The sequence below is a fragment of the Bifidobacterium ramosum genome (assembly GCF_009299505.1).
In the GTDB taxonomy this organism is placed as follows: Bacteria; Actinomycetota; Actinomycetes; order Actinomycetales; family Bifidobacteriaceae; genus Bifidobacterium; species Bifidobacterium ramosum.
Genome location: NZ_WBSM01000002.1, coordinates 57,672 through 115,342 on the forward strand (window position 1 = coordinate 57,672; position 57,671 = coordinate 115,342).

A 57,671-nucleotide genomic window follows, 5' to 3' on the forward strand; every position below is an offset into this window, starting at 1 on the left:
GCAACGTGTCGTGAACCGTCTGTGGCATGTGGTTTCCACCATCCCTGTGCTGCGTCTGCTGACCTATACGGCGGTCTGGTCGTTCGTGCTTCCGCTCTTCCTGTTGTTCTGTGCGTTGCGATCGCGACGTAGCGGGAACTTCGGTCCGATGCTGATGGCCGCGGCGCCGCTGATCTGGTCGTTGCTGTCGTTGCTGCCGAACGCGATATCCATTCCGCTGAAGCCGACGGCGTCGCGGTACATCCTGTGGGCGCTGTATGTTGTGCCCGTGTACGTTGCGCTGCTCCGCGCCGACTCCATCGCCGGTAGCGGACTGCGTGACGCGCGGTGACGTTCCGCCACATCAATGAGAGGTGCCCATGCGTAAAGGTCTGATTCTGAACATCATCAGCAACCTGGTGTTCTTCGTGAGCGGATACCTCATCCACTACTATCTCGGCGGCCATACGTCGGCCGCCGCGTACGGCGTGGTCGGCACGATCATCACCGTGCTGGACTTCGAGTACATGTTCACCAGCAACGGCGCACGCCAGTCGCTGTCGCGCAACATCTCGTCCGGCAGATACAACGTGGGCGACGTGATCGTCAAGACGCTGGCGGTGCAGGCGTGCATCGTCGCGCTGTTCTTCGTGGTCAACTTCTTCGGCGCGCCGCTGTTCGGCACGGTGTTCAACGACGCGTCGCTTGACTTCTACTTCAAGCTCGCCGCGTTCCTGCCGATCTCCAACGGCCTGTACGTGATGATGCTCGGCATCAACGACGGCCTGCAGCGTTTCCAGTACAGTGCGTTCCTGTCCACGTTCTATCCGATCGTCAAGCTGGGTGTGATTCCGCTCATCATGTTCGTCTTTCCGCATGATCCGGTCATGGGCGTAGAGGTCGGCTATTTTTCGGCCATGGTGATCACGATCGTGCTCGGTCTGGCATTGTTGGCGCCGGTGTGGCCCAAGCTCAGGGCAACCGGCACCGAGCGCATCGCGATCGATGAGGTCGCGCACGGCGTATTGTCGTTCTCGTTCTTCTTCATCATGGCGTCGCTGGTGCTCAGCGCCGACACGCTGGTGGTCAAATCCGTGGTCAGTCCTGCATCGATGGCCGGCTACTACACGGGTGCCATGAACTTCGGCAAGACCACGTATTACCTGCTGCAGGCGTTCGCGGTCATCATCCTGCCGGTGGTGTCCGGGCTGATCGCCAAGGGCGATACCGAGCAGGCCGGGCGTAAGGCTCAGTCGCTGGTGCTGGTCGCCTTCGGATTCATCTTCCCGATGGCCGTGGTGATCTCCGCCACGAGCCGCGACCTGCTGACCACGTTCTACAAGCCGGAGTTCACGGTCGCGGCCCCTGCGCTGTCGTGCCTGGCCTTCTCGAGCTTCTTCATGGGTATGACCGTGGTGTTCAACATGGTGCTCAATGCGGAAAAGGACACGCATTTCTCGGACGTGCTGTCGATCGTTTCGTTGGTGCTGGTCATCCCGATCTTCGTGGTGAGCGCGCGGTTCGGCGGCATCACCGCGATCGCGGCCGCCAGCATGATCTGCACGTTCATCACGATGACGTTGTCGTACCTTGAGGTGCGGCGACGCATGATGGATGTGATGACGGCGAAGACCTGGATGGTGATCGGCGTCAATGCGGCGGTCTGGGCGGCGTTGTTCCTCGTCGGGCGCGTGGTGTCCATCCGGAACTTCTTCCTGCTTGCCTTGATTTACGCGGTGGTGTACTTCGCATACATCGGGGCGTTGTTCGTGCTCAGAATCGTTGATATCGAACAGCTTAAGGCCATGAAGGGCGACAAATAGGACAGGCGCGGGCGTTCCATACAGTCGGCTGTCAGGACTGCCTTTATATAATCAAAACCATCAATCATACTGACGAACGATAGAAAGAGCTCGATCATGCGGCTATTCATCCAGATCCCGTGCCTCAATGAGGAGAAGACACTCCCGATGGTCATGGAGAAGATGCCGAAGTCCATTCCGGGCATCGACGAGATCGAGGTCATGATCATCGATGACGGATGCACCGATCGCACCGTCGAAGTGGCGAAGAGCCTCGGCATCAAGCATGTGGTCAAGCACACCGGCACGATGGGCTTGGCCCGTGCGTTCCGCGACGGTGTCGACTACGCACTCAAGCACGGCGCCGACATCGTCGTCAACACGGACGGCGACAACCAGTATCCGTCCGACAAGATCGGCGATCTTGTGCGCCCGATCCTCGACGGCAAAGCCGACATCGTCGTGGGCGACCGCCAGACCTCCACGATCAAGGAGTTCAGCTGGTTCAAGAAGCGCATGCAGAGCTTCGGCTCGTGGGTGGTGAACAAGGCCGCCGGCACGCACATCCCGGATGCGGCGAGCGGCTTCCGCGCGTACTCCAAGAAGGCGCTGCTGCAGCTCAATATCGTCACCGAATTCAGCTACTGCATGGAGACGATCATTCAGGCAGGCAACAAGCGCATCGCCATCACCTCCGTGCCGATCACCACGAACAAGAAGACACGCAATTCGCGCCTGTTCCACAACATCTTCGAACACATGGGCAAATCGGCGGGCGCGATCATCCGCAGCTTCCTCATGTTCCGCGCGCATTCGGTGTTCAAGTGGTCGTCGGTCGTCTCCGCGGTGCTTGCGCTGTGTGTGTTCGTGCGGTATCTTGTGTTCTTTTTCTCCGGGGCGGGACGCGGCCATATGCAGTCCCTGCTGGTTGGCGCGATGCTGTTCACCTGGATGGTGCTTTCGCTCGCTCTGCTCATCATCTCCGAGCTGCTGCGCATCCACCGCCGTCTGATCGAGGACCAGCTCGAACGCACCAAGGAGATCGAATACAGTCCCGCAGCGCGCAAACTGTGGGCGGACGACGAGGAGAATGAGCTGCGCGACGGTCACGTCACACGGCACTGAATCGCTGGCGGTTTTGCGGCCGACCATGTGGCTGCCGTATCTTTTTCGTAAACGATGAAGTTGGAGCATATGACACAGCATCATGGATGTGCAACGAACGGTATGACGCGTCTGCGCAGGATCGTGCCTTTCGCCATTGCCGTGGCGGCAATCGTGATAATGGAGGTATTCGTCTTCAATCTGCCGTTTTGGCAGACCCGGAATCTGACCCCGGAGACGGCCGTCGAGGAGGAGCTGGGTAGCGGTCTGACCGTGCAGAATGACGGTACCTTGCTGGTGACCGATCCCAATGAAGCCTGGCGCGTGGTATCCAGCAGCGAGCCGATCAGGTACCTGTATGTGAATCCGTCCGACAGTGAACAGTGGATCCTACAGTATGGTGATGATATCCCGGAAGACGAACGGCAGCCGCTTTCCGTGGTGTGGCAATATTCCACCAAGAAGGCGACCGACGGTGATTGGTATGCGGCTTCGGCGCTTCAGGGATATTCTCCGGCAGCACCGTCTTCACGGTACTCCCGGGTAGACAATGGGGCGGTCAAAGTCAGGATACGTTATGTCACCTTCGTGAACGCACGCATTCCTCACACCACAATCACTGCCAATCCGAATATTCCGATGCGGTTCAGCAAACTGCGGTTGGGCATCGAGATACTGGTCGCACTGATCATCCTCGCATTCCGTCCCGGTTCGTCGCTGTACCGGAGAAAGATGGAACTGCGCAGAGTAGTCTGTTGGGCGCCGATCGCTGTGCTGACCGTCATCGAGGCGGCGTTCGCGCTCGGTCTGGTGTTCGTGACCTCGGCGCCGGAGCGCGTGAACCCCGAGTATTGGTCCGGCATCGGATCATTCTGGGCCATCGACCAGTACCAGCGTCTTGCCGACGCGCTCGTGCACGGACGCGTAAATCTTGATTATGCCGTGAATCCCGCACTCGCGGCGATGTCCAATCCGTACGATGCCGGAGGACGGTTCCAGCTGGCGTTCGCCAATCCTGATGTTCCAGTGTATTTCGACGTGGCCTTCAAGGACGGCCAGTACTACAGCTATTTCGGTGTGGTGCCGGTGCTGTTGCTGTACGTTCCCTACCTGCTGGTGACCGGCCACGCGTTGCTGACCAGTCGCGCGATTATGGTGTTCGTTGTCCTGACCACGGTGTCCAGCACTATTCTGGCGGTGCAGCTCGCACGCCTTGTCACGCGTCGGGGGAGTGCGGTTTCACTCGGCGCGGTGATGCTCGGATCCGTGTGCATGTTCCTCGGAAACGTCATTGCCATTGTCGTACCATATGGCTTGTTCTACCCAATTCCGCAGGTATGCGCCGTGATGTTCGGCATGCTGGGATTGTCCTGTTGGATCGAAGCGAAGATACGTGGCCTAAGCAAGGTGTGGATCGCGTTTGGATCGCTGTGCATGGCGTTGACCATCGGCTGCAGGCCTCAGGTGGTGCTTGCATCCCTGCTGGCGTTGCCGCTGTTCTGGAATGACATCGTGACGTTGTGGCAGGAGGGTTGGCGGAGCCTGCGTGCGTTCGGACGCGAGGCCGCCGTATGGCTGTGCGCTGCCGTGCCGTATGCGCTCGTCATCGCCGGACAATTTGCGTATAACGCGGCCCGGTTCGGCAAAATCACCGATTTCGGATCGAACTATAACCTGACCGGCTATGACATGACGCACAATGAGGTCGGCATCAGCCGGTATATATCCTTCTTCTTCTATTATTTCTTCCAGCCGCCGAACCTGTCGGGCCGGTTCCCGTTCGTCAACGAGGTGCTGTGGCCGACCGTCACCTTCCGCTCGTATCACTACAATGTGGGCAGTTATTTCCTGGCGATCGCGCCGTTCGCCCTGATCGTGTTCACGGTGTTCGCATGGCGCGCCGCCATGCGGCGGATCCAGGTGATGGGACTGTACGTCGCATCGGGTATTGCCGTGTTCATGATGTTCATTGTCAATTCGCGAGCGAACGGCGTTGACTTCCGATATACGATCGATTTCGGATGGCTTATCGTCGTTGCGATGCTGCTCATCGTATACGTTGCCGATGCAACTACCCGAGATGTCGGTGATGATGCGGCTGACGAACTGTCGAATGTCGGTTCCTCTGGTGGGGCATCGGGTATCGTTGCATCGTCCTTGCGCAGGATCCTGCACACGAATGTGTTCGGTTTCCTGACGCTCGGTATCGTGCTGTCGCTGCTGATGACGGTGTTCAAGCAGTGCATGGCCAGTGCGACGAACCTTGTCCCGACCATGAACATGGATGTGGACCGTTGGTGGGACATGGCTTCGTGGTTCATCTTCCTGCAATAGATGCCGCGCATCGGTCTGCTGAAGATCGATGCGGGCTACTATGATGTTTTCTCGGTCATACTGCACGCTCGTCTGTAAGGTAACGCATGTCTCAGATCAAATTCGCCAATATCCTGCTGGAGAGGAACCCGCGCTCGCTGAGCTATCCTTCCCTGTACTGCAAGGCCGACGGCCCGGTCATCGAGGATGAGACAGCCGCGGATGGCTCTTGGCTGCTCTACGCCAAAGGCGAGTACGACTTCTCCACCTACTTCAACTCACTGTCGGTGCAGAAGCTGCGCAAGTACACAAACGCGTCCCGGTTTTTCCTGCACCTCGAGCTGAAGGGCGCCGTAGCCCACGTTCTGCAGACCAAGGGCGGCGTGTTTTCCGCGCATCCGGAGCCGGTCGAGGCCGTAACGGCGGACTTTCCGGCGTCTGACGACTGGCAGAGTGTCGATCTCGAACTGGAAGTGGACGACGACGCCGTGCTGGTCGGATTCACCATCGTCACCGAAGGTCGAGTCGCCATTCGGAATAGCTACTATTCACTGGAATACGACGGTGAGCTGCGTCCCATCGAGCTGGTGCTGGCAACCACCACGTTCAAGAAGGAAAGCTTCATTGAGCGCAACATCGGTCTGGTCAAGGATCAGATCCTCGGCTCCGGCGAAGACATCGCTGATCACTTCCACATGTACGTCATCGACAACGGCCGTACCCTCGACGCCGACACGCTGAGTGACGAGCACGTCACCGTGCGCCCGAACCAGAACGTCGGTGGTGCCGGTGGCTTCACCCGCGGCATGATCGAAGCCATGGAGCAGCCGGTGCCGGCCACGAACATCCTGCTTATGGATGACGACGTGGCCGTCTCTCCGGAAAGCATCAAGCGCACCTACAATCTGTTGCGGCTGCTCAAGCCCGAATACCATGACGCGATGATCTCCGGCGCGATGCTCAATTACGAAATCGGCGAGGACCAGTGGGAAGACACTGGCTGGATGACTCCGGAAGGCACGTTCTCCCCAGCCAAACCTGGTCTGCGCCTTACCAAGTACGAGGACGTCATCTTCAACGAGACGTTCAAACTGCCGAAGGTCATCCGCGAAAGCCACCAGCGTTACGCCGCATGGTGGTACTGCTGCATCCCGATCAGCGTCATCAAGGAGAACGGTTTGCCGCTGCCGGTGTTCGTACGCTGCGACGACGCCGAGTACGGCGTGCGCTGCGGCAAGGAGTTCATCACGATGAACGGCCTGTGCATCTGGCACATGTCGTTCCACGTGCGTTACAATGCGGCCGTTGAGCGGTACCAGACCACGCGCAACACGATGATCGCCCAGTGCACCACCGGTTTTGCGCCGAAGTCCGACTTCATGTACGAGCTGCATAACAACATTCGCCTCGAGCTCAAGAAGTTCGGCTATGAGAACGCCGAGCTGTGCCTCGACGCGTTTGAGGATTTCCTCAAGGGCCCGAAGTTCATTGCTCAGCCCGGCGCCGCAGAGAAGGCGTTCATGGACGCCAACAAGCACAAGGAGAAGATGGTCTCCTTCGAGGAGGTGCAACGACGTGCCGAGGAGCTCGGCATCGAAGGTTTTGACCTGAGCCAGATCGACCGTCAGCTCGTCGATGGCGACAAACCGCGCACCCGCTTCGAGCGCCTCGAGGATTACGTGACCAACAACGGCCAGCGCTTCTTCAAGTATGAGGGCGAAGGCTACGCGGTCATCCCGGTGCTCGGATGGACGTACCCGGCCGGTGCGATCCACAACAAGAAGTACCTCATCGTTATCGACTGGTACAACAAGAAGGGTGCCATCCGAGTCAAGGATCCCAAGCGCTATGCGGTCATCGCCAAGCGCTACGAACGCGACCTCAAGTACTACAAGAAGAACATCGAGCGTTTGCGCAAGGAATACTCCGCTGCGCGCGAAGAGTTGACCTCCGTCAAGTACTGGAAGCACTATCTCGATATGGACTGATCGTCTTCGGCAGTACCGGACGATTCCGCTGCAGGCAATGGGGTGGGTGGCTGACGGGCCGCCCACCCCATTGCGTTTATCACGCGTGAATCCTGAATCCGAGGCAGCGCCGGAACAGCAGATCGCCCGTTGCCGCCAGACCGTCCGCGGCCAGCGGCATAAGCATCAGGGCGAAGGGGAAAGTGTAGACGCTTTTCGCTTCCCAGAGCAGGAAACATCCGAAACCGCCCAGCAGAATCATCGCAAGGAACAACATCGTATCCGAGCGGGTCGTATCATCGTTCGGCTGCTGCATCCAACGCCGATGCAATCCGGTTGCCATACCGACGCCGGCAAACGTATATACGACGGTCTGATGAATGTTGGCGAAGGACAGCGCGATCGTATTGCTTCGTCCGAAGAACAGCAACGATGCGATGGGACCATTGCTCCGACGCTCGGCCAAAGCCGAATAATACAGTGTCTGATAGGTGGGTTCCGCCCATTCCGAGGCGAGTTTGTTGACGACAAACGAGACTGCGGATAGCGGGTTGGCGGCGAAACCATGCAATGCGGCGGCAATGGTCGCATTGGCGGCCTGCTGCATCAAGACGGTGTCTCCGCCGGTCCTCCGATACACCTGAATCGCCTCGTTATACCACCATCCCGGCATGGTCGTATAGGTGCTGTTCTGCGTCAGTCCGATGGCGATCCAGGAGGATTGGGGAAGTCCCGGGCCAAAGTGCTGACCTACCGCATGCTCGACAATCAGCAGGGGAATGACCGACGCCTTGTTCGCCGCGTACAACAGAGCGAATGTGACGGGAACCATCCAATACCGTCGGTCGCGGATCGCGCAGATGCCCAGCACCAGCGCATAGGCGATCACAAACAGGATCACGGTTCCTTTGATCATGACGGCCACGGCCCCGATCACGAAGCACAGCACGATCCACGCCATGCAGGCGAGGCTGGATCGCTGCCGTACGGCCCGTAACGCAGCCATCAGCGACAACATCACGAAGAACAGTCCGGCAGTATTCGGATATATGAACGCCGCCGACGTGACGAACGGCATCGAAGTCATGATCAGCAGCGTCTCCATGCGCTGTCCCTGCTCGGAAAGACCGAGCGCGGCCCCGATACGCTGCAGCATATATCCGATGCCGCCCAGCATGATCGCGTTGATGATTTGAAACGCGAACAGATTGCCTGTGCCGAACAGTTTGAAGACTAGGGCGAACCACAGCATCGCGCCGGTCTGGAACGGATACCAGGAGAAATAACTGTAGGTGGACAACAAAGAGTCGGGCTGTGGAACGAATTCAGCGACCTTGCCTTCGACCAAGGCGTTGGCGGCGTTGATCAGACTGGTCGAATCGCTGTAGTCGTAGACTTTCCCGGTGATGTTCAAAGCCGTGATCCACAATACGGCCATGGACAGCGTATATATGCCGGTGAACAGTCCCAGTCTCGTCTTCGGAATGATGCTCGTCCATAGTCTGGCGATGACGATGACCACGGCGCTCAAGATTATGACCCCTAATATGAACCACATGGATGGCAGGCCATGATGCAGCGTCATTCCCTCGCGGAACACGCGTCCCAGCTTCGGATCGTCGACAGGATTGAAATACCCGGTTGACAGGATTGACAGCACTGCAAGAAATATCAGTACCGCCAGTGCCAAGGCAAGAGTGGCCACCTGCAGCGTGGTCGAAACTCGCGTCGAGAGCGGAGCGGCGGTGTGATCGAAGCATGAACGATGGTGTCGCACGAAATCCTTATGATAACGGCCACTTCGGATGTGTTCGATATGATGGCAGGCAGAATGGCCGATGATGACACGACGGTGGTGTGACCGCGTGCCGCCCGGTATGGGCCGCACGAACCCCGTGCGAGGGAGGAAGACATGGCGGAATGGCGGCATGCCGCTTGCCAAGCGGTGATATCCAAGCTGGCAGAAATCAAACTGGAACTGCTCTACGGCATGGTGACTGTGGTGTCGGGACTCATACTCATCTGCAATGACCGATATCCGGCGCGCAATGACCGCGGCACGCATTGGCGGCGCGCCCAGCAGATCGCATCCGGCCAATGGCTGCCGCAGCCCAGCCCTGACGGCCGTGATCTATGGGGCTGGTACAACCCCGATGGCGTGTTTGAAGCGTTCAACAACACTGCGGTGAACTCGCCGTTTGCATACTATCCGTCGCTCGTCGCCGGTTTCATCAGACAACACGATTTCGCGCTTGCATCCGTGGTGACATTGCTCTGTTCGACGATAGCGGTGATCGCGGCCATCCGCCTGGCGGGGAGTGCGCGATATGCCGTCGCCGCGGTCGCGCTGCTGCCGACGGTGTTCTTTTCGTTCACGTTTCCGACGGCGGATGCGGTCACCAATGCCGTATCGCTGCTGATCATGGCGTATGTGTTCCGATGCCGGCAGTGCAGCCGTTTGACATGGCCGCACATCATCGGCCTGTCCGTGCTCGCCGTCGCATGCTGCCTTTCGAAAAGCACATGCGTCATGTTGCTGTTGCCCGTGGTGATGCTGGGATTTGCCGCGGATCCTGACGCAGAGGAAGGCCGCCGAAGATTCCGCTGCGACTGGCGTGTGCTGATTCCTGCGGCTTGCGGATCGGCGGCGTTTCTGGCGTGGACGAGTCGCATTGGTGACATTCCGCCTTTGATCGGGTCGAATTTCGACCTTGCGCAGTATCAGGAGGCCAAGCGGCTGCTCCTTGGTCATCCGGCTGATTTCGTGCGCACGTTGTGGGTCACGTTGATTCAGCCGCTTGATCTGAATGCCGAGTTTGATCGGCATAATATGGCGCGCAACCTTCAGCTCTTCACCGGAACGGAAGACACCATGCTGCCCAATTCGGTGATGCTGTGTGTGCTGCTGGCATGCGTGTTGCTGGCTCTGAAAGGGAGCGGCTTCACGCGCATGCTGCTACCCAGTGATCGTGCGGCGTTGGTGTTGACGGTCATCGGTTTTTACGTACTGACCTGTGCGGCGATGATGCTGGTGGGACGTGGCGTCGTCTTGACCGCCGATAGATTGGGGACGTACGCCGACGGCATGCAAAGCCGGTATTTCGTCCCAGTTCTTGTCCCGTTGCTCGCGTTGCTGCCGGATTTCGGGTTGCGCGTGCGCAAGACGATTACACTGAACATGTGGATAGGCGGACTGGTCGTCTGCGGCTATGCGTTGCTGCTGTGCAGTCATCTGACCGAATTCGTCATCGTATGAGGGGTGCCGTGGTCGTGTCGACGGCACGATGGTGGCAGGTGTGGCATGCAGCCATCCACTCGGGAAGAAGGCCGGTATGAAGAAGCGTACTCTACGGGTTGCCGTTGCATTGCTGGTAGGAATGCTCACGGTCCACGTGCCGTTCGCGTATGCGGATACGGCCGAGACGGCTCCCGCATCCGCCGTCACGTTCGTCTACGGTACACCAAGCGGCCCGTGGTACCGCGATGTGCGTATCGGCAGCGCTTCAGCCGACGACAATGCGGGTGGCGACACGGACGGTCGGTTGTCCGCAGAAGACGATGCGATGGTGCCGTCGGTTGCCGTCACCGCGCACGGATTGGACGCCGGCGTGACATATTGTGCGAATCTCAACCAGTTCTCCGACCCGCGTACGTATTACAGCGACGGATATGACGGCTCATGCGCCGTTGCCGACGCGACGGGATCGGCGGTATTCCGTATCCGTCTCGTGGCGGGCACCACCGATTGGGAGACGCTTTCACCATACGTGCACGATGGCGTGATCCAACTGTATGCACACGTGGCGCGCAAAGACGGGATCGTCAATGGCATTGCCGCCCCCGTCGCATCTGATATGGCGGGCGTATCCGTTCCCGTGGCATCGGTTTCCGATCTGGTGACGCTCGCAGAACCTCGTTTGAGCGTTACGGACGGTGTGGTGACGGTACGGTACGACTACCGTGTGCACACGGCACTCGCCAAGGTCGTCGCAGGCTCCTGTATCGCGTTCGATGCGTTCCGTATGACGGATCTCATGGTGACGGACAAAACGAATGCGCAGTACCTGTATCTCGACACCGTAGATCCGCTGACCAATGAGACCGCGTATTGCGGTGGAACCGATGACGCCGACGCGACGAGCGTCACGGTTTCCGCCGATACCGGCAAAGGATCCGTCACGTCAGTCGAGCCACGTACCAGCGAGACATTGCCGGTCGCCGATTATCGGTACCGACGCCTGTGGGTCGCATCGCATCCGTCGGTGGTTGCAGACGGTGGGAACCATATGGTATCGGACTCGGTGCAGGTGACGGATACTGCTGCGGTGGCTGACTCACGTGGCACGACGGTGGAGAACGCGGTGCGCACGGTCATCCGTGCCAACCGCGGCGTGGCGAATGAGCCATTGGCGTCGGTGCGTGCCTCGTTGCAGTTTCGGTTTCGTGATGGATCGTATGTGGCGTTGCCATTCGTTGCGGTAACGACGGATATCTCGCAGGTCGCAGATGAATCGCTGGGTAAGTGCACGGCATCGTTCGATGACGTGACCGCGGCCACTCCGCATGCGGATGATATTCGATGGCTCTCGTGCCGCGGCATCGCCGCCGGTTGGACTGATGCCGCCACAGGCGCGGCCGTGTTCCGTGGCATGAGTCCTGTGAAACGTCAGGATATGGCCGCGTTCCTGTACCGTTTGGCAGGATCTCCGCTGTTCGACGAGACGAAGGCCGATAATCCGTTCGTGGACGTGGACGACGGCACCCCGCACTGCAAGGAAGTGCTGTGGCTGGCGGCTGCCGGCATTGCCGAGGGGTGGACGGAAGACGACGGTTCCAGAACGTTCCGCGGCGACGCCACGGTGAAACGTCAGGATATGGCCGCGTTCCTGCGGCGGTTCGCAACGTATATGGGCGCGAATCCTTCGCTTGGCAACGGCATGACGTTCGCTGATGTCGATGCGCAGACACCGCATGCGGAGGATATCGTATGGCTGGCGCGTGCCGGCATAACGACCGGTTGGCTGACGAAGAACGGCGCGCATGAGTTCCGCGGCGGCAGCATGATCCTGCGTCAGGACATGGCCGCGTTCCTGCGTCGTGTGGGATCCGGCGTATGACGATGACAATGTGCGTTCAAGATCAAGGCAGTACGGCATCTGTGACTGGAAGGGGACGGTTCTCTGTGACCCATCGTGGCGGGACCGACCGCGCTTTATAATGATGCTGTCCGACATGAGAGAAGAGAAGGGACGTATTCGATGATGAAGAGATCAAGCCGTAACGGTGCGGGTGTAGCCCGCGATATGAGAGCCGTTGGCACTGTCAAACGTGTGGTGAAAGCGGCGGTGGCCTCCCTTGCCGCAGTGACGTGCATGGCTGCGATGGCGGTGCCTGCACAGGCGAAATGGGTGCTGTACATCGAGAACTCTTGCATGTGGGTTGATGATCCGACGGTCGGCGAAGACATATGCCCGGGTGCATTCGCCAACGCATCTCCGGCATTTGGCGCGAAAAAGAGCAACATACAGTACAAGGGTTATGACCATTTCCGTGATTTTCGCGGCGGATTGTCGGTGAAACGTCAGGATATGGCCGCATTCCTGTACCGTTGGGCTGGCTCTCCGGCCTTCACCCCGTCCGCGAAGGACAAGGCGTATTTTGCGGATGTCACCAGTGCGACGCCGCATGCGAAGGAGATTTGGTGGATGGCGTCGAAGGGCATCTCCACCGGGTGGCAGCGTGCGGACGGTTCCCGCGTATACCGGGGCATGGGCGCTGTGGTGCGTCAGGACATGGCGGCGTTCCTGCATCGCCTGGTCGGAAGCAACGGGCCCAAGGTGGATGCTCCGTCACAGATCTCGTTTACGGACGTGAACGCCGACACCCCGCATGCGGAGGATATCGCATGGCTGGCGTCCGTCAACGTGACCGAGGGATGGAAGCAGTCCAATGGTGCTCATGTGTTTCGCGGTACGCGGGCGATCGTGCGTCAGGATATGGCCGCGTTCCTCAATCGTCTGGCCGGCATAGATCTCAACTCGCTCGACGCGTTCACCGATTCGTACTGGAGTGGTTATCTGTCGCTTTCGGGAGACAACATCACCAATGCGGTGTTCGTGGACGTCAGTGACCGCACGCCTCATTGGAAAGAGATCGCATGGATGATGTATTACGGCATCTCCCTAGGATGGCCGCATAAGCGTCCGACCGGTCTTTCGACATGCAGTGCCAAGGATTACGGGAAGATCAACGTCCTTACTTTCGGCAATCCTCCTTCCAGTCGTAAGGAATTCGTCAACCGTGCGGGAGTCACCGAATGCAGGCCGGACGGATACTGGTATCCGGTCATGTACCACAGCATCGATGAGGTTCCAAGCAACATTGTCTTCGACTGATCATGCAGTGAAAGAGGCTCGGAGATATTTTCTCCGAGCCTCTTTCACTATGTCGGGACGCCGTTATTCGCAGGCTACGCCGTCGCCGTCACGATCGAGTCCGGGACGATATCCCGGCTGGCCGCGGTGGAGCGGGGCCTTGCCGGCGGCTTTCACCTCGGCGCAGTTCTTGTAGTACACGTCAGACGGCGTGGCATCGGTGTTATCGGAGCCTCCCTTGCCGAGTTCGGCAAGCCGGTGCAGGAACGCGGCCATATCCTGACGAACCACCGAATTCGTGCCGCGGAAGGTCTTGGATCCGTCCTTTTCGGTCCAGCCGGTTGTTACGCCGGTGCGGGCCAGCCATGCGATGTCAGCCGCATGCGGCGTCAATACGTTCACGTCCTTGAACGACACGCTCTTGCCCAACGCTGGCTTGAGCTTCATATGGTTCGCGAGCCGATGCAGGAATGCGGCCATGTCCTGACGTTTCACCGCGTTCATGCCGCGGAAGGTCTTGGATCCGTCCTTTTCGGTCCATCCGGTCGTCACGCCCGTCGACGCGAGCCACAGGATCTCCTTGTAGTGTGGGGTCTTCGACGTGACGTCGCGGAACGGGTTCTTCGCCTTGCTGGCATCGAATGTCGGGGAGCCTGCCAGACGGTACAGGAACGCGGCCATATCCTGACGGACCACTGCGTTCATGCCGCGGAACGTATAGGTGCCGTCCTGTTCCTTCCATCCGGTCGAAATGCCTTCCGTGGCCAGCCACTTGATGTCGGAGACGTGTGGCGTTTTCGAGTTCACGTCGCGGAAGGAGATGACGGCGGATTCTGAATTGCCGCCGGAATTACCGGGCTTGCCGGTGTCCGAGTCGTTCCCGGAATTGTCTGGCTTGCCGGTGTCGGGGGCACTTGGCTTGCTGGTGTTCTGCTCGACCTTCTTCCATTGCGCGTACAGCGTCATCGAACCGTTCGCGCCGGCCATGTCGCCTGGTTCGTACGCCGTGCCGTTGCCGTCCTTCGCGGTATTCCAATTGACGAACGTGTACCCGCCACGGGTGAACCCGTTTTGTGCCACGTTGAAATACGGCATGTATTGGTCGAGCTTCTGCGCGGCTGTGGAGCCGCCGGTGGCGCCGTTGCCGTCATAGGTGACGACAGCCGGTATGTTGGTCACATCGATCTTCGCGTGCAGCACCTGACCGTTGCCGATCGCGTACGTGTATGTCACCGTACTCGTCAGATCCTTCAGCGTCGTGCCGGACAGCGTCGCTCCCTTGACATCGCTGACTTTGGTCGCATCGAACCATGGCACCAACGTCCTCATGTCGACCGAACCGGACTTGGGGTAGCTCAGCTCGTATCCGCGCTCGTACGGATCCCACCCCTGTACCGGCTGCCTGTCCTTGTTCTGATCGTTGGTGAACGTGATGCCCGAGCCGGCCTTCAGCGCCAGCAGCGGGTTGTAGTCGATCCACGAGCTGGTGATGTTCGCGTATGGAGACAGGTCGAGCGAGGACAGATGGTTGCCTGCGACGTTGAGCGTCTGCAATTTGGGGTTGTGCGAGACGTCCAGTGACGTGAGTCCAGCCATGTTCGCGGCGAAGAACCACAGGTCCGGGTTATGCGACAGGTCGACCTTGGTGAGGTTGTGGCTGTTGCACAGGCTGACGGACTGCAGTTTGGGGTTGTGCGACAGGTCGATGCTGGACAGGTTGTTCGAGTACAGATTCAGGTTGCGCAGATTCGGGAAGTATTCGATGCCCTTGGCATTGTGGACCTTGACCGAATCGGGGTCACTGGGCGTTTTCGCCAGCTGGATGTCGACGAACAGGTCGGCTTCGATGGCGCTCAGTGCATTGTCGTGGTTGAGATCCGCATGCTGCTGCACGTAGGCGCGCAGTACGGGATCCGGGAACGTGGTCACGTCGATCGGGGTTCCAGCATCTGCGGCCATCGCCTGGGCGGGAGCCGTCAGCATGGCTATGACCGCCGCGATTCCTAGATATCGTGAGATTGTTCTCATGATGCTCCTTCTTTCTTCCGTCGTTATCCACCCTACTCCGGATCCGTGCGACGGATACTATGCAAGACTATGCAAGACGTGATGATTTCCGGCTGCAGCGCTGTCATCGTCCTTGGACATTGGGTACCGGATACATCCATGACGTATCCGCAAGATCCACACCCGATATGGTGTCGGGATCGATGATGCCCGATGAGGTATACGGTGTCGCGTTGAAGTAGTAGCTCACTCCCTTATAGACCACAACCATTTTGTAATGGTTGTTCTTCCATTCCTGAGACCCGTACGGATAATCGCCGTACATGCTTCTGGCCGGTTCGTCCCACCCGCCGATACGATTGGCGATCTCGGCCAACACAGCCGGTGAGACATAGGAATCCCACGTTTTTCGTATCCAGAACGGTTGATCGGACGCTCTGTCGCCCAATGCAAGATCGACCGGCATCAGTTGCCCGTCATCGCCGCGCATGCTGAGATAGTAGGTGAATCCCGCATCGTCCCGTAGATAGTCGGTGATGGCGTCCATCTTCTCGACAGGAGTCATGGTTGCGGTCGAGTGTCGGGCGATGATGCCATCGATCCACGCGGTTTCCTCCTTGTCGTAATCGCTGGCCGTCAGCGTGAATTGCCGTACTGATTGGATGGTGTCCTTGCCGTCGGCGCTCGACCAGCTGAAATCGTATTCGTTGGTCGGGTCGGGAACGTCCAATGTGCCCACGAAGCCGCCGGGAGCCTTCCGCAGCTTGTGGACGTAACCGTCGTCGGTGCAGTCGATATTGGATTTGGAGAGATCCAGATAAGCGCAGGCGTCGGCGCCGCTCAGGTCGACGAAGGTCGTTCCGTTGATGGTGACGTTCAGACTGTCCGGATTCGGATCGTTCGTTTTCACATAGATGAAGACGCTGTCGCCGTAGATGCCGTCCTTTGCGTAATTGCGGAGGAAATAGAACTGATAGTCGTACACTGATTCCACGGTGCAACGCAGCGTGGAGTTCCCGATACGCGCCGTGATGGTCGCCGTTCCGCCCTGTTTGGCGGTCAGCAATCCGTGTGCGTCAACCGATACCACACCGGGTTTGTCACTGGACCATCGGGCCGCGTCGAGATTCTTGTTATCGAGTTGAACGGTTTTCCCGACCTGCATGCGCATGCTGGGGCCGTTGTCCCACGGCACTGGATTGACAGTTACGTAACGTGTGACATCGGCCTGATTACCCGCGCTGTCTGTCACCTCGTATTCCACCGTGAACAGGCCCGCGGTCGTGACGTCCACGTTGTTGGAGACGATGCGGATTTGGTTTGTAACGTTGCCATCGTGGTTGTCTGTCGCCGTGACTCCGGCCATGGGGTCGAATTTCGTGTTGAAGTCAAGGGTGATGTTCTGCACGCCGCTGAAGATGGGGGCTTCCGTGTCTGGTTCGGCATCGGGAGTCGTTGGTTTGTTTGGTTTTGTTGGTTCGCTTGGCTGCGATGGCTTGTCGGGTTGTGATGGTTTGTCAGGAGTTGTCGGTTTGTCGGGCTGCGGTGATTGGGCAGTCAGTACGTTGGTGTTCATTCTGTGCAGGAAGGCGGCCATGTCCTGGCGCACCACCGGCCTCATGCCACGATACGTCCTCGAACCGTCCCTCTCCGTCCAGCCCGTCGTCACGCCCGTCTTCGCCAGCCACGCGATGTCAGCGCTATGCGGAGTGGAAGCGGACACGTCCCCGAACGCGACGTCTGCACCCAGCGCCGGGCTGGCCTTCTCATAATCGGCCAGACGACGCAGGAACGCGGCCATGTCCTGGCGCACCACGCTGTTCATCCCGCGGAACGTCCTCGAACCGTCCCTCTCCGTCCAGCCGGTCGTCACGCCCGTCGACGCGAGCCACAGGATCTCCTTGTAATGCGGCGTCTTCGACGTGACGTCACGGAACGGGTTCCCCGCCTTCGACTCGTCGAACGCGGGACTGCCCGCCAGACGATACAGGAACGCCGCCATATCCTGACGCTTCACACTGCTCATCCCACGGAACGTGGCAGAGCCATCGGCCTCCCTCCAACCGGTCGAGATACCCGCGGAGGCCAGCCACTCGATATCATCCACATGCGGCGTCGACGACGACACATCGCGGAAGGAAGATGCCGCAAATGCCGCCGGAGTTTCGACCATAACCATGGTCGCAGAAATCATCACGGCGAATAGCGCCGCTGATATACGATGATGTACCCTCATCACGCTCTCTCCAATCATTCGGTGTCGGCGTACGACGCTGTACGTTCGTCCATAGCTAGTATACGTCGTCGGCATATCGAGGCTCGTCTGCCCGAGTTCCCAATAGAAACACAACACGTACAATGAGACTGCGAGTGATGGTCATGAAGAAAGGTTTGGCTTATGCGTCAGCATCGCAGGATTTCATTGGCATGGCGACGTGCGGCAGATGTGGTTGCGGTCATGGCGTTGTCTCTGACCGGTATGGCGGTGGCTGCTCCGTCCTCGTATGCCGATGGTGCCGATGTGTCATCCGAACAGACGACCCGCGCGAGCGGTGCAACGTACCGCATCAACCGGCAACTGGCTTCCGCCATCGACTATTATCGGGCCAACGTCAAGCAGTACCAATCGATGCTGTATACGCCGAACTTCGCAGAACATCCGGTGCGTACGGCTGTTAATGGTATGTCGGAAACGATATCGTTCCACGATGCGGTCGATTCGACCGATGCCACGGCCGATCGGTACTACACCACGTACACGTACACGCTGAAGCCTGGTCGTACGCTTGCCGTGAGCGTGTCCAACGCCGATGACGATGACTTGGAAAGTTGGCGTATGTTCACCCTCGCTTTGCACCAGTCCGGAGTTCCCGCAGATCGTGCTGATTCGCTGGTCATCCATGATCGTATCGGCGGCGGACGATACTGGGGCACGACGCGATCATTCTCCGGCGGATTCCGATGGGCCTTGGGCAGTCGCAGGCAGTCCGCCGCTGACTGGCTGAAGAACGGCAGCGGCAATGTCCAATATGCTTCGGTCTACAATCGAATCTGCGCGTTGCTGGGGGCGCCGCAGAACGTCGGAGGAGCCGGCTCTGTCGGTACGATCAAGCAGTGGCAGGACTATGAGATGCTGAGCGCCAAGAACTCCACCGATGTTGATCAAACCATTACCGTGTCGGTACTGCCCGGCGTGTTGTCCCGTCCTGGTTCCCGTGACGGCTCGTGGCGTGTGACCTTCACCGAGCGGACGTTCGCCGACGTGACATGGTCCACGCCGCATGTGGATGATATCGAATGGCTGGCGGGCAGCGGCATCAGTTCCGGATACGAGGACGGTACGTTCCATGGCATGACTTCCGTGTACCGGCAGGACATGGCCGCGTTCCTGTACCGTCTGGCGGGTTCGCCGGCGTTCGATGTGTCTCGGGTCGGCAATCCGTTCTCTGATGTAACGCCACAGACCCCGCATTACAAGGAAATCCTGTGGCTTGCCTCGACCGGTATCTCCGCGGGTTGGGATACGCCGCGCGGCAAGGAGTTCCGGGGCATGGCTTCGGTGAAGCGGCAGGATATGGCCGCGTTCCTGCATCGTCTGGCCGATTACCAGAAGGCCGCCCCTGCGCTTGGGACGCCCGTATCGTTTCGTGATGTGACGACGAAAACGCCGCATGCGGCAGATATTGCATGGCTGGCCCGCACGGGCGTCACCGCCGGATGGCCTGATGGCACGTATCGTGGCATGAACGCCGTGGTGCGCCAGGATATGGCTGCGTTCCTGCACCGGATGAAGACGAACGTACTGAAGTAGTGTTTCTCATTGGCATGTACGCAGACATGCCAGCGTGTTTGAACGTCGAGCGCAAGAAATTCGGGAAATGAGCCCATTCGTCCCGAAATTCTTGCGCTTAGATTGACTCAGTGCAAGAAATTCGGGAAAAGTGGCGCATGCTCCCGAATTTCTTGTGCCAGGCTGGGCTGAGTGCAAGAAATTCGGGACGATAAGTTTGTTTTCCCGGGATCCTTGCACTGACGGATGGGGGGCAAAGAATCCATGTTTCGCCGTGTGGACAAGGGGGATGCGCTATGATAGGGGGGGGGTATGGCGATGGCGCCATATATCACAATGGAAAGGAAGATTCCATGCAAAGCATCAAGAAGGCGTTGGGGGCCGCAGCGGCAGTAACCGCATCGGTTGCGATGCTGGCCGGCGGTGCGCCGGTCGCGTTGGCGGCAGATGTAACCGGTGACATTCCCATCGACGAGACCTATTTTCCCGAAGATGGGTTCCGGACATGCATCGAAGAACCGCAAAACGGTGATCCGATTGACGCCGATGAGGACGGCAGGCTGAGCGTCACGGAGCGGAACGCCGTCACGATCATCTCATGCACGTATGCCGAGGGAAACGATCTGTCGCAGGTGCTGCAATGGTTCCCCAATCTGGAGGAGCTTCAGATCCCGCGCCCTTCGGCGATTGACGTATCCCACAATCCGAAGCTCGTATCACTCGAGGTGTCCGGCGTGGCCGGTGTCGGCGGTTTCGACTCAATTGACCTGTCGCATAATCCTCAATTGAAAAAACTAGATCTGAGCGATAACGAGCTGACGACATTGGATGTATCACACAATTCGAAACTCACCGAGATGTATTTGGATGGCAACCAACTGACGTCGCTTGACCTGTCGCATAATCCGGCGTTGGAAACGCTCTGGGTACAGGACAACCAGCTGACGACGCTGAATATGCCGAATAATCCAAAGCTTACCCAGTTGAATGCGGATGGTAATGCGATCACCTCGATTGATGTGACGCATAGTCCCTCCCTTGTCGATATCGATCTGCGTGATAGTCCGCTGACGTCGATTGATGTGTCGAAGAATCCGAAACTGGAGAGCTTGGATTTGAACGCCACCCATCTTACATCCCTGGACGTGTCGAAGAATCCGAAGCTCGCGTTCCTCGATGCAGGCATCAATAAGCTGTCTCAGCTGGACGTGGCCAAGAACACGAAACTTGAATATCTGGACGCTTCCCACAACGAGTTGCAGTCCTTTACCGCGCCGCAAAGTTCCGCGTTCACCACATTGGATGTGTCGGGCAATAAGCTGACGTCGCTTGATGTATCGCGTAGCGCCGCACTGGCACGGCTCAACGCATCTGACAATGCGTTGAGCTCGCTTGACGTATCGCATAATGCCGCGCTGAGATCGCTGTATGTGGCGAACAACAAGTTGCGGTCATTGGATACGACGCGCAATACGAATCTTTACGTGCTCCAGGCGGAGAACAACTCCCTCACGGCGTTGGATCTGTCGAAGAACGAGACTTTGGCTGGCGCTTCGTCTTCGCGCTCGGCCGCCGAGGCATCCGGCGCCTATGTAGATGGCAATCCGCTGGTGGCGTTGAAGCTCCCGACCGCATACCAAGGTGCGCTCGGACAGACCTCCGGAATCAAGCCTGCCGTGTATCAGGCAACGTATGCGGGGTCGACATTCGACCTGTCGTCGGTGGCATCATGGTTCGATGGCGCGAAAGTGAGCGAGGTGAAGGGCGCGACGTTGAACGGCACGAAGCTGACCGGGCTGAGTGGCACGAAGGACGTGACGTATACGTATGCCACGGGTGCCGCCGCAATGCCGTTGAAGGCGCATCTGAAGCTTATCGCCAAGGCTGTGCCGGATACGACGGCGCCGGTGTTGTCTGGTGTCGACGACGTGTCGGTGGAGTATGGGGCCAAGTTTGATCCGAGGGCCGGCGTGAGTGCGCGTGATGCGGTGGATGGTGATGTGACGTCTCGGATCGTGGTGTCGGGTTCGGTGGATACGTCGAAGTCTGGCTCGTACACGCTCACGTATGTGGTGTCCGACAAGGCGGGCAACAAGGCGACTGTCAGGAGGAAGGTCACGGTCAAGGCGCAGCCGTCGAAGCCGTCTGAGCCTTCGGCGAAGGTCTCGTTTGAGGATGTGTCCGCGTCGACGCCGCATGCCGATGATATCAAGTGGTTGGCTTCGGCGGGTATTTCGACTGGTTGGAAGCGTGCTGACGGCTCGTTTGAGTTCCGTGGTATGAGTTCGGTGAAGCGTCAGGATATGGCCGCGTTCCTGTATCGTCTGGCCGGTTCTCCGTCGTTTGACGAGTCGAAGGTGAGGAATCCGTTTAAGGATGTCACGTCGAAGACGCCGCATTACAAGGAGATCATGTGGCTGTATTCGACCGGTATCTCGACCGGTTGGAGGCTGTCTGATGGCTCGTTTGAGTTCCGTGGGATGAATAGTGTGGTGCGTCAGGATATGGCCGCGTTCCTGCGTCGTCTCGCGGATTATGAGAAGGCGAAGCCGACTCTGGGCAAGGGCGTCTCGTTCAAGGACGTGACGTCGTCTACTCCTCATTCCGCGGATATCGCGTGGCTTGCGAGGACGGGCGTGACGACGGGCTGGAAGGAGTCTGATGGTTCGACGACGTTCCGTGGCATGAGTTCGGTGAAGCGTCAGGATATGGCTGCGTTCCTGCATCGTATGAAGCTGAACGTGCTTAAGTAGCAGTGTTCGCTGTCTTGGCGTGATGTTGGGGGCTGGTTTTCGGAGATGATTCCGGAAACCAGCCCCCAACGCGTCTTCGTCGAGAATGCAACGAATATTCCGCTTTGCACCTCGCTGTAGATATGCCAGACCGCGTGTTATCCGTTGTACAGTGCGTCGACGGTAGTACGGATCTGATCACGGTAGGTGAACCGACGCGTAGGATCGGCAAATCCGGTACCCGGTTCGGGGGCGGGCTGGCCGAGCGGCGCGGCGGTCCAATGCGACCCCATGCGCAGCACGGCATGATGCTTGACGCTGTAATACTGCGGGTCCACGGCGATATATGAACCGGAACAGCCGATCGCCGCCGCAAGCAGATGCGGATGATAGCGTGTCGACAGCCAACGCTGGCCGGTGCGGGCCGGGAATCCACGCTCGAGAATCTCCGCGACCGGATAGAACCGCACGTTGTCGTATCCATGAGCCAGCAGATAGTCGTAGATCGGCCGGTCGATCACCGGATTGCATTCCGCAACGCCGATCGGATCGTGCACGCCGACATTCCAGCGGTCAAGCACCGCAATAACGTGCGCGTGCAACGCCTCCGTGTCACCAATAAAATCGGACTGAATACACAGCATCGTATCCGGCAGCCCCTCGGCCGGCATGTAACAGTCCTCAAGTCCGTTCACAAAACAGTCGTCGGGTGCAAGCTTCGCGATCGGCGCAGCCGCACTATCGCCGCCGTCGTTCAGTGCGGCCAGCGTACTTTCATCCCGCACGGTGAACCGGTCGAAATCGGCGACCGCGTTACGCGCGAACGTCAGAGAATCGCCGGAAATCGGCATCAATCCCACCCCGGTGCCGACCACCGGAATGCCATGCCGGCGTGCCCACGGGCCAATCGCCAGACGTGACAGATTGCACGTCCAGTCGCCACGCATATACCCGCCGCCCAGCATATGAATCGATCGCACATCCCGCTGCAATACGCGGATGCCGGCCGCATACTGCGCTGCACGGCCCTCATCGTCAAGAGCCTCGGCGACGAACCGTGCGATGTCGTCGATCGGTCCGTCGTAGGGGAACGGATTCTCGGTGCCAAGCCGGCGCATCGTATCAGTGAACTCAACATGCGGATGCACGCCACGCAGAATCATCGCAGCCGGGCCGGGCCGCGCACAATCGACGATCACCTCGCGATCAGGGCATCGTGAGGCCAGATACCGCAACCATTCCCGAGCAATCAGCTCGTCTCCGAAATTCGGGTACCCGGGTTCCGCGATCAGATACAGCGCCTTGCGCTTCCTCTCGGTGCCGGCACTGCCGCCGGCGCTCGCCGCCGCGGTATGGTCCGGCAAGCCGGCCGGCGCACGCCCGAATGCCCGTTTGGTGACGTCCTTCAGCTTCGTTGCGAATCCCATGCCGTTCCTTCTGTTCGCGGTCTATGTCGGTGATACGGACAATGATAGTGACAACTGCCCTACACAACGACACTCACCATGGAGGTGTACCGGTGTTCGTCGATCTGACGCGTCCTGTTCTGGAATCCACCACTTCCTCCTGCGCCATCAGTGGGCTGTATGTCAGATCTCCGTTTTTCAGCGGTGTTGGCCGTGGCCCGTTTAGCATTGGTGCCTATGGGTTTGCTGATTTCATGACGTGTTTCGGATCGTTCTCGCTGGCCAAATGGCGGCTGTATACCGGGCGGCCCGATCTTACGCCCACGCTGGTGTTTGAGACCAGCGCTCCGGTGGACGTGACGCTTACCGAAATGGCGTACCACCGTGTGGAAAAGCATGCGATAGGTCCGGTCGACGTTGAACCGGAACGTACCGCCGACGGCTGGCTGCGGTATGTGATCGACTATCCGTCCGGTCTGGATGCGCAGGTTGTCGCGTTCACCATCGTCGCCGGTGATCAGACGGTCACGATCCGCAACGTGAGTTATGGCGTCGATTCGGCCGATCTGCCGGCTCCGCGCGATGTGCGTATCAACATCGTCACGACCACGTTCCGCAAGGAGCGTCAGGTTACCGGCAACATCGAAACGTTGCGCTCGCAGTTGCTTGAAGTTGCGCAGTGGCATGACCATTTCCGGCTGACCGTGGTCGACAACGGTCGTACGCTGCCGGATTCCGTGAACGATGAGACGGCTGGTATTACGGTGATTCCGAACGGCAACGTGGGCGGTGCCGGCGGTTTTGCTGCGGGTATGCTGCATGCGATGGACGCCGGCTGGGCCACGCATGTGCTCATGATGGACGACGACGTGACTGTCTGCCCGGAATCGTTCAAGCGCACGGTGCGGTTGCTTACGTATGCATCGGACGAGTATGCGGAGGCGATCATCGCCGGCGCGATGATGTCGAACGCGAACTATGAGCTGCAGCAGGAGGACTTGGGCGTGATTCAGCCTGAACGGTACCTGCAGCCGTTGAAGCCTCGACTGTTGATGGATCGCGAGTATGACATCACGATCAACGAGGAGATCATGCCCTCGCGGAACATGGTCGGCGTGTACTCGGCGTGGTGGTATTCGTGCGTGCCGATGACGAAAATCCGCGCCAACGGACTGCCGATCCCGCTGTTCTATCGCCGCGACGACGTGGAATACGGCACGCGTCTGCAGGAACACGGCACCATGCGGTTCATGACGCTGAATGGCATCTGCGTGTGGCACGATACGTTCGACCTCAGGTGGAACCAGGCTGTGGAAGTGTATCTGTCGAACCGCAATCTGCTGATCCAACAGGCGTTCACGCCCGATCCGCTCAACGACATCAACGCGACGGTATCGTATCTGCAGAGCCTGTTCGACAACGAGAAGCATCGGTTTGGCTACGTTGCGATGGAACTGCTGTGCGACGCGATCGACGACTACCTGCGCGGTCCCGAATACTATGAGCATCCGGTGGGGGAACGGCTGTTCATGGGCGAGGCGGCGAAGGCCGAACGGTTGCGGCCGCTGAGCGAGCTGGAAGGCGCGCCCGACCATGTGAACATGCGCGTGGTGGAGGATGCTGCGAACGATCGCAACGTGCCGTTCGAGCCGCCGGTCGAGGCTCCGGTTGCGGCTGTTGGTGCGGCTGCACCGGTGAGCTTGCCGCGGCGGGCGGTCCGCAAGTTGCGTCGGGTGGCTTTGCGTCTGGCTGGACGGCCCATAGCTCCGACGGTCGCTCCGGTTCCGGCTCCGGTTTCCGAACCGTTGGATGATGCGTTGGGCATCATCCCGATTGACGGCCTGTGCACGCCGTGGCGCGTGATGCACCGCAAACGCCGGATTCTGGCCGTGAATCCGGCCGGCACGATGGGCGTGATCCGCGAACGTGACGATGCCCGGGCCGCCGAACTGACGGCCCGATTTGATGCGCTGATCGCGAAGCTGCGCGCCGACGGTGCGGATGGCGGCGTGGCCGCACGGTACCGTGCCGCCCGCTCGGCTATGACGACGCCTGAATTCTGGCGGGCGTATCTGGCCGAGGCGTTGAAAGAGAGTCTCTGACTGGTCTTTGATCAGCGCTGTGCTGGGACTTGTTTGTCTTGGCTTCCCTTTGTCGGGGGGAGTCATCGCGTGGCGATTGAGAGCAGCCAGAGTCCACTCACAAGCTGTTTACCTTACGGGGGTATACTGAGGCCGGTTTTGCATTCAGGAGAAAGGACTCGATATGCAAAGCGGTATGAAGAAGGGAATCGGGGCCATTGGTGCGTTGGTCTGCTCATTGGCCATGATGATGGGCACGACCGGTACCGCTATGGCGGAATACCACGAATACCCAACGAATCAGAAGAAAACCGATCTGATTTCCGGCAGTACGATATCGAACATCACCAAGGATAGTGCCACGGTGTCGTTCAAGTACAACATCGATTCGTCGCTGAAGAACCAGATCGAGGAGATCTGCGCGGAAACCGTGGTCTCGCGCACGCTCAGCGTGGACAAGATCAAGGGCACGATCGGTATCGCCGGCATGGGAAGCGCGAAAACTCACTGCACGCCGTACACGACGGGCTATACGTCGTCCGGTCAAAACCTGAAGGTCGCCAATAACGACACATCAGCGCAGGGCGTCGCCACGCGGCAGAAGATCGCGGCTGTCCACACTGTTTCGGCAGTCACCATTACTGCCGATGGCAAGAACACCTTGGTTGATAACGGTGCGACGTACACTGATCTGGCGTGGCAGCGTCAGGATCTGTTCTCGGTTGACAAGGACTTGGGCGGCAAGATGTCGGGTACGCTCAGCATCGATTACACGTCGCTGTTCCGGTCCGGTACGAAGTACGGCAACTGGGGCGAAGACTGGTGGGACAAGGTGATGAATGACCCGAACGTCACCCATGCCGATGATCCTTACGCTTACCAGTACATCGATTTCAATGTGTGGCTTGCCGACGGCACGCTGCTGTATGATCGCGAGAACTTACCGACGTTCACGACGAAGTCCGATCAGCAGCCGGTGTCGTTTAGGGATGTGGATGCTAAGACGCCGCATGTGGATGATATCGAGTGGCTTGCCTCCGCGGGTATCTCGACCGGTTGGAGGGAGGCCGATGGCTCTGCCACGTTCCGTGGGATGAGCAGTGTGAAGCGTCAGGATATGGCGGCGTTCCTGTATCGTCTGGCCGGCAGCCCCGCGTTCGACGAGTCGAAGGCGGGGAACCCGTTCCGTGACGTCACGTCGAGGACGCCGCATTACAAGGAGATCCTGTGGCTCGCGTCGACGGGCGTGACGACCGGCTGGACGGAGAGGGACGGTTCGAGGACGTTCCGCGGGATGAACAGCGTGGTGCGCCAGGACATGGCCGCGTTCCTGCGTCGTCTGGCCGATTATGAGAAGGCCAGCCCGGCGCTGGGTGCAGACGTCGCGTTCGGGGACGTGTCCGCTTCCACTCCGCATAGCGCTGACATCGCGTGGCTGGCGAAGACGGGCGTGACGACGGGCTGGACGGAGAGGGACGGTTCGAGGACGTATCGTGGCATGAGGCCGGTGGTGCGCCAGGACATGGCCGCCTTCCTGCACAGAATGAACACCAACGTACTCAAGTAGTGCTCAAGCAGTACGGATTCTCTGGGCGAAGATAATGAATCGGCTCTCGATGACATGCTATCGAGGGCCGATTCTCATATGTTGGCGTATGCGCGTACTCGCCCATATCTCAACAGCACGCGACGAAACGTTCATTGCATCGTCGCGCATCATTGGTCACAATGATCAGCGACAAGTAATAATCGCGCTAATGCAACAACGCGTAACTATAGTGGGAATGACGCTGTCGTGACCAGTCTCCTTGGCGGAACGACCGATGGTTGCGGCAACAATCGACTAAGGAGCGAAGAAATCATGGACAAGCACACATTGATGCGGCGTCTGGCTCAGGGGACGGGAGCGATCACAGCGGTCGTCTGCCTAGCGGCTCCGCTGTCTGCAGTCGCGGCCGAACCGACGATCTCTTCGACGGACATCACCGTCGATACCGACACGTCGATCACGGTGAACGGCAAGCCGGTCGACGATCTACTGAACTACGCCGTCACCGTCACCTATGACGGCAACGGCGCAACCGGCGGTTCCACCGCCGACACCACCGGCAAGGCCGGCGACACCCTGCGCGTGGCCAACAACGGATTCACCCGCGACGGATATACGTTCACGTCATGGAATACTCTGTCGAACGGCACCGGCATCACATTGCTGCCCAACGCGGTGATCCCCAAGCAGCTGTTGCCTACGGTGAAGCTGTATGCGCAGTGGAAGCAGAACCCGGACATCGAAATCCCGGCCGTACCGCAATCCGTGGATGACGTGAGTGTCGAAACCTTCGCCGGCACCGCTCCGGACCTGCCGTCCACGGTGACTGTACGCTACAGCGACAACACCACCAAGCAGCTTCCGGTCACCTGGGACAGCAACCGCGACTGGACCACGACACGTCCGTCGTCGATCGGCATCACGCTGGTCGGCGCGGTCGACGTGAGCGGTGTGAAACTGCTGGCCACGGCCACGGTGACCGTGAAGGCGCCGTTCACTGATGTGAACCGTCTCACGCCGCACGACACCGACATCTATTGGCTGTCCGGGCAGAGCATCGCGAGGGGCTACACGGATGGAACCTTCCGCGGCATGACGCCTGTCTACCGTCAGGATATGGCTGCGTTCCTGTATCGTCTGGCCGGCTCCCCGTCGTTCGACGCCAGCAAGGCGAAGAACCCATTCTCCGACGTCACCTCGGCGACGCCTCACTACAAGGAGATCCTGTGGCTGGCCTCGACCGGCATCACCACCGGTTGGGCCGAGCAGGACGGCACAGTGACCTTCCGCGGCATGAAGCCCGTCGTCCGTCAGGATATGGCTGCGTTCCTGCGCCGCTTCGCTGTGTATCAGGGTAACGCTGCAGCGGGTACGTACACGGCCTCCGACGCGGACAAGGGGCAGTTCGTGGATGTGACCGACGATACACCGCATGCGCAGGACATCTGGTGGCTGGCCGGCACCAAGGTCGCGACCGGATACACCAACCACACATATCGCGGCATGAATAACGTCGTCCGTCAGGATATGGCTGCGTTCCTGCACCGTATGAAGACCAACGTCAAGTGACCGCGACGCACGGACGGCAGTACGTGGAATGACAATGGGGCTCTCCTGTCAGGAGAGCCCCATTGTCGTCATCGGCACAATGTCACGACATCACGCGCCGAGATAATCCTTAAGCCGATGCAGGAACGCCGCCATATCCTGCCTCACCACGGTCTGCATGCCGCGGAACGTGGTGGAGCCGTTCGACTCCGTCCACCCCTGTGCGACGCCGCGTGAAGCCAGCCACAGCACCTCCCGATGATGCGGGGTCTTGTCGGTGACATCGGCGAACATGCTGGAGCCGTAAGGCTGCCACTTGGCTGCGGACGTATCGCCCATGTGGCTGGCAAGACGGTTCAGGAACGCCGCCATATCCTGCCTCACCACCACGCGCCCGCCGCGGAACTCCTTGCCATGCGCGGTATCCCAGCCGGTCGAGATGCCGGTCGAGGCCAGCCACAGGATCTCCTTGTAGTGCGGGGTCTTCGTGGTGACGTCGACGAACGGGTTCTTCGCCTTGCTGGCATCGAACGCGGGGGAGCCGGCCAGACGATACAGGAACGCCGCCATATCCTGTCTCACCACACCGTGCATGCCGCGGAACGTTACGGTGCCGTCGGATCCTTTCCAGCCGGTCGAGATGCCGGTCGAAGACAGCCAGACGATGTCCTGCGCGTGCGGCGTGCTCACGTTCACATCACGGAAGCCGCCAAGCGGCAGCAGACGTGCGTCGAACGCGCTGAGATCAATGGTGCCGGAGACGCCGCTGACTGTTCCCTGTGACGTGTATTGCCAGTTGAACACGCGTTTGTCCGCCGCGCTCGCCGTCGCATTGTTGCCGGTGAACGCCAGCTGTGCGCCGTATTGCGCCACCCAGGTGGTCTTCGCCCAGAGTGTGTGCGAGGCGAGCTGCTTGTTCAGATAGTTCGTGAAACTGTAGATGGACGTGTGGGTGTATCCGCGTTTGGCCATCGCCGAATCGAACGCATTGACGATCTTCTCGTATGCGGCGGGGGCACTCGGCCGCTTATCGGTGTAGCCGGTCCACGTCCAGTCCTCGAGGTCATAGTACGCCGGCAGAATGAGCTCGCCGTTGGTGACATGGTATTTGGACAGCAGGTCGGCCAAACTGCGGCCTTCCTGATAGGCGAATGTGGCGTCGTACGCGTAGCTGTACCAGTACACGCCGAACGGGATGTGGTATTTGCGCACGGCGGCGAGATTTGCAACGAACGCCTTGTCCACGTTGTCGATGCCGTAACCGGCGCGCAGCACCACGGCGTCCACGTCGGACGCGGCGACTTTCGCCCAGTTGATTGATGTATTGTGCTCCGATACGTCGATCACCTTGATGGCGGGGGAGAGATAGGTGCGTCCGGTGCCGTCGTGGAACGTTTTCTTGCCGTTCGACGTGCTCCAGTACGGTTTCCTGTCGGCGGCGGACCGTGCGTATGGCGAAGCGTCAGTGGCTTCGGCTTCCGCTTCGCTGCCGCCGCTCCACATATGCTGCGGATTGGGCATGGCCGTCTGATCGACGTTGACGATAGGCTGATCGGTGTCGATCGTTGTGTCCGTCGCCGTGTCGGCCACGGCATGCGGGGTCAACAGTGTCAACGCTAGCAGTGGGGCCGCGATGACGGCGGTCGCCCTACATGACTTGGTTGCATGAGATGCCATGAAAAAGACGCTCCTTGTGGTCATGATTTGTTTGACAGACGGTGGAGGAACGCTGCCATATCTTGACGGACGACCGGCTTCATGCCGCGATAGGTGTATGAGCCGTCCCGTTCACGCCATCCGGTGGAAATGCCGGTGGTCGCCAGCCAGACGATGTCGTCGGCATGGGGCGTGCGGGCGTCGACATCGCTGAAATCGCGTTGCATGCCCGTATTGAGCTGTTTCACATGCTCCGGATACTTCTGGTAGAACCGGTGGAGGAACGCGGCCATGTCCTGACGCGTCACCGCGTTCATGCCGCGGAATGTCTTGGAACCGTCTCTCTCCGTCCAGCCGGTCGTTATGCCGGTCGAGGCCAGCCATAGGATCTCCTTGTAGTGCGGAGTCTTCGAGGTCACGTCACGGAACGGGTTTCGGGTCTTCGACACGTCGAACGACGGCGAGCCGGCGAGCCGGTACAGGAACGCGGCCATATCCTGCCGGACGATGCTGTTCATGCCACGGAACGAGCCGTCCGAGAATCCGGTGGTGATGCCTGTATCGGAAAGCCACGTGATGTCGTCGACGTGAGCGGTCTTGGAGTTCACATCCCAATAGTCGTAGAGCTTCTGTGTGGAGGACCATCCGACTCGCGCGCGCTGTTGCCAGATGATCTTCTTGGCGGTCGGATCGGTCACCGTGATGACGGTGCCATGGCGGGGGCCGTCGCCTTCCGCATTGTGCTTCGCATTATTGGTCAGGCGCCTGCCGGTATGGTCGTATGCGTCGAGCAGGCGAGCGGATGACCATCCGGATTCCAGTCTGGCGGACGACTGGCTCCAGGTACCGGTCGCATAATACGGCTGGCGGATATGATCATCGGGCGTCCATGTGGAGAGCTCATCGGTGAACATAAGATAGCGGCCGTTGAACTTGGTCAGTGACGGTGCCTCATGACCGGTGATCACGTTGCTGTTGACCGCAGTCCAGCGCGGCTGGACGAGATCCGCCGGGGTCTTCCAGATCTCATTGGTCACGCCGTTGCGCTTGATGGTCAGATATGCGGTATCGTTCTCGAAGTACCAGGAGCCGTCGATACGGTTGGTGGAGCCGGTGGGCAGATTGATCTTGCGGGCGCGCTGCACACTGACGGAGAAGTCGTTGCGCTTCGCGTTGACGGACGGATCATTGGTGGCCGCCAACGAATCGATGACCGTCATGTACGGGTACATCGTGTCCTTTTCCGGCTGCGCATGGAAGCCGCCGTACCGGCCCAGCGAAGCGACCACCGCGATCTTGCCGTTCGGCATCACCGCCCAGTCCGCGGCGACGGCGTCGAACTGATTACCGTTGCCGTTGGACACCGTATCGTTCGGTACCTGCACCTTGATCGGCTTCTGATCGGACCAATGCACCAGATCCTTGGAGTTCGACATCACGAGGCGGAGCGTGTGGTCGTTGCCGGAGTTCGATTCGTTCGCCAGCATCCAAAAATAGCCATCATGCCAGATGATCGACGGGCAGACAAACGAATACAGGTTCCACGTGCGACCGTCCTGCTTCGACCCGACGGCCGCGTTGGATGAAGCGTCGTTCGGCGTCAGGTCGGTGAACGCCTGGCTGATCTTTTCGAAATGCACGCCGTCGGTCGACATGTAGAAGGTGTCGGTCGCGTCCTTCGAGCTGTTGGTGAACACGCCGAGCATGACATCGGGGTACTCTTCGGCGGCGCTCGCCGTCGCGGCTGGTGCGATCATGGCCGCCATCGTTGCGACGACCGCGCACATGTGGCCGATCGTGGTTTTCGACAAGGTTCTCATGGGATTCCTTCTCTTCATCGTTCTGCGTTTCCCAGTATAGGGGTGGCGCTGGTTGGACAGGATGACTCCGTCCGTTGTGGGGACTCGCCGATATACGGTTCATGGTTGTATGGGATTTGCGGAATGGGGGTATCGTTGGTGTTTGAGGGGGTTGTGTGTTGCCCTCTTGTGAGGAGATGTGCGGCGCGGGTCCGTTGCGGATGCCGTCGGCAGGAGGGACGTATGTGTGTCTCGGGTTTCCCGCGGGCGGCGGCGGTGCGGTGTTGCGTCGTGCGTCGTGTGGAAAGGTCAAGGTTATGGCTCGAAAGGGATGGCGTCGCATTGTAGGCGCCGTGGCGTCGGTGTCGGCGCTGGCTTCGCTGGCCGCGGTTGCCCCGTCCGCATTGGCGGATGAGACTGGTGCGGTGTCGGGCGTCGGTTCGTTCGACGGCGCGGTCGCTCAGTCGCCGACGATGTCGCAGGCGCAGCAGCAGACAGACGCGGCGCGTAAGGCGCTCAAGGAGAAGAACGACAAGCTGCAGGCGGAATACGACGCGCGGCAACAGTCCCAGCCGGATACCGGGGCTCGCGAGGCGTCGCAGGTCAACTACGGCAAGCCTTCTGGCCCGGTGTACATTGGCCTGTCAACGAGCCGGTGGGATGAGAAGACACAGCAGGATGTCTCCTTGTGGAAGCCCGGCGACAACAGTATGGTCCCGTATATCAACGTAACCGTCAAGGGGTTGGAATCGGGCGTGGAGTACTGCACGGATCTGAGCCAGTACAACTATGACGGCGTGGGCTATTCCGATGGCTACAGCAACGCGTGTGCGAAGGCGTCCGGTTCCACGGCGACGTTCAAGATCTATCTGTCCGAGGTGCATGCCGAAAGCGAGGGGTTCTCCGGCAAATACAAGACCGATCCGGTCCGCCTGTACGCTCATGTGGCGAAGCGGAGTGACATCGTACGCGGCGAATACTCCGAGAGCACGAGTGACAAGTTGGTCGTCAGTGACAAGACCGGCGTGTTGGTGAACTTCAAGAAACTGTCCGACGTTGTCTCGATCTCGAACCTGAGGGTCGAGGACATCGGCGCGCAGACGGTAGGCCTGAAGTACGATTACAAGCTTGATGCCGCACTGAAGGACAAGGTGGCGCAGATCTGCCTGACCACCGAAGTCTATCGCGGCTACAGCTTGGATGTCGTCAAGAACGCTCAGACCAATGGTACGGGCACGGCTTGGGGCGCTCCCGAATATTGCGGAGGCAGCGATGTCGTGTCCGACAACGACACCTCTGCCGATGCCGACGCCAAGCGTGAGGATCTGCACAAGATTCGTACGGGAACCTGGAGCGGCACGGTCAACGGTAAGGCTGCCACCATCGCGACCTATACGTATCAATCCTGGACCCGCTTCAACACCCATGATCTGTCCGAACTGGGAGGCAAGCTGTCTGGCACCGTCGATGATGCAACGGTGACGATGCTGAATCCGAGCACCAAGTACGGCAACTGGGGTGGCAGCAATGCCTATGCCGTGATCCAAGATATGATCAAGAAGAAGGAGACCCATCGTACTGACCCGTGGTCGAGCCTGCAGACGTACCTGCAGGTGAAGTTCACGGACGGAACCTTCTTCGGTACCAACGGATCCGGATGGTGGGGATATGACGACGACGCGGCGTATAAGAAGCAGAGCGTTCCTGAGTTCACGACGAAGTCGTTGGCCGCATCCGCTGAATCGTCGCTGACCGCGGGCAATGCGAACAACGTGAACGGCTCGAATGGCGGCGTTGCCACGGCGAAGTCGAAGTACCGCATCTATATCGACAACCTGTCGAAGGAATGCAAGGCCCTGGCCAACAAGGGCGAATCGATGTGCTCGTGGGCGGCGTACATCTATTCGTCGCCGACGCGTCTGTCGACCCCGGACGGCCAGAACGCCCTAGTGCGCAAGGAACCGCAGTCGGGCCGTTACTACGTGGACGTGAACACGCCGGCGGGCTATCAGGGCACGCACAAGATCGCGTTGTTCAACCAGGACGCCAAACTGCAGGGCTGGACGAGCGTGCGCTTCCCGGTCTCGAAGTTCGACGACGTGACGTCGAAGACGCCGCACGCTGCGGATATCCAGTGGCTCGCCGGCACGGCGATCACCGAAGGTTGGAAGAACAAGAAGGGCGGTTTCGACTACCGCGGCATGAACTCCGTGACGCGTCAGGATATGGCGGCGTTCCTGTATCGTCTGGCCGGCTCGCCGTCGTTCGATGTGAGCAAGGCGGGGAACCCGTTCCGTGACGTCACGTCGAGGACGCCGCATTACAAGGAGATCCTGTGGCTCGCGTCGACGGGCGTGACGACCGGCTGGGCGGAGAGGGACGGTTCGAGGACGTTCCGCGGGATGAACAGCGTGGTGCGCCAGGACATGGCGGCGTTCCTGCGTCGTCTGGCCGATTATGAGAAGGCCAGCCCGGCGCTGGGTGCAGACGTCGCGTTCGGGGACGTGTCCGCTTCCACTCCGCATAGCGCGGACATCGCGTGGCTGGCGAAGACGGGCGTGACGACGGGCTGGACGGAGAGGGACGGTTCGAGGACGTATCGTGGCATGAGGCCGGTGGTGCGTCAGGACATGGCCGCCTTCCTGCACAGAATGAACGCCAACGTCCTCAAGTAGTTACGTGCTAGGCGGTGCGTAGCCGCATAGCACATAACGGTCCGGGATGCGCCCGGGTCTCATGATCATGGCTCCTCATCTCGATCGACATTCGAGGTGAGGAGCCATGATCATATCAGCACACAAATCCCAGCCATCCGAGATTGCGGGCCATCCACTCCCGCATTTCTTCAACGGGCACTCAGTCGTTTTCGAGTCTTAATTGGCTGTGGGCTCGTTGAGAAGAAGTGAACTCCGTGATTAATTCTTCTGTGTTCTTCCACGCGCTGGCTGCATAACTTCAACGGACATGCAGTCGATTTCATGCCCTAATCGGCTGTATGTCCGTTGAAGGACGGTTCTTTGAACGACTGAACGATTAGTTTCACTGGAAAATAACGGATTCTGCGTATGAGAACAAACTATGGGATTTGCGCAGTTGCTGTATTTGACAGGGATTTAGGGGGATCACGGTAAAAGACATGCCGGCAGTACTGAAGTCCCAAGTACGCGAAGCGGGTTATTCTTGGGCAATTACTAAAGATGGTAGTCTGTGGACATGGGGGTTTAATAATTCCGGTCAAGTCGGTGATGGTACGACCAAGAGCCGTTTGACTCCGTATAGGGTGCCGGGTCTCACCAATGTAAAGGCAGCCGGCGATGGTTGGGCGATTACCGGTGACGGCAGTCTGTGGACGTGGGGATTCAACTCAGATGGTTCGGTTGGTGATGGTACGACCAAGGATCGTCTGACTCCGTATAAGGTGCCCGGTTTGACCAATGTGAAGACGATCTTTATGGATGGATGGACCTCATATGCGCTGACTGGTGACGGCAGTATGTGGGCATGGGGAGGCAACGATTGTGGCCAAGTCGGAGACGGCACGACTACAAGTTGTCTGACTCCGTACAAGCTGCAATTCAAGTAGCCTCTGTACTTGTGCGGCATCCAAAAGTCAATAAGGCGTTGAATCCCGCTCTGAAGAGGGAACGAAACGGGGTTCAACGCCATATTGCTGTGGATTCCAACGCTTCTGTGGGAATGCGATAATCCCCAACGGGCATACGGCCGGTTACATTGCGTAATCGGCCATATGCCCGTTAGAGAGGTGTGACGGTGATCGTGTCATGCCTCGGTGTACGGTTCGTGCGTGGTCGGTGTACGCTATGCTGTGGCCGATAGTGCCAGAGTATGAGATGAATGATGGTTCTGGGAGAGGGATCATGAACAAGCGTATCGCCAGTATCGCAATCGCAGCATTGTCGGTGATGTCGATGAGCATCGTCGCAATGCCTGCGTCAGCAGCGCAGACGTCATTGCATGACATCAATAACGGCACCCCACATTACGAGGACGTGCGTTGGCTCGTTGAGTCGGGCATCAGCACCGGATGGAACGACGGCACGTTCCGCGGCATGAATTCAGTGACCCGTCAGGATATGGCCGCGTTCCTGCACCGTCTGGCTGGCAGTCCGAATGTTTCCGGTACTAACCCGTTCAAGGATGTCACTTCGGCAACCCCGCATTACGCGGATATCATCTGGCTGGCGTCCACCGGCATTTCGACCGGTTGGTCGGACGGCACGTTCCGCGGCATGAAGCCGGTGACCCGTCAGGATATGGCCGCGTTCCTGCACCGATTCGCCGCCCAGTATCCCAGCAAGACGAAACTTGTCGCAAACACCGCTGTTTCATTCGCCGACGTGACTGATGCGACCCCGCACGCCGCAGACATCCGTTGGCTGGCATCCACTGGAGTGACTACTGGCTGGAAGAAGAACGGCCGTACAGAATATCGCGGTATGAACAACGTCGTGCGTCAGGATATGGCGGCGTTCCTGCACCGTATGACTGGTGCCGTCGATGGTATGAACGCTACGACCGCGCTTGCGACGCTGCCGGTCAAGGGACGCGCTCCGAAGACTGGATACTCCCGTGACCAGTTCGGTGCGGCGTGGGCCGACGTCGATCACAACGGATGCGATACGCGCAACGACATACTCGCCCGTGATCTGACCGGCAAGACCTTTAAGGAGAACACCAACAACTGTGTGGTCGCTTCGGGTACGTTGCGCGACCCCTACACCGGCAAAACCATTGCGTTCCAGCGAGGGCAGATCACGTCCACCGCGGTGCAGATCGACCATGTTGTCGCATTGTCGGATGCATGGCAGACCGGCGCGCAGCAGCTTCCGGCCGACCGTCGTCGCGAACTCGCCAATGACCCGTATAACCTGCTTGCGGTGGACGGTCCGGCCAACCAACAGAAGTCGGACGGCGATGCCGCCACATGGCTTCCGGGCAACAAGTCCTTCCGGTGCGAGTACGTCGCACGTCAGATCGGCGTGAAGTCCAAATACTCCCTGTGGATAACGCAGGCGGAACATGATGCGATGGCCGGCGTGCTGTCATCCTGCCCGTCGCAGACCGTACCGGATAACGGGGGAGTCAAAGCCAATCAAAGCTCGGCCCAAACCTCAACCGATCCGGTGACTAAGCCACAGTCGAAGCCGACGACCAAGCCGTCGAAACCTACGACGAAACCATCCAAGCCGTCCAAGCCGAGCAAGCCTACGACTAAGCCGAGTAAGCCGTCTAAACCGACAACGAAACCGTCCAAGCCTACGACGAAGCCCTCGAAACCAACAACGAAGCCGTCCAAGCCGAGCACGGTGTATTACAAGAATTGTGCTGCAGTACGGGCCGCAGGTAAGGCGCCATTGTATCGTGGCCAGCCCGGTTATCGCCCCGCGCTCGACCGCGACAAGGATGGCATTGCCTGCGAATAGCTCCATCGGCCATGCATTACGGAGCGTAGGTATTGGAAAGGGCTGCCTTGTTGTGGCGGTCGGACCCATGACCAGTGAAACCGCTGCGTGCGTGCGGATCATTTTCTGATCGTGAACGGCCGCGCAAGGATTTCGGGGAATCATCCCGTTCGTCCCGAATTTCCTGCACTGAGCCGAACTCAGCGCAAGAAATTCGGGAAGATGCGCCTGTTTTCCCGAATTTCTTGCGCTCAGTACGATTCAGTGCAGGAAATTCGGGAGCAAGCGCCATAATTCCCGAATTTCTTGCGCAGACAGACGGCAAGGCGAAGATGCTCAGACGCGCTATCGTATGGACCGGTTCCCACGTTATATAGTAGGGGGCATCATGGTGACGTGGCCATGAGGAAAGGAACAATCATGCGAAGCGTGAAGAAGGTATTGGGCACGGCGCTGGCGTTGACTGCATCGATCGCGATGCTGGCCGGTGGTGCTCCGGTCGTGCTGGCCGCGGACGTGGCAGGTGATATCCCCATCGATGCATCCCATTTCCCGGACAAGGCGCTCAGAGCGTGCGTCATCAATCCGAATTCGGGTGTGCCGATCGATACTGATGAAGATGGCATGCTCAGCGTTGCTGAGCGCAACGCTGTCACGAGCTTTAGCTGCTATGGCGGCGTCGATTCGACGCAAGGCTTGGAATTGTTCCCCAATCTGACTGACTTGTCGATTGAGGACGTCTCATCAGTGGATGTGTCGAAGAATCCGAAGCTCACGTCATTGAGCCTATTGTCAGGCAGCTTTGCCTCACTTGACGTATCGCATAACCTGCAACTGAAGGAGCTGAATCTTGACGGCGGTAAACTGACGTCGGTGGACGTGTCACATAACCCGGAACTCACCAAGCTGTCTGTGTACAGCAATCCGCTGTCGTCGTTGGATGTATCGCATAATCCAAAACTCACCGAGTTGAACGTTCAGGAGAGCGCGCTGGCTTCGGTGGATGTGTCGAAGAATCCGCTGTTGGAGATCCTGCATCTGAGAGACAACAAGCTGACGTCGTTGGATGTGACGCATAACCCGAAACTTATTGAGCTGTTCGCATCTAACAATGCCCTGTCATCGTTGGATGTGTCGAAGAATCCGGCTCTTGTGTAGCTCGACGCGGACAAGAACAAGCTGACGTCGTTGGACGTGTCCCGTAATCCGAAGCTGGAGAATCTTTTCGTGTCCAGCAACCGGTTGACCAAGCTTGATACGACGCATAATCTGACACTCTATGCGGTACACGCGTCGAACAACGAACTGACGTCGTTGGATATGCCTAATAGTTCCAAGTTGGTCGTGCTCGAAGCATCCAACAATAAGTTGCAGTCTCTTGATGTGTCGCATAACACGAGGCTTGTGTCGCTTGTCGCGAAGAACAATGCCATCACGGCGCTGGATCTGTCGAAGAACGTGAATCTGGTCGAGTCGCCTTCTACCCGCTCCGCCGCGGCTGTGGCGCGAGAGGTGCAGTTGGACGGCAATCCGTTGGTGGCGCTAAGGCTTCCGGCCGGATATCGCAATGCTCAGCAATCCGATGTCTCAGCGGCGACGTATCAGGCCGCCTATACGGGCTCGACGTTTGACCTGTCGTCAGTGGCATCGTGGTTCGATGGCGCGAAGGTGAGTGATCTGAAGGGCGCGAAGCTTGATGGCACGACGCTGACGGGCCTGTCCGGCACGGCGGATGTGACGTACACGTATGACACGGGCGCCGCCGAGATGCCGTTGAAGGCGCACGTGAAGCTCACGAAGTCGGCCGTCGTTGCGCCGTCGTTTGCGGATGTGAACGCTGGGACGCCGCACGCGGATGATATCAAGTGGCTGGCGTCGACCGGTATCTCGACCGGTTGGAAGGAAAAAGACGGTACCACCACGTATCGCGGCATGAACAGCGTGGTGCGTCAGGATATGGCGGCTTTTCTGTATCGTCTGGCCGGCTCTCCTGCGTTTGACGTGAGCAAAGCCGAGAATCCGTTCAAGGACGTGACCGCGAAGACGCCGCACTACAAGGAGATCCTGTGGCTGGCGTCGACCGGTATCTCGACCGGTTGGACTGAGAAGGACGGTTCCAAGACGTTCCGCGGCATGGATTCGGTGAAGCGTCAGGATATGGCCGCGTTCCTTCATCGTCTTGCGAGCCACGAGAAGGCCAATCCGACGCTGGGTGAACCGGTGCCGTTCCGTGACGTGACCATGACGACACCCCATCTCACCGATGTCGAGTGGCTGGCCCGCACGGGCGTGACCACCGGTTGGAAGGAGAAGGACGGGTCGAGGACGTTCCGTGGCATGAACCCTGTCGTACGTCAGGATATGGCGGCGTTCCTGCATCGCATGAGCGCCAACGTGCTCAAGTAGCGCAGCCATCCTTATTGCCAGTTGGTCACATTGACTGATGTGCGGCCGATTCCGTTCTGCGGATCGGCCGCACATGCATTGATGGAGGGGGTGCCTCGGCCGAAATCATGTCCGAAGCGATTACGGGTGTAAACTGGGCATCGTCGGAGAGAGTGTCCAAGGCTGTACGCGGGACCTAGAGATCGGGAGCATCTCATGAAGGTACGTCGTCGTATATCAGCAGTGTTGTCTGCCGTGGTGGTGAGCGTGGCCATGGTCGTGGCCGGGGCGCCGGCCGCATCTGCGGCGCCGACGTTCCGTGACGTGACCGCGACGACACCTCATCGTGACGATATCGTCTGGCTGGCGAACACCGGCATCTCGACCGGTTGGAAGGAGCGGGACGGCTCGTATACGTTCCGTGGCATGAGCAGCGTGAAACGTCAGGATATGGCGGCTTTTCTGTATCGTCTTGCCGGCTCTCCCGCGTTTGATACGAGCAAGGCCAAGAATCCGTTCCGTGACGTGACCGCGAAGACTCCGCACTACAAGGAGATCCTGTGGCTGTCCTCGACCGGTGTGACGACCGGATGGACGGAGCAGAACGGTTCCAAGACGTTCCGTGGCATGAACAGTGTCGTTCGTCAGGATATGGCCGCCTTTCTGCACCGTCTTGCGGACTACCGCAAGGCGACGCCGAAACTGGGCGCGGGCGTCATGTTCCGTGACGTGAACGAGAAGACGCCGCACGCGGCCGATATCACATGGCTGGCGAAGACCGGCGTGACGACCGGCTGGAAGGAACAGGACGGCAGCTATACCTACCGGGGCATGAGCACGGTCAAACGTCAGGACATGGCTGCCTTCCTCCACCGCATGAGCACCAATGTGCTGTCTGTGGGTGCTTCCGCGCAAACGGTTCCGGCATATGGCCGCGCCGCGAACGCCGGAGGCAAGGCGTTGCCCAACACTACGCTGACGTTCTCCGGCCCGACGAAGTTCACCGCGAAGACCGACAGGGAAGGATACTTCGCCACGCATGTGACCGCAGGCGCGACGTATGAGGTAACGGCTTCCGGACTGCGCTCGCGCATCACCATCAGTGGACCGCAGGATGCCAAGATCGTCAACACCACCGGCACGATCACATTGGGCCGATCTATCACGCAGGCAGGAACGTCGATCGTCACCGCGCCGACCGCTACGTACATCGGAGCAAATGACTATACGGTATCGAACAACGGTAAGACCCTGACGGTGACCAACGCCGCCATAGCGCTGAAGGTCGGCGACGACGTGCTGTTCGCCCCGAAGGGCGGTTTCAACGGCGCGTCCGTCACCATCACGACCATCACCAAGACCGGGGCCGGACGTGTGGTGAACGGTTCCCAGCCCGATCTGGGCGAGGTGGTGCAGTCGCTGAAGATGGACGATGCGTCGTTCGGCGCGCAGGGTGCGACCATCACCACCACCGAAGGCGTTACCGTCTCGGACGGACAGGGAACCCGTGACATGGCGGCGCCGCGTATATCCGCCGGCGTGGAGACGACACCGGTCGACAAGACCTTCAATATCGACAAACGGCTGCACCTGTATACTCAGCGCGGCGAAGGCGACATCAAACTCGGCTATTTCCTGAGCCATACGCATATCAAGATGACGGTCTCCGCAAACGTCGACATCAAATTCACGAACCTGGGCAAATCCAAGATGGAGCTGAAGTCGAATAGCAACTTCGATTCCAACCAGATCGTATGCGTCAGCTACAGTTCGGATTCGCCATACAAGGACACGCCCTGCGGCAAGTCGGAGGACGCCGACCGCAAATACTATACCGGTGCGGATAAGGAGCCGTATCGTCCGGACATGCTGCCGTCCGCGGCGAACGCGGCCACCACGGAGGAATACGAATGGAAGCCGGTGCCGCTGGGCACCGTCACGTGGAACAAGGGCATGTTCCAGATTCAGGTGCCGATTTCGCTGATGGGTCATGTCACCGGCCATTTCCGCGGTACGAATGATGCGACGGCGAGCGCGGAGGTCAAACTGGTTTTGGGCGACGGCAAGATTACGCCGAGCCAGAAGGTCACGGGAAAGGACACCGTCGAGTTGACGGCGGGCGCGACCATACGCAATGGCATCAGGGTTGCGCCCACGCTGAAGCTGAATTTCTTCGGATATCATGACTTGGCCCGGCTGACCGGTGAACCCGGTCTGGGGCTGACGGTCAAGGGCCGCATCAAGGTCGTCAACGGCAATCTGGTGGCGGCTGAGGCGAACGCGCGGTTCCGTCTCTTCTTCTACTTCGACGCCTATTATGCGGCTCCGGTGCTGTCCGCGGCCAAGGACCTGCCGAAACCGATCAGCAACCTCGCCAAATACAAGGACGATACGCCGTTCGGCAAGAACCCGTTGCTGGACATCACCATCGCGGAGTACCAAGGTGCCACGGAGCAACTCGGCAAGAACGTGGCCGAAAGCCTGATCAAGATGACCTATGGCGCCGATGTGGACGCCTCGTTGTTCTCCGATCAGGCGAGCGTCTATTCGTATGACGAATGTGCGATGAAGAAGGTCTCGGCCGTCGGCGAGCTCAACCGGTGGGGATGGAGCAAGCAGAAGACGCTTGAGCAGTCGCTCAAGTACCATTTCGCGTCCATTCCGACGACGGGGGCGCTTAATCTGCTCTCCAAGTCGGCGAAGGACCCCGCATTGTGCTCGTCGGTGCGTGACACCGGCAAGGCCGATCCTGGTACCGGCAAGCTGCCCAAGCTCGTCAAGGCGAACGTGCAGTCCGCCAAGCTTGACGGTAAGACCGGCGAATGGACGGCCAAGGCGAAACCGGAATGGGATATGCCGTTCGGCAAGAACAAGACGGTGAACACCACGTTGAAGTTCAAGTTGGACGATGGCGGCAAAGTCACCATTGCGGAAGCGGAAGGCTGGGGCGTGGATCCGGATTGGTCCACAGTCACCTTGGTCGATACGCGCACCAACACGCAGAAGAAGGTGACCCATGATGTCGGCAGCACGCTTACGATCAATCAGAAAGAGATGGAGCGGCTGTTCGGCGCGACCTCGGGCAGCATGAGCGGTCTGTATGCGGCCAGCACCAACAAGAACGGTACCGGAACGGTTGTGAACCTCAACGGCAAGTACACTTTCGGCGAGAAGAACGCGACCCTCTACCTTCAGTTCTCCAGCCAGCCCGCGTTCACACGGGTGCAGTCCGTGGCGACCAGCGGCCATTCTGCGTTTGCAGTGACTGGTGATGGCAGTCTGTGGGCGTGGGGTAACAATAGGAACGGTCAATTGGGCGACGGTACAACGCAGGATCGTTCAGCTCCTGTCCGCGTAAAGGGTATATCAGGTGCACGTTCGGTTGCTATCCGCATGACTATCGATGGCGGCACGGGATTCGTGATAACGGCTGATGGCAGTCTGTGGGCGTGGGGCAAAAACGAGAATGGCTTATTGGGTGATGGCACGACGCAGGATCGTACCATCCCTGCCCAGGTAAAAGGATTGCCTCATGTCCGTTCTGTTACTGTTCGCGACTCTGATGTGTTTGCAGTATCTGAGGATGGTGACTTGTGGGCGTGGGGACGTAACGATAGCGGTCAGTTGGGGGATGGTACGACTCGAGATCGTACTGTTCCTGTCCGTGTGAAGGTACTGACGGATGTGCGTTCTATTGCTGCTAGTACTAATAACGGTGAGGGAACCGTATTTGCAATAACTGCCGACGGAAGTTTGTGGTCATGGGGACTGAGTGAGTATGGCATGCTGGGTAATGGTTCGGCTCAAGAGCAAACTGTTCCTGTACGAGTAAGGGGGCTGTCGGACGTGCGTTCTATCGCTATCAGTGACGATTATGATACTTTTTTCTCGGTATATGTAGTGACTGGTGATGGTAGTCTGTGGTCATGGGGGCTCAATCGTTTTGGCGAATTGGGCGACGGCACAACTGCTGACCATTTCACTCCTGTACGGGTAAAGTCCCTGTCCAATGTACGTTCTGTTGCGGCCGTTGATGATAATTGGTCATACGGCTATGCATTCGCGATAACGGCTGATGGTAGTCTGTGGTCATGGGGGCATGGCGAGGATGACATACTGAGCGGTGGTACGACTCAAGATCGACTGGTTCCTACTCGAGTGAAAGGCTTGTCGGATGTGAATTCCCTTGTTATCGACGGTGGTCCGAGTGAAGCGCTTACTTCTGTGTACGCAGTGACTGTCGATGGTAGTCTGTGGTCATGGGGCTACAACGTCGGTTCGGACGATGGTCGGCCTCAAACTGCCCCTGTTCGAGTGGAAATTTTGCATGATACATCTTTAGTGGTCGTTGATACGCTTTCTACGGATACGGGTGACGCGGCATTCGCGATAACGACTGATGGTAGTCTGTGGTCATGGGGTGGGAATGCTTACGGCCTGTTGGGCGATGGTACGACATCGGATAGAACCACCCCGGGCAAGGTGGAGTTCAAGCAGTGAATAATTCCGGCTCTTCGGGTGTTTGTGTGGGTACGAGTCATTGGCCGGGCTTACTGGTTATTGGCATCCGGGGAGTTTGAGGTTCAGTCCGCCGCATTTGAGCATGACGAGACCGATGAGGTTGTCGAGGCTCCTGTATCCGTAGCCCATTTTGATGGTGGTCTTGATGTTGTTGCTCACGGCCTCCAATCGGGCGTTGGAGAGACCGAAGCGTTCGCGCCTCGTCGGGATCCTGTCTGGAGGATCATGCGCAGCTCCTCCTTGAGCCTGTACGCCCCTCCGCGGGGTCTCGTGGGTACGGCACCATCGAGACCCCGTGCCGGCTGATATGGTGGGCACAGGCGTTCCCCTGTCCCTCGGTTCTATTTCTTGGCAGAAACAAACCTAATAGGTGAACGCCCCTCTCATACCCGTATACGGAAGGACCCGGCAACAACGCCGGAACCCAATCTCTCACCACACATACTGGCGAAGACTCAAACAAAAGGAAGGGTTGGCTCCCGGATGACGACACCCGGGAACCAACCCTGTCGGTCGGATGAGGGGCCGGATGCCTTACTTGAGCACGTTCAGCTTCATCCTGTGGAGGAAGGCGGCCATGTCCTGGCGCTTGACCGTGCTCATGCCGCGGAAGGTCGTCGAACCGTCCTTCTCGGCCCAGCCGGTCGTCACGCCCGTCTTCGCGAGCCACGTGATATCCGCGGAATGCGGCGTGGACGACGTCACGTCCCTGAACGAGACGCCTTGGCCCAAGCTCGGCTTCGCCTTCTCATAATCCGCCAGACGATGCAGGAACGCGGCCATATCCTGACGCACCACGCTGTTCATCCCACGGAATTCGTACGAGCCGCCGGCCATCCTCCAACCGGTCGAGATGCCTGTCGAATACAACCACATGATCTCCTTATAGTGAGGCGTCTTCGACGTGACGTCCCTGAACGGGTTCTTCACCTTGGTCTCGTCGAACGCGGGGGACCCGGCGAGCCGGTAGAGGAATGCGGCCATGTCCTGACGCTTCACACTGCTCATCCCACGGAACGTGGCCGAACCATCAGCTTCCTTCCAACCAGTCGAAATACCAGACGAAGCCAACCATGTGATATCATCCGCGTGCGGAGTCTTGGCGTTCACGTCGGCGAACGACAGCTGTACGTCGCCGAGACGGGTGAGCTTCAGGTGCGCCTTCAGCGGGGCCTTGGCCGCACTCGTGTCGTACGTGTACGTGACGTCGGCCGTACCGGACAGGCCCGTCAGCTTCGTGCCTTCGAGCTTCGCCCCCTTCAGGTCGCTCACCTTCGTGCCATCGAACCATGATGCCACCGACGATAAATCGAATGTCGAACCATAATAGCCGCCCTCATACACGGCCGGCTTGATCACCGCATTCTGCGCATCAACATCCGCGCAACCATCATAGGTGTAAACCATGCCCGAGTACTTGGCGGGCAGTCGCAGCGCCACCAACGGAGAACCATCCATGATGACCCCGACCTCGGCCTCGCACGCTCCGGAACGGGCCCCGTCCGCCTGCACCAGGCCCGTGTGCCTGGACAGGTCCATCGAGGGTATCGCGGTGTTGGCCGCGTTGAAGTACGTCAGCTTCGTATTGCGCGACACATCAAGCCGGGACAGTTTATTGCCACTGACATCCAGCCGGATGAGCCCCGGATTGTTCGACACGTCCAGCGACGTCAGTCGATTGGACGATACGTCCAGATATCCGAGTTTGGGGTTATGCGATACGTCCAGCGACGTGATACGGTTCTGACCAACGATGCTGTTGTCATAGGTGTAGGCGCTGCCGACGTACAGCGAGGAAAGCTCGGGATTATGCGACACGTCCAAGGACGTCATTCGATTAGCCGACACATCCAAATCCTGGAGCTTGGGGTTCTTCGATACGTCCAGCGACGTCAACTTGGCATCCGGAATGGCCAGTATCTTCAGCTCCGGATTGTGCGATACGTCAACGGATGCCAGCTGTTCGGTGCGGTACATGCTCAATCTGGTGAGTTTTGGATTGTGTGACACGTCGATGGCGGTGATACCGGTGACATACGTCTCGAGAGACGTGAGATTGGGGAACCACTCCAAACCCTTCGCCAGACTCTTCAGCGAGAGACTGTTGCATTTTAGACCGGTTACCGCATTACGCTCTGCGGGACTGAGTATGCCGTTCCCATCGGCATCCGCCTTCCCATAGCTTGTCGAGCGGCTGAGACACTCTCGAAATCCCTCGTCCGGGAAGTGCGCGGCGTCAATCGGGATGTCTCCGGCCGTATCTGCGGCCAATGCAACCGGGGCACCGCCTGCCAGCATCGCAACCGATGCGGCCACTGCTGCCAAAGCGCCCAGTGCCTTCCTCATTCCTTGCATGAGTACTCCTTATTTCCTTCTGTATGCGGCACCATCGCCACATGCCCCCTACAATATCATGCAATGCATCCCCGCGCGAGATCCCAAAACGATCGGGCGTCCTGCTGGTATCCTTGATCGCAGAGCCCAGATCGCCGTTCGACAAACGGAACGCCGCCGTTCCTCATTGTCGCGTGGCATTCCGCAAAGAATAAAGGAGTTGAGATGACGTGGCGTAATCGTGACAAGTGGCAGCGCAAGGTAACTGGTCTGACGGCGGCAGCGGTATTGACATTATCGATGGGTCTGATCATGCCCGCGTCGGCTGATGATATGCCGTCCGTTAGATCCACATCGGTCTCATTCGTGGACGTGACCAAAGCCACGCCGCACGTGGCGAGCATCGCGTGGCTGGCATCGTCCGGCGTATCGACCGGTTGGAGCACGCCGCGCGGCCGTGAGTTTCGCCCGCGACTGTCGGTGACGCGTCAGGATATGGCCGCGTTCCTGTACCGTGTGGCCGGTAGTCCAACGTTCGACGTGTCGAAGGCAAAGAACCCGTTCAGAGACGTGACCGTTCAGACACCGCACTATACGGAGGTGTTGTGGCTGGCTTCTACGGGCATCTCCACAGGTTGGACCGAACGTGACGGCTCCAAGACGTTCCGTGGCATGAGTACGGTGAAACGTCAGGATATGGCCGCATTCCTTCGCCGTCTGGCCACTTATGCCAAGGCCGATCCCAGACTCGGCAAGGCGATCTCGTTCCGCGACGTGACATCGACGACGCCGCATGCAGCGGATATCGCATGGCTGGCCAAGACCGGTGTAACGACCGGCTGGAAGGAAACGGGCGGATCTTCCACCTTCCGCGGCATGAACTCGGTGATCCGTCAGGATATGGCCGCGTTCCTGCAGCGTACCAACGACAATGTCATCAATACGTCGAAACCGCAGCCGAATCCCAACAAGCCGACTGAACCGAATAAGCCGACACAGCCGGACAAACCAACTGAGCCAAGCAAGCCGACCAATCCGGATAAGCCCACGCAGCCGGACAAACCTTCCGAGCCGGATAAGCCGACCACTCCTGCCGACAAGACGGCTCCCATATTCTCCGGCGTGAAGGATGGTACCGTTGAATACGGTGCGAAGTTCGACCCCAAGTCAGGCGTCACCGCCACAGACGACACCGATGGCGACGTGACCGCCAACATCATCGTCACCGGCACGGTGAACACCAGCAAGTCCGGAACCTACACGCTGACATACACCGTCACCGACAAGGCCGGCAACAAAGCCGCCCAAACCCGCAGAATCACTGTCAAGGCCATGCCTGCAGCATTCACAACGACAGTACGTGAGGCTGGAACGGGCTGGGCCATTACCAAGGATGGCAGTCTGTGGACTTGGGGTGACAATACTTTGGGCCAAGTTGCGGACGGTACCACGTCCCCTCGTTTGACCCCGTATCGTGTTCCTGCACTGTCCGGTGTAAAATCCGTCGGCGGCCTTTTCGCAGTGACGGATGACGGCAGTTTGTGGACGTGGGGGAGCAACGAGTTTGGTACGGTGGGCGACGGTACCACCAACCGGCATCTGACCCCGTATCGTGTTCCCGGTCTGTCTGGTGTGAAATTCGCCGGATACCGTTCCGCACCGGGAGGAAGCGCCGTCTCATATGCAGTGACCGGTGACGGTAGTTTATGGACATGGGGCAGCAACTTCTGGGGCGAAGTCGGTAACGGTACCAAGGATGCCCAGTTGGTCCCATACCGTATCCCTGAATTATCCGATGTGAAGTCCGTTGGCGGCGACGGATACACCATGTTTGCGGTGACCGGCGATGGCAGTCTGTGGATGTGGGGATCCAACGGTTCCGGCCAGCTTGGCGATGGCACGACCGAGGGCCGCCTTACCCCGTATAAGGTTCCTGGATTGACCGACGTGAAAATCGGTGGTCTTTCCTATGCGATTACCGGTGACGGCAGTCTATGGACATGGGGACCTAATAGCTATGGTCAGGTTGGTGATGGTACGACCGAGGATCGCCTTACCCCGTATAAGGTTCCTGGATTGACCGACGTGCAGGTCGGCAGTGTTTCACACGGCGACTCATATGCGATTACGGGTGACGGCAGTCTATGGACGTGGGGCAATAACAGTGGAGGACGGATCGGTGACGGTACGCTGGCGAACCGTCTGACTCCGTACCGCGTTCCGGAACTGTCCCATGTGAAATCCGCGGGCAGCGCCAACGGTTATTCATATGTGATTACGCATGATGGCAATATTTGGACGTGGGGCAATAACGGTTATGGAACGGTTGGCGACGGCACGACGAATACTCGTCTGACGCCATATCGTGTACCAGGCTTGACTCATGTAACGACTGGCGGCATCAACAGCACCGGTACCGCGTTCGCGGTGACCGATGACGGCGATTTGTGGACATGGGGCAGCAACTATTCCGGACGTGTTGGCGACGGCACCACTGTGGATCGGACGACGCCATATCGTGTGCCGGGCTTATCTGACGTGAAGTCTATTGGCCACAATGGGTATGCAGATTCGTATGTAGTGACGGGTGATGGCAGTCTGTGGACATGGGGTTGGAATGGTGCTGGTTACGTCGGAGATGGCACTACTGCGGATCGTCTTACCCCATACAAGGTGCAATTTAATTGACCGCGGTTTCCCTTCCTCTTTGACGGACATGCAGCCGATTACCCTACCGGAATCGGCTGCATGTCCGTCAAAGAGGACTGTAACGCTGTAGCGGCGCAAGGATTTCGGGAATTGCGGCGCTTGCTCCCGAATTTCTTGCGCTGAGTCGCACTGAGCGCAAGAAATTCGGGAAAACAGGCGCATCGTCCCGAAATCTTTGCACTGAGTACGGCCCAGCGCAAGAAATTCGGGACGAATGGGATGATTCCCCGAAATCCTTGTGCCGGCGAACTGGTAGGATAGCGACTCGTGAAAGCAGTAACCAAGAAAATCGCGAATAGGTATCGGTATGCCTGGGTGGTGCTGTGCGGCCTGGTCAAAACCGATTTCAAGTTGCGTTACCAAGGGTCCTTCCTCGGCGTGATCTGGTCCGTGCTCCAGCCGCTGATGACGTTCTGCGTCATGTACCTGGTGTTCGCCAAGTTCCTGCGCATGTCCGACGGCACGCCCACGTATCCGGTGGTGCTGCTCATGGGTACCAGCGCATGGCAGTTCTTCGCGGACGCGACGAACGTCGGTCTGCGCTCGATCGTCGACCGTGGCGACCTGCTGCGCAAGATCCACTTCCCGAACTACATCGTGGTGGTTTCGGCGACGGTCGGCTCGCTCATCAGTCTCGGCATCAACTTCATCGTCGTGTTCATTTTCGCGCTGTTCAATCGCGTGCACTTCACGTGGCGCGTCATCCTGCTGCCGCTCAACGTGATCGAACTGTACGCCATCGCGCTCGGCCTGACGCTGCTCATGGCGACGATGTACACGTACTTCCGCGACATTTCCCACATCTGGGACGTGTTCCAGCAGCTCCTGTTCTACGCGGTGCCGATCATCTACCCGCTGTCGTATCTGATCAACACGGTGGGCGAGCCGTGGGGCACGACGATCGCGAAGGTCATCCTGCTCAACCCGATCGCGCAGACGATTCAGGACATCCGGCATAACTTCATCGCGCCGGAAACGCAGCCGACCGTATGGAACACGCTCAACCACTGGCAGTATGGCCTGATTCCGGTCGCACTGAGCTTCGGCATCCTGGCTCTCGGCGTGTTCGTGTTCCGTAAGCACAGCCGTAAGTTCGCGGAGGTGATGTGATGAGCGAGAAGACGCAGACGAACGAGCAGACCGTCGTTACGGTCGACGATACGGTGCGCGATACGACCAAGGCTCCGGTCGCGCTGTCCGTAAGCCACGTCAGCAAAACGTTCAAGCTTCCCACCGAACAGGCCACGGGCCTCAAGCAGGCGTTCATCAACTGGACGCGCGGCATCAAGGGCTACAAGGAGCAGCGGGTCCTCAGGGACGTGTCCTTCGAGGTGCATCAGGGCGACTTCTTCGGCATCGTCGGCCGTAACGGCGGCGGCAAGTCCACGCTGCTCAAGATCATCTCCGGCATCTACGTGCCGGAGGAGGGCGAGGTCAAGATCAACGGCAAGCTCGTGCCGTTCATCGAGCTCGGTGTCGGGTTCAACCCGGAGCTGACCGGCCGTGAGAACGTGTATCTCAACGGTGCGCTGCTCGGTTTCACCCGTGAGGAAGTCGACGCGATGTACGACGACATCGTCGAGTTCGCCGAGCTTGAGGAGTTCATGGACCAGAAGCTCAAGAACTACTCGTCCGGCATGCAGGTGCGTCTTGCGTTCTCCGTCGCGATCAAGGCGCAGGGCGACATTCTGGTGCTCGACGAGGTGCTGGCCGTCGGCGACGAGGCGTTCCAGCGCAAGTGTGACAACTTCTTCACCGAAATCCGCAAGGATCCGTCCAAGACCGTCATTCTCGTCACGCACGACATGGGGTCGGTCAAGAAGTACTGCAACCGCGCCATGTTCATTCAGGACGGCGAGATTGCGGTGATCGGCGACAAGGAGACCGTGGCCGAACGGTACACGCTTGCCAATCTCGAGGCGGAGAAGAAGGAAGAGCAGCTCAAGAAGATCGAGGAGCGCAAGCGTAGCGAGAACGAGTATCCGAACGGTCTGAACGAGCGGTGCCCGATACTGCGCACGTTCGGCGTTTCCCCGCTGATGTTGAAGAGTTCCGATACGTTCCGGTTTGGTGTCGAATACCAGTACGATGAGCCGGGTGACTTCTACCTGGCGATCGCGCTGCACGATATCCGTCGCGGCGGCATCACGTACGATACCGGTGCGAAGGTGTTCAAGATGAAGGAACACGGGCATCACAAAGTGTATTTCGACCTGCCGCTGAACCTGTTCAACGACGGCGAATTCCGGTTGCTCACGTCGCTGCGTACGCCCAGCCCGACGGTTGCGAACATGACGGACGCCGTGGCGGTCGCGTTGGACGACAATTCCTGCACGTTCGTGATCCGTGACAAGCGGAACCGCACGTATGCGCTGCTCAGCGACCGCGCGGTGATGTTCACGCCGGTTGCCGGCGACGATGTTGACGGCACCGAAATGAACGGTACGGAGATCGTTACTGGCACGGTGCCGAGTCAGAACGCTTGACGGTTCGGGTTTGTACGCCTTGCGCAGTCGTGCGTAAGGCGTTGTAACGGGTTCTGGCGGTGGCTGCAATGCGATTGCGGTTGCCGTCGGAACCCGTTTTGTTTTTGACATGTGGTTTCGGTGGGGGTATTCTGGGTTGTGGGATGCCGGTCGTGGTGTCCTGTTGAAGAGTGCTTGTCGTGCGGGTCGTGCGGCTGTCGGGATTGTGTGTTCTCGGTTTGTGTTGTTTGGGGCGTCGGTGTTGACGGCTGGTTTCGCATGGCGGGTTGGAAGGAATGGTGGTTCGTGATGAGAATCATTGGCAGACTCGGTGTGGTGTGGGCCGGTGTGGTGTTGGCGGTGGCGATGGTGTTGTCCGTCATGACGCCGGTGGCGTTGGCCGCGGATGCGAAGCCGGCATCGATCAAACTGGATTGGAACACGCAGTCCGTCTCGAAGGAGGATTTTACGAGCGGTGAGTCTTCTTCGGTATCGGGGAGTCTCAATGCCGGTGGCGTATGGATGCCGTCGCCTGTGTCGGCGTGGGATGATCCAATTGCGAGGATTGTGTCAGGATCGCGTTTCGGCGCCATTTCCGACAATGGTGACGGTACGGTTAGGATTGGGCTGGATGGTTGGAATACCAAGGCTGATGGTACCGGTGACTGGTATGACTTCAGTTCCGATTACGCGTATTCCAAGGATGGCGCGGATTGCGGGAAGGATGCCACGGGTTGTTACGTTTTTGATGTGGTGCGTAATGGTTTGCGTGATGCGTCGGATGGTGGCGTGAAGTATCCTGCCGGTGGTGTCCTGTATGCGCAGTGGAAGGTCTCTCGTTGGTCGAAGGCGTTGCCGGACAAGTCTCCCGAGCAGAAGGTGACGCGTAGTCAGCTCAAGACCTTTGTCGCGAACACGGTGTGGGACGGCTCATATTTTACCGCTGCCGGGAGTGTCCTGTATTTGAACGCATGCTCCGCCAAGAATAATCTGCCGAATTACGGAATGCTCGGTTCGTGCATGTCGGAGGGGATTCCGTTCGGTGCTTTGCGTGTGGGCAAGTCCGGGAAGGCCGCGGTTTCGTTTGCTGATCGTGTTTCCATTGCGGAGAAGTCGGGTGTTGATTTTGATGCGTGGGCTGATCAGGCGTTCAATGATCGCACGTACCGTTACATCGTCATCGGATACTATCCGCTGTGCCCTATGTGGGGAGGGAATTGTATGCCTGAGGCCGAGGCGGTTGCTGCGATCGATATGGATCGTAGTGATTCGTCTGCCGTGTCGTTTAAGGATGTGGATGCTAAGACGCCGCATGCGGATGATATCGAGTGGCTTGCGTCGTCTGGTATTTCGACTGGTTGGAAGGAAGCCGATGGTTCGTCCACGTTCCGTGGAATGAGTAGTGTGAAGCGTCAGGATATGGCCGCGTTCCTGTACCGTCTGGCCGCTAGTCCGAAGTTCGATGAGACCAAGGTGAGGAATCCGTTCCGTGACGTGACGTCGAAGACGCCTCACTATAAGGAGATCATGTGGCTGTATTCGACGGGCGTCTCGACCGGTTGGAAGATGACCGGCGGCTCGTACGAGTTCCGTGGCATGAATAGTGTGGTGCGCCAGGATATGGCCGCGTTCCTGCATCGTCTGGCGGATTATGAGAAGGCGAAGCCGACGTTGGGCAAGGATGTTACGTTCCGTGATGTGACGTCGTCTACTCCTCATTCTGCGGATATCGCGTGGCTGGCGAAGACGGGCGTGACGACCGGTTGGAAGGAGCAGGACGGTTCCAAGACGTATCGTGGCATGAGCACGGTGAAGCGTCAGGATATGGCTGCGTTCCTGCACAGGATGAAGCTGAATGTGCTCAAGTAACAGTGTTTGTCCTTACGGTGATGAGGGGTGGTTTTTGGAATCATATCTCCCGGAAACCACCCTTCATCATGTTCTGCCACTGTCTTGCTCGAACGTCGGCTGATCCAGTCCCAATCGCGTAGATAGAGGCAAGCCAACTGCGCAACCGTGCCGGTCATTCCCCTATAGTGTGCGCAGGTATTCGCCCAGATGGGGCACAGCGAATTCGACTTCGCCGTGCCCGGATTGGCGGATCATCCGGTTTTTGATGAGGATCGCGCGGTATTTGCTGACCCAGCTGCGGCTGCGTCGCGTGCGTCCGACGATATCGCTCACCCGAGTGGGGTTTGGAACGTCCTGTGCCATCGCTTTCAGAAACAGGCGTTCCGCTCCGGTGGCGCCGTCCATTGCGGGCACGCATACGGCGTCGTCGAAGGCGAGCAACGCATCCGACGTGCCGGTTTCGACGTCTTCCGTCGTGATCACATTCGAGTCACGTCGTTGAGCGGACTGCCACATGTAATAGCCGATGAGCTGCACCATGTACGGGTATCCCTTGGATGTTCGGGCGGCATCCAGCGCGTCGTCCTCGCTGATCTGCTTGCCGGACTCCCTGACTGTTTCGATGAACGCGTTCTTGACGTCCGGCAGCGGCACGTTGTCGAGTTCCCGTCGCAGTGCGCGCCGCAGGAACGTGGTCACCTTGTTATCGAGCAGGTCGTTGATCATATACGGCAATCCCGCGAACACGATCGCCACGCCCTTGCGCTCGGCTTCCGGCGTATCGCTTTCATCCCCGTCCGCGATGACATGCTGGACGGCGGTGGCGATCGCCACCAGATCCTCGCGTGAGGCGGCCTGTGTCTCGTCGATGGTGATGAGAATGCCCTTGCCTTTGCCGATCTTCCTGTTCGCCAGGCGTTTGTTCAATGCGTTGCGCAGGGTCAGCGGGTTGGATTCCGCGGTGAAATGCGCCTGGCCGATGCTAGCGGACGCCAGTCCGGTGATGCCGATGGACGGGCTGAGATTGACCTGGTCCATGTGAATTCCGGTCGGCGTCAGCGTCTGGACCAGACGGGCCACCAACCCTTCAGACGCGGTTTCTCCGATCGTTTCCCATTGCCGGGCCTTGGCTATGCGCCGGAACTCGGTGAGCATGACGGTCTTGCCGAACCCGCGCTGCCCGGTGATTAACATGATACGGCCGGGTGCCCCCACGCCATTGTCCAACGCTTCGGAGAAATCGTTGATCACCGACTGCCGGCCGATGAGAATGGGCGGCATTTTGCCCGCCGTAGGCTTGAATGGATTTGCAGTCATGATGCGCCCCTTGATGTTCGATTGATGCCGGGCGAGCTTACTGGCGGCTCATGTATCGGTATCGCGCGATATGTATGAATGTACACCAATGTACACGAAATTACACCATTATGCACCAAATGATACTTCTCGATGCGCAGGCTGGTACGGACATTTGCTGTCTAATGAATGATGAAATTCGTTGTTTGATTTCGCATGTTTTGTCTATGGGGGGGGGATTATGGGATTGGCTGTTGCATTGTGTTTTTGTTGAGAGACGGGAGAAAATCATGCAACACGATTCAATGGTGAACAGATTATGGAAGATCGCGATTGCCGTATTGTCCGTGTTGGCGATGCTGGTCGCGTTCGCGCCCATGACAGGTACTGCGGTCGCCGCGTCGTCCGAGGTCGAGGCGCTCAAGAACGTCAAGGCCATCGATGTCGATGGCAAGCCGATCGCTAATTTCGATTACCGTGGCAATCGTGACGGTCGGTACTTCTATTCGGTAAAACCCCAGAGCGACGATATCAAGCTTGAAGGGTTGCCGGATGGATACAGCTACAAGGTGGACCAGTACGGTACCACGTGCGCGGGAGGTTGCGACTACACGAATACTTCTGAGATCGTTGTTTTCGATGCGAAGGACAGTCATGTCATCACGTACCTTATCGCCGGTTATGATCAGCCGTTGACGGTACTTCAGCCGTTCGCCGGGGGCAAGCGGATACTGGACAAGCCTCTCGATAGTTATATTCCGGGACAGCATTTCTACACTAATCCTGATGGTGTGGGCCCGGACGGCAAACCCCTCTCTTATTGGGTTGATGATCCGTCCACGGTGAAGCTTGAGGGTGATCTGACTGGCACCGGATGGCGTTTGAAGTCCGCTGACGCGTCTGCCGACAAACGGTCTGTGGTGTGGACGTACACGCGTGACGACGGTAGGTGGCATGACGCGTCGTACACGTTCAAGAAGCGGACGGACATGAAGGCCCCGGTGTTTTCCGTTACCGGTTCGAACGATGTGATCATTCCGCTTGGCACCTCGTATGACGATCTGGACACGCTGATTAAGAATGGTGTGACCGCGACCGATGACGTGGATGGTGCCGTTAAGGTTGTCCGTGAGGGGTACAGCTACGGAGATAAGATCGGTGAGTTCGAGGATACGTTGTATGCGGCGGATTCCCAGTACAACGTGGCGACGTTGAAGCGTCGTGTGCTGGTGGTGCCGGTGGCTCCGGGGGATGCTGATTTGTCCGCCGGCTCGCGGTCTGCCGGCTTGGCACCGGCTGATGCCGTGGCCGCCGGCGGCGAGCTGACGTTGCAGGTGGGCAAGCAGTATGCGGGCCAGCGGGTGGATGCGTATTTGTTCTCGACGCGTCTGTCGCTTGGTTATGGTCTGAAGGTCGCGGCCGATGGCACGGTGAAGGTGACGGTTCCGGCGGATGCGTCGGCCGGCGCTCATCGTGTGGCGGTCAAGTTCTGGTCCGATCCGAGCAAGGTCGCGTGGGATGAGGTGAAGGTCGCGGCCGCGCTCTCGTTTAAGGATGTGGATGCTAAGACGCCGCATGCCGATGATATCAAGTGGCTTGCTTCGTCTGGTATTTCGACTGGTTGGAAGGAGGCCGATGGTTCTGCCACGTTCCGTGGGATGAGTAGTGTGAAGCGTCAGGATATGGCTGCGTTCCTGTATCGTCTGGCCGGTTCTCCGTCGTTTGACGAGAGCAAGGTCAAGAATCCGTTCAAGGATGTTACGTCAAAGACGCCGCATTATAAGGAGATCATGTGGCTGTATTCGACCGGTATCTCGACCGGTTGGAGGCTGTCTGATGGTTCGTACGAGTTCCGTGGGATGAATAGTGTGGTGCGTCAGGACATGGCGGCGTTCCTGCACAGGCTTGCGGATTATGGGAAGGCGAAGCCGAAGCTGGGTTCCGGCGTTGCGTTCAAGGACGTGACGTCGTCTACTCCTCATTCCTCGGATATCGCATGGCTGGCGAAGACGGGCGTGACCACCGGTTGGAAGGAGTCTGATGGTTCTACCACGTTCCGTGGTATGAGTACTGTCAAGCGTCAGGATATGGCTGCGTTCCTGCACAGGATGAAGCTGAACGTGCTCAAGTAGTATGCTGTTCGTTCTGATGTGACGTTGGTGGCTGATTTCCCGGGTGATTCCGGGAACCAGCCACCAACGTTTTGTGTTTGGACACGTTATTTTGTCTGTGTGCGGCTTGTGCGGTGGTGTCGCATCATTGCGAAACCTGACACCCATCATCATGCGGCTGCACTCGCGTCATGAACTAGGATGGTACGTATGTCTCAAGCAGAACAGCACACCATCTGGCGCGTGGTCTTCCCGTCGTCGAACGTCGGACTGGACGAATCGTTCCGCATCGCCGCCGCGCCGATCTACGGCAGTGGTCATGCGGTCACGACGGCTGCCGGCACCGATACTGCAGTCGATGATGCGAACGTTGCCGCAGCCGACACAACATCATCCGCAGCCGACAACACGACGCTCCATGATTGGATCGTCTCCCGCACCATGCTGGAGATACCGGCCGGCCACGTCT

34 protein-coding genes and 1 pseudogene (2 of these 35 cut by a window edge) are annotated in these 57,671 nt (G+C 58.7%); 26 read left to right on the forward strand and 9 right to left on the reverse strand.

All coding sequences use genetic code 11. From position 1 onward, the window contains the following. The 5 genes from DSM100688_RS03100 to DSM100688_RS03120 all read left to right on the forward strand — a co-directional run. A protein-coding gene (locus DSM100688_RS03100; RefSeq protein ID WP_152357708.1) for a DUF6020 family protein crosses the window boundary here: on the forward strand, positions 1-331 show its final stretch. It extends 1,502 nt beyond the left edge of the window; 331 of the gene's 1,833 nt are visible here — the last part of the coding sequence; its start codon lies beyond the left edge, outside the window; it ends in the stop codon at positions 329-331. A gap of 28 nt (positions 332-359) precedes the next feature. Next, positions 360-1,802 (forward strand): MATE family efflux transporter, encoded by a 1,443-nt coding sequence (locus DSM100688_RS03105; RefSeq protein WP_152357709.1) that lies wholly within the window; start codon positions 360-362, stop codon positions 1,800-1,802. Positions 1,803-1,898: 96 nt separating this feature from the next. After that, positions 1,899-2,906 carry a glycosyltransferase gene (locus DSM100688_RS03110; protein WP_152357710.1) on the forward strand — a complete coding sequence of 336 codons (1,008 nt, stop codon included), beginning with the start codon at positions 1,899-1,901 and terminating at the stop codon, positions 2,904-2,906. Between the two features lie 69 nt (positions 2,907-2,975). Beyond that, on the forward strand, positions 2,976-5,219 hold the full coding sequence (locus DSM100688_RS03115; RefSeq protein WP_170286270.1) for a hypothetical protein: 2,244 nt from the start codon (positions 2,976-2,978) through the stop codon (positions 5,217-5,219). Positions 5,220-5,305: 86 nt separating this feature from the next. Next, on the forward strand, positions 5,306-7,186 hold the full coding sequence (locus tag DSM100688_RS03120) for a glycosyltransferase family protein (protein WP_152357712.1): 1,881 nt from the start codon (positions 5,306-5,308) through the stop codon (positions 7,184-7,186). A gap of 79 nt (positions 7,187-7,265) precedes the next feature. Here the strand turns inward: DSM100688_RS03120 and DSM100688_RS03125 are convergent, their stop codons facing one another. After that, a complete protein-coding gene (locus DSM100688_RS03125; protein WP_163146846.1) occupies positions 7,266-9,107 on the reverse strand; it encodes a glycosyltransferase family protein in 1,842 nt (613 codons plus the stop codon). Here DSM100688_RS03125 and DSM100688_RS03130 point away from each other — a divergent pair. The 3 genes from DSM100688_RS03130 (at position 9,078) to DSM100688_RS03140 (ending at position 13,560) form a co-directional block, all read left to right on the forward strand. Continuing rightward, on the forward strand, positions 9,078-10,421 hold the full coding sequence (locus tag DSM100688_RS03130; protein WP_152357714.1) for a DUF2142 domain-containing protein: 1,344 nt from the start codon (positions 9,078-9,080) through the stop codon (positions 10,419-10,421). The two genes, DSM100688_RS03125 and DSM100688_RS03130, sit on opposite strands and share 30 nt — an antisense overlap. 76 nt (positions 10,422-10,497) lie before the next feature. After that, the gene (locus DSM100688_RS03135; RefSeq protein WP_163146847.1) at positions 10,498-12,282 is read left to right on the forward strand and encodes an S-layer homology domain-containing protein; all 1,785 of its coding nucleotides are present in this window, start codon (positions 10,498-10,500) and stop codon (positions 12,280-12,282) included. Positions 12,283-12,357: 75 nt separating this feature from the next. Continuing rightward, entirely contained in the window at positions 12,358-13,560 is a 1,203-nt protein-coding gene (locus tag DSM100688_RS03140; protein ID WP_152357716.1) for a hypothetical protein, read from the forward strand. A gap of 63 nt (positions 13,561-13,623) precedes the next feature. On the opposite strand, the gene DSM100688_RS12265 is transcribed toward DSM100688_RS03140, so the two are convergent. Then, positions 13,624-15,567 (reverse strand): excalibur calcium-binding domain-containing protein, encoded by a 1,944-nt coding sequence (locus tag DSM100688_RS12265; RefSeq protein ID WP_152357717.1) that lies wholly within the window; start codon positions 15,565-15,567, stop codon positions 13,624-13,626. Positions 15,568-15,670: 103 nt separating this feature from the next. Continuing rightward, a complete protein-coding gene (locus DSM100688_RS03150; protein WP_170286271.1) occupies positions 15,671-17,725 on the reverse strand; it encodes an immunoglobulin-like domain-containing protein in 2,055 nt (684 codons plus the stop codon). A 279-nt stretch (positions 17,726-18,004) separates the two neighbouring features. Here DSM100688_RS03150 and DSM100688_RS12010 point away from each other — a divergent pair, with 279 nt between their 5' ends. Together DSM100688_RS12010 and DSM100688_RS03160 are read left to right on the forward strand one after the other, a co-directional pair. After that, positions 18,005-19,357: an S-layer homology domain-containing protein gene (locus tag DSM100688_RS12010; protein ID WP_163146987.1), complete on the forward strand. Its 1,353-nt coding sequence runs from the start codon at positions 18,005-18,007 to the stop codon at positions 19,355-19,357. Positions 19,358-19,689: 332 nt separating this feature from the next. After that, positions 19,690-22,089: an immunoglobulin-like domain-containing protein gene (locus DSM100688_RS03160; protein ID WP_163146988.1), complete on the forward strand. Its 2,400-nt coding sequence runs from the start codon at positions 19,690-19,692 to the stop codon at positions 22,087-22,089. Positions 22,090-22,226: 137 nt separating this feature from the next. On the opposite strand, the gene DSM100688_RS03165 is transcribed toward DSM100688_RS03160, so the two are convergent. Beyond that, positions 22,227-23,495, reverse strand: coding sequence for a polysaccharide pyruvyl transferase family protein (locus tag DSM100688_RS03165; RefSeq protein WP_152357721.1), 1,269 nt, complete (start codon positions 23,493-23,495; stop codon positions 22,227-22,229). 233 nt (positions 23,496-23,728) lie between these two features. Between DSM100688_RS03165 and DSM100688_RS03170 the strand changes: the two genes are divergently transcribed. From DSM100688_RS03170 to DSM100688_RS03180, 3 genes are all read left to right on the forward strand, one after another. Then, positions 23,729-25,576, forward strand: a complete 1,848-nt coding sequence (locus tag DSM100688_RS03170) for a glycosyltransferase (protein ID WP_163146989.1) — start codon at positions 23,729-23,731, stop codon at positions 25,574-25,576. 175 nt (positions 25,577-25,751) lie between these two features. Further along, positions 25,752-27,122 carry an S-layer homology domain-containing protein gene (locus tag DSM100688_RS03175; protein WP_170286272.1) on the forward strand — a complete coding sequence of 457 codons (1,371 nt, stop codon included), beginning with the start codon at positions 25,752-25,754 and terminating at the stop codon, positions 27,120-27,122. Between the two features lie 294 nt (positions 27,123-27,416). Then, positions 27,417-28,673, forward strand: a complete 1,257-nt coding sequence (locus DSM100688_RS03180; protein WP_152357724.1) for an Ig-like domain-containing protein — start codon at positions 27,417-27,419, stop codon at positions 28,671-28,673. Between the two features lie 90 nt (positions 28,674-28,763). Here DSM100688_RS03180 and DSM100688_RS03185 read toward each other — a convergent pair whose 3' ends face one another. Beyond that, the gene (locus tag DSM100688_RS03185) at positions 28,764-30,329 is read right to left on the reverse strand and encodes a GH25 family lysozyme (RefSeq protein ID WP_163146819.1); all 1,566 of its coding nucleotides are present in this window, start codon (positions 30,327-30,329) and stop codon (positions 28,764-28,766) included. Positions 30,330-30,349: 20 nt separating this feature from the next. After that, positions 30,350-32,128: an S-layer homology domain-containing protein gene (locus DSM100688_RS03190; protein WP_163146818.1), complete on the reverse strand. Its 1,779-nt coding sequence runs from the start codon at positions 32,126-32,128 to the stop codon at positions 30,350-30,352. Between the two features lie 296 nt (positions 32,129-32,424). Between DSM100688_RS03190 and DSM100688_RS03195 the strand changes: the two genes are divergently transcribed. The 7 genes and pseudogenes from DSM100688_RS03195 to DSM100688_RS03220 all read left to right on the forward strand — a co-directional run bounded on the left by DSM100688_RS03195 (position 32,425) and on the right by DSM100688_RS03220 (position 44,415). Further along, a complete protein-coding gene (locus DSM100688_RS03195; protein WP_163146817.1) occupies positions 32,425-34,782 on the forward strand; it encodes an S-layer homology domain-containing protein in 2,358 nt (785 codons plus the stop codon). Positions 34,783-35,243: 461 nt separating this feature from the next. Next, positions 35,244-35,690 (forward strand): RCC1 domain-containing protein, encoded by a 447-nt coding sequence (locus DSM100688_RS03200; RefSeq protein ID WP_152357728.1) that lies wholly within the window; start codon positions 35,244-35,246, stop codon positions 35,688-35,690. A gap of 361 nt (positions 35,691-36,051) precedes the next feature. Further along, positions 36,052-36,375, forward strand: a pseudogene (locus DSM100688_RS12015) (S-layer homology domain-containing protein); the annotation flags it as partial. A 213-nt stretch (positions 36,376-36,588) separates the two neighbouring features. Continuing rightward, the gene (locus DSM100688_RS12020) at positions 36,589-37,551 is read left to right on the forward strand and encodes a GmrSD restriction endonuclease domain-containing protein (RefSeq protein ID WP_239519340.1); all 963 of its coding nucleotides are present in this window, start codon (positions 36,589-36,591) and stop codon (positions 37,549-37,551) included. A 399-nt stretch (positions 37,552-37,950) separates the two neighbouring features. Then, positions 37,951-38,688 carry a leucine-rich repeat domain-containing protein gene (locus DSM100688_RS03210; RefSeq protein WP_152357730.1) on the forward strand — a complete coding sequence of 246 codons (738 nt, stop codon included), beginning with the start codon at positions 37,951-37,953 and terminating at the stop codon, positions 38,686-38,688. Positions 38,689-38,757: 69 nt separating this feature from the next. Beyond that, on the forward strand, positions 38,758-39,936 hold the full coding sequence (locus tag DSM100688_RS03215) for an S-layer homology domain-containing protein (RefSeq protein ID WP_152357731.1): 1,179 nt from the start codon (positions 38,758-38,760) through the stop codon (positions 39,934-39,936). A gap of 405 nt (positions 39,937-40,341) precedes the next feature. Beyond that, on the forward strand, positions 40,342-44,415 hold the full coding sequence (locus DSM100688_RS03220; RefSeq protein ID WP_152357732.1) for an RCC1 domain-containing protein: 4,074 nt from the start codon (positions 40,342-40,344) through the stop codon (positions 44,413-44,415). Positions 44,416-44,472: 57 nt separating this feature from the next. On the opposite strand, the gene DSM100688_RS12270 is transcribed toward DSM100688_RS03220, so the two are convergent. Then, on the reverse strand, positions 44,473-44,595 hold the full coding sequence (locus DSM100688_RS12270; RefSeq protein ID WP_163146815.1) for a transposase: 123 nt from the start codon (positions 44,593-44,595) through the stop codon (positions 44,473-44,475). Positions 44,596-44,970: 375 nt separating this feature from the next. After that, positions 44,971-46,413: a leucine-rich repeat domain-containing protein gene (locus tag DSM100688_RS12025; protein WP_152357734.1), complete on the reverse strand. Its 1,443-nt coding sequence runs from the start codon at positions 46,411-46,413 to the stop codon at positions 44,971-44,973. A gap of 690 nt (positions 46,414-47,103) precedes the next feature. Between DSM100688_RS12025 and DSM100688_RS03235 the strand changes: the two genes are divergently transcribed. The 4 genes from DSM100688_RS03235 (at position 47,104) to DSM100688_RS03250 (ending at position 53,813) form a co-directional block, all read left to right on the forward strand. After that, positions 47,104-49,458: an immunoglobulin-like domain-containing protein gene (locus tag DSM100688_RS03235; protein ID WP_239519338.1), complete on the forward strand. Its 2,355-nt coding sequence runs from the start codon at positions 47,104-47,106 to the stop codon at positions 49,456-49,458. A gap of 288 nt (positions 49,459-49,746) precedes the next feature. Continuing rightward, positions 49,747-50,589, forward strand: a complete 843-nt coding sequence (locus tag DSM100688_RS03240) for an ABC transporter permease (protein ID WP_152357736.1) — start codon at positions 49,747-49,749, stop codon at positions 50,587-50,589. After that, positions 50,589-51,965 (forward strand): ABC transporter ATP-binding protein, encoded by a 1,377-nt coding sequence (locus DSM100688_RS03245; RefSeq protein WP_152357737.1) that lies wholly within the window; start codon positions 50,589-50,591, stop codon positions 51,963-51,965. Before DSM100688_RS03240 ends, DSM100688_RS03245 begins: the two co-directional genes overlap by 1 nt. Positions 51,966-52,085: 120 nt before the next feature. Beyond that, the gene (locus DSM100688_RS03250) at positions 52,086-53,813 is read left to right on the forward strand and encodes an S-layer homology domain-containing protein (RefSeq protein WP_152357738.1); all 1,728 of its coding nucleotides are present in this window, start codon (positions 52,086-52,088) and stop codon (positions 53,811-53,813) included. A gap of 162 nt (positions 53,814-53,975) precedes the next feature. On the opposite strand, the gene DSM100688_RS03255 is transcribed toward DSM100688_RS03250, so the two are convergent. Next, positions 53,976-55,112 (reverse strand): ATP-binding protein, encoded by a 1,137-nt coding sequence (locus DSM100688_RS03255; protein ID WP_152357739.1) that lies wholly within the window; start codon positions 55,110-55,112, stop codon positions 53,976-53,978. Between the two features lie 164 nt (positions 55,113-55,276). Here DSM100688_RS03255 and DSM100688_RS12030 point away from each other — a divergent pair, with 164 nt between their 5' ends. Both DSM100688_RS12030 and DSM100688_RS03265 read left to right on the forward strand, forming a co-directional pair. Further along, on the forward strand, positions 55,277-57,223 hold the full coding sequence (locus tag DSM100688_RS12030; protein ID WP_170286275.1) for an S-layer homology domain-containing protein: 1,947 nt from the start codon (positions 55,277-55,279) through the stop codon (positions 57,221-57,223). Positions 57,224-57,412: 189 nt separating this feature from the next. Next, positions 57,413-57,671 carry the start of a glycosyltransferase gene (locus tag DSM100688_RS03265; RefSeq protein ID WP_152357741.1) on the forward strand. It continues 1,820 nt past the right edge of the window, so 259 of the gene's 2,079 nt are visible here — the first part of the coding sequence; its start codon is at positions 57,413-57,415; the stop codon falls past the right edge of the window.

Excerpts from the sequence above, each read along its gene's own strand:
- DSM100688_RS03105 (WP_152357709.1), top strand. The coding sequence starts at position 360 with ATGCGTAAAGGTCTGATTCTGAACATCATCAGCAACCTGGTGTTCTTC.
- DSM100688_RS03110 (WP_152357710.1), top strand. The coding sequence starts at position 1,899 with ATGCGGCTATTCATCCAGATCCCGTGCCTCAATGAGGAGAAGACACTC.
- DSM100688_RS03115 (WP_170286270.1), top strand. The coding sequence starts at position 2,976 with ATGACACAGCATCATGGATGTGCAACGAACGGTATGACGCGTCTGCGC.
- DSM100688_RS03120 (WP_152357712.1), top strand. The coding sequence starts at position 5,306 with ATGTCTCAGATCAAATTCGCCAATATCCTGCTGGAGAGGAACCCGCGC.
- DSM100688_RS03130 (WP_152357714.1), top strand. The coding sequence starts at position 9,078 with ATGGCGGAATGGCGGCATGCCGCTTGCCAAGCGGTGATATCCAAGCTG.
- DSM100688_RS03135 (WP_163146847.1), top strand. The coding sequence starts at position 10,498 with ATGAAGAAGCGTACTCTACGGGTTGCCGTTGCATTGCTGGTAGGAATG.
- DSM100688_RS12265 (WP_152357717.1), bottom strand. The coding sequence starts at position 15,567 with ATGAGAACAATCTCACGATATCTAGGAATCGCGGCGGTCATAGCCATG.
- DSM100688_RS03150 (WP_170286271.1), bottom strand. The coding sequence starts at position 17,725 with ATGGTTATGGTCGAAACTCCGGCGGCATTTGCGGCATCTTCCTTCCGC.
- DSM100688_RS12010 (WP_163146987.1), top strand. The coding sequence starts at position 18,005 with ATGGCGTTGTCTCTGACCGGTATGGCGGTGGCTGCTCCGTCCTCGTAT.
- DSM100688_RS03160 (WP_163146988.1), top strand. The coding sequence starts at position 19,690 with ATGCAAAGCATCAAGAAGGCGTTGGGGGCCGCAGCGGCAGTAACCGCA.
- DSM100688_RS03165 (WP_152357721.1), bottom strand. The coding sequence starts at position 23,495 with ATGGGATTCGCAACGAAGCTGAAGGACGTCACCAAACGGGCATTCGGG.
- DSM100688_RS03170 (WP_163146989.1), top strand. The coding sequence starts at position 23,729 with ATGACGTGTTTCGGATCGTTCTCGCTGGCCAAATGGCGGCTGTATACC.
- DSM100688_RS03175 (WP_170286272.1), top strand. The coding sequence starts at position 25,752 with ATGAAGAAGGGAATCGGGGCCATTGGTGCGTTGGTCTGCTCATTGGCC.
- DSM100688_RS03180 (WP_152357724.1), top strand. The coding sequence starts at position 27,417 with ATGGACAAGCACACATTGATGCGGCGTCTGGCTCAGGGGACGGGAGCG.
- DSM100688_RS03185 (WP_163146819.1), bottom strand. The coding sequence starts at position 30,329 with ATGGCATCTCATGCAACCAAGTCATGTAGGGCGACCGCCGTCATCGCG.
- DSM100688_RS03190 (WP_163146818.1), bottom strand. The coding sequence starts at position 32,128 with ATGAGAACCTTGTCGAAAACCACGATCGGCCACATGTGCGCGGTCGTC.
- DSM100688_RS03195 (WP_163146817.1), top strand. The coding sequence starts at position 32,425 with ATGGCTCGAAAGGGATGGCGTCGCATTGTAGGCGCCGTGGCGTCGGTG.
- DSM100688_RS03200 (WP_152357728.1), top strand. The coding sequence starts at position 35,244 with ATGCCGGCAGTACTGAAGTCCCAAGTACGCGAAGCGGGTTATTCTTGG.
- DSM100688_RS12020 (WP_239519340.1), top strand. The coding sequence starts at position 36,589 with ATGGCGGCGTTCCTGCACCGTATGACTGGTGCCGTCGATGGTATGAAC.
- DSM100688_RS03210 (WP_152357730.1), top strand. The coding sequence starts at position 37,951 with ATGCGAAGCGTGAAGAAGGTATTGGGCACGGCGCTGGCGTTGACTGCA.
- DSM100688_RS03220 (WP_152357732.1), top strand. The coding sequence starts at position 40,342 with ATGAGCAGCGTGAAACGTCAGGATATGGCGGCTTTTCTGTATCGTCTT.
- DSM100688_RS12025 (WP_152357734.1), bottom strand. The coding sequence starts at position 46,413 with ATGTACCGCACCGAACAGCTGGCATCCGTTGACGTATCGCACAATCCG.
- DSM100688_RS03235 (WP_239519338.1), top strand. The coding sequence starts at position 47,104 with ATGCCGTCCGTTAGATCCACATCGGTCTCATTCGTGGACGTGACCAAA.
- DSM100688_RS03245 (WP_152357737.1), top strand. The coding sequence starts at position 50,589 with ATGAGCGAGAAGACGCAGACGAACGAGCAGACCGTCGTTACGGTCGAC.
- DSM100688_RS03255 (WP_152357739.1), bottom strand. The coding sequence starts at position 55,112 with ATGACTGCAAATCCATTCAAGCCTACGGCGGGCAAAATGCCGCCCATT.
- DSM100688_RS12030 (WP_170286275.1), top strand. The coding sequence starts at position 55,277 with ATGAATGATGAAATTCGTTGTTTGATTTCGCATGTTTTGTCTATGGGG.